This is a genomic window from Pseudomonas petroselini, assembly GCF_045037875.1.
GTDB classification, from domain to species: Bacteria; Pseudomonadota; Gammaproteobacteria; order Pseudomonadales; family Pseudomonadaceae; genus Aquipseudomonas; species Aquipseudomonas petroselini.
Window position 1 is genome coordinate 6,828,945 of record NZ_CP173614.1, and the last position, 56,013, is coordinate 6,884,957.

The 56,013-nt window shown below is 62.1% G+C and carries 55 protein-coding genes and 1 pseudogene (2 of these 56 running past the window's edge); 32 read left to right on the forward strand and 24 right to left on the reverse strand.

Translation table 11 applies throughout. The features are described from left to right. Both ACI512_RS31550 and ACI512_RS31555 read left to right on the forward strand, forming a co-directional pair. A protein-coding gene (locus ACI512_RS31550; protein WP_064052197.1) for a C13 family peptidase crosses the window boundary here: on the forward strand, window positions 1-610 show its end. Its footprint begins 1,109 nt before the window's first position; only the last 610 of its 1,719 coding nucleotides appear in the window; its start codon lies beyond the left edge, outside the window; the stop codon is at window positions 608-610. A 29-nt stretch (window positions 611-639) separates the two neighbouring features. Continuing rightward, entirely contained in the window at window positions 640-1,281 is a 642-nt protein-coding gene (locus tag ACI512_RS31555; protein ID WP_046035710.1) for an oxidoreductase, read from the forward strand. A gap of 38 nt (window positions 1,282-1,319) precedes the next feature. Here ACI512_RS31555 and ACI512_RS31560 read toward each other — a convergent pair whose 3' ends face one another. Genes ACI512_RS31560 through ACI512_RS31575 form a run of 4 tightly spaced genes read right to left on the reverse strand, consistent with a single transcriptional unit; the run spans window position 1,320 to window position 5,537 of the window. Next, entirely contained in the window at window positions 1,320-1,604 is a 285-nt protein-coding gene (locus ACI512_RS31560; RefSeq protein WP_015886077.1) for a YceK/YidQ family lipoprotein, read from the reverse strand. After that, a complete protein-coding gene (ubiX, locus tag ACI512_RS31565) occupies window positions 1,597-2,226 on the reverse strand; it encodes a flavin prenyltransferase UbiX (protein WP_010206807.1) in 630 nt (209 codons plus the stop codon). The genes ACI512_RS31560 and ubiX overlap by 8 nt, the downstream gene beginning before the upstream one ends. Further along, entirely contained in the window at window positions 2,223-3,572 is a 1,350-nt protein-coding gene (gene mpl, locus ACI512_RS31570) for a UDP-N-acetylmuramate:L-alanyl-gamma-D-glutamyl-meso-diaminopimelate ligase (protein ID WP_015886079.1), read from the reverse strand. Before mpl ends, ubiX begins: the two co-directional genes overlap by 4 nt. Window positions 3,573-3,629: 57 nt before the next feature. Continuing rightward, complete coding sequence (locus tag ACI512_RS31575) at window positions 3,630-5,537, reverse strand: sigma-54-dependent Fis family transcriptional regulator (RefSeq protein ID WP_015886080.1); 1,908 nt, start codon at window positions 5,535-5,537, stop codon at window positions 3,630-3,632. A gap of 273 nt (window positions 5,538-5,810) precedes the next feature. Between ACI512_RS31575 and ACI512_RS31580 the strand changes: the two genes are divergently transcribed. The 9 genes from ACI512_RS31580 (at window position 5,811) to ACI512_RS31620 (ending at window position 15,166) form a co-directional block, all read left to right on the forward strand. After that, the gene (locus ACI512_RS31580) at window positions 5,811-7,331 is read left to right on the forward strand and encodes an aldehyde dehydrogenase family protein (RefSeq protein ID WP_015886081.1); all 1,521 of its coding nucleotides are present in this window, start codon (window positions 5,811-5,813) and stop codon (window positions 7,329-7,331) included. 146 nt (window positions 7,332-7,477) lie between these two features. Next, entirely contained in the window at window positions 7,478-8,911 is a 1,434-nt protein-coding gene (gene eat, locus ACI512_RS31585; protein WP_015886082.1) for an ethanolamine permease, read from the forward strand. A 64-nt stretch (window positions 8,912-8,975) separates the two neighbouring features. Next, window positions 8,976-10,370 (forward strand): ethanolamine ammonia-lyase subunit EutB, encoded by a 1,395-nt coding sequence (locus tag ACI512_RS31590; RefSeq protein ID WP_236378312.1) that lies wholly within the window; start codon window positions 8,976-8,978, stop codon window positions 10,368-10,370. Continuing rightward, the gene (gene eutC, locus ACI512_RS31595) at window positions 10,367-11,200 is read left to right on the forward strand and encodes an ethanolamine ammonia-lyase subunit EutC (RefSeq protein ID WP_064052202.1); all 834 of its coding nucleotides are present in this window, start codon (window positions 10,367-10,369) and stop codon (window positions 11,198-11,200) included. Before ACI512_RS31590 ends, eutC begins: the two co-directional genes overlap by 4 nt. A gap of 92 nt (window positions 11,201-11,292) precedes the next feature. Continuing rightward, on the forward strand, window positions 11,293-11,751 hold the full coding sequence (locus ACI512_RS31600; RefSeq protein WP_015886085.1) for an N-acetyltransferase: 459 nt from the start codon (window positions 11,293-11,295) through the stop codon (window positions 11,749-11,751). Between the two features lie 309 nt (window positions 11,752-12,060). Further along, window positions 12,061-12,717, forward strand: coding sequence for a DedA family protein (locus ACI512_RS31605; protein ID WP_043205963.1), 657 nt, complete (start codon window positions 12,061-12,063; stop codon window positions 12,715-12,717). Window positions 12,718-12,723: 6 nt separating this feature from the next. Next, entirely contained in the window at window positions 12,724-13,539 is an 816-nt protein-coding gene (locus ACI512_RS31610; protein WP_236378314.1) for a zinc-dependent peptidase, read from the forward strand. Between the two features lie 109 nt (window positions 13,540-13,648). Continuing rightward, window positions 13,649-14,176 (forward strand): inorganic diphosphatase, encoded by a 528-nt coding sequence (gene ppa / locus ACI512_RS31615; RefSeq protein WP_003219382.1) that lies wholly within the window; start codon window positions 13,649-13,651, stop codon window positions 14,174-14,176. A gap of 213 nt (window positions 14,177-14,389) precedes the next feature. Next, window positions 14,390-15,166, forward strand: a complete 777-nt coding sequence (locus ACI512_RS31620) for a S24 family peptidase (RefSeq protein ID WP_015886088.1) — start codon at window positions 14,390-14,392, stop codon at window positions 15,164-15,166. 276 nt (window positions 15,167-15,442) lie between these two features. On the opposite strand, the gene ACI512_RS31625 is transcribed toward ACI512_RS31620, so the two are convergent. Then, complete coding sequence (locus ACI512_RS31625) at window positions 15,443-15,679, reverse strand: DUF6124 family protein (RefSeq protein WP_231808212.1); 237 nt, start codon at window positions 15,677-15,679, stop codon at window positions 15,443-15,445. A gap of 448 nt (window positions 15,680-16,127) precedes the next feature. On the opposite strand from ACI512_RS31625, the gene ycaC reads away from it, so the two are divergent. Beyond that, window positions 16,128-16,760: an isochorismate family cysteine hydrolase YcaC gene (ycaC, locus tag ACI512_RS31630; RefSeq protein ID WP_064052209.1), complete on the forward strand. Its 633-nt coding sequence runs from the start codon at window positions 16,128-16,130 to the stop codon at window positions 16,758-16,760. 50 nt (window positions 16,761-16,810) lie between these two features. Here the strand turns inward: ycaC and ACI512_RS31635 are convergent, their stop codons facing one another. Beyond that, a complete protein-coding gene (locus tag ACI512_RS31635) occupies window positions 16,811-18,130 on the reverse strand; it encodes a sensor histidine kinase (RefSeq protein WP_231808211.1) in 1,320 nt (439 codons plus the stop codon). A 179-nt stretch (window positions 18,131-18,309) separates the two neighbouring features. After that, window positions 18,310-19,392 (reverse strand): YhcG family protein, encoded by a 1,083-nt coding sequence (locus ACI512_RS31640; protein ID WP_236378320.1) that lies wholly within the window; start codon window positions 19,390-19,392, stop codon window positions 18,310-18,312. 211 nt (window positions 19,393-19,603) lie between these two features. On the opposite strand from ACI512_RS31640, the gene ACI512_RS31645 reads away from it, so the two are divergent. The 7 genes from ACI512_RS31645 (at window position 19,604) to ACI512_RS31675 (ending at window position 26,981) form a co-directional block, all read left to right on the forward strand. Continuing rightward, complete coding sequence (locus ACI512_RS31645; protein ID WP_236378323.1) at window positions 19,604-20,248, forward strand: NAD(P)H-dependent oxidoreductase; 645 nt, start codon at window positions 19,604-19,606, stop codon at window positions 20,246-20,248. After that, window positions 20,187-20,567 carry a MerR family transcriptional regulator gene (locus tag ACI512_RS31650; RefSeq protein ID WP_015886094.1) on the forward strand — a complete coding sequence of 127 codons (381 nt, stop codon included), beginning with the start codon at window positions 20,187-20,189 and terminating at the stop codon, window positions 20,565-20,567. Before ACI512_RS31645 ends, ACI512_RS31650 begins: the two co-directional genes overlap by 62 nt. A gap of 89 nt (window positions 20,568-20,656) precedes the next feature. Further along, window positions 20,657-21,796: a Fic family protein gene (locus ACI512_RS31655; protein WP_236378324.1), complete on the forward strand. Its 1,140-nt coding sequence runs from the start codon at window positions 20,657-20,659 to the stop codon at window positions 21,794-21,796. Window positions 21,797-21,871: 75 nt separating this feature from the next. Then, window positions 21,872-22,114, forward strand: a complete 243-nt coding sequence (locus tag ACI512_RS31660; protein ID WP_003176346.1) for an exodeoxyribonuclease VII small subunit — start codon at window positions 21,872-21,874, stop codon at window positions 22,112-22,114. Beyond that, window positions 22,111-22,998, forward strand: coding sequence for a polyprenyl synthetase family protein (locus ACI512_RS31665; RefSeq protein WP_236378334.1), 888 nt, complete (start codon window positions 22,111-22,113; stop codon window positions 22,996-22,998). The genes ACI512_RS31660 and ACI512_RS31665 overlap by 4 nt, the downstream gene beginning before the upstream one ends. A 110-nt stretch (window positions 22,999-23,108) precedes the next feature. After that, window positions 23,109-25,007 (forward strand): 1-deoxy-D-xylulose-5-phosphate synthase, encoded by a 1,899-nt coding sequence (gene dxs / locus ACI512_RS31670; protein ID WP_064052214.1) that lies wholly within the window; start codon window positions 23,109-23,111, stop codon window positions 25,005-25,007. A 78-nt stretch (window positions 25,008-25,085) separates the two neighbouring features. Then, window positions 25,086-26,981, forward strand: a complete 1,896-nt coding sequence (locus tag ACI512_RS31675; RefSeq protein ID WP_236378353.1) for a TonB-dependent receptor domain-containing protein — start codon at window positions 25,086-25,088, stop codon at window positions 26,979-26,981. 19 nt (window positions 26,982-27,000) lie between these two features. Here the strand turns inward: ACI512_RS31675 and ACI512_RS31680 are convergent, their stop codons facing one another. From ACI512_RS31680 to nrdR, 11 genes are all read right to left on the reverse strand, one after another. Further along, a complete protein-coding gene (locus tag ACI512_RS31680; RefSeq protein WP_236378355.1) occupies window positions 27,001-27,789 on the reverse strand; it encodes a cobalamin-binding protein in 789 nt (262 codons plus the stop codon). Beyond that, entirely contained in the window at window positions 27,786-28,205 is a 420-nt protein-coding gene (locus ACI512_RS31685) for a nuclear FMR1 interacting 1 family protein (RefSeq protein WP_015886100.1), read from the reverse strand. Before ACI512_RS31685 ends, ACI512_RS31680 begins: the two co-directional genes overlap by 4 nt. Further along, on the reverse strand, window positions 28,202-28,819 hold the full coding sequence (ribA, locus tag ACI512_RS31690) for a GTP cyclohydrolase II (RefSeq protein ID WP_064052217.1): 618 nt from the start codon (window positions 28,817-28,819) through the stop codon (window positions 28,202-28,204). Before ribA ends, ACI512_RS31685 begins: the two co-directional genes overlap by 4 nt. Before the next feature lie 129 nt (window positions 28,820-28,948). Next, on the reverse strand, window positions 28,949-29,677 hold the full coding sequence (locus ACI512_RS31695; protein WP_236378357.1) for an ABC transporter substrate-binding protein: 729 nt from the start codon (window positions 29,675-29,677) through the stop codon (window positions 28,949-28,951). 62 nt (window positions 29,678-29,739) lie between these two features. Beyond that, complete coding sequence (gene thiL, locus ACI512_RS31700; RefSeq protein WP_236378367.1) at window positions 29,740-30,705, reverse strand: thiamine-phosphate kinase; 966 nt, start codon at window positions 30,703-30,705, stop codon at window positions 29,740-29,742. 18 nt (window positions 30,706-30,723) lie between these two features. Beyond that, complete coding sequence (nusB, locus tag ACI512_RS31705) at window positions 30,724-31,224, reverse strand: transcription antitermination factor NusB (protein WP_236378368.1); 501 nt, start codon at window positions 31,222-31,224, stop codon at window positions 30,724-30,726. Beyond that, a complete protein-coding gene (gene ribE / locus ACI512_RS31710) occupies window positions 31,221-31,697 on the reverse strand; it encodes a 6,7-dimethyl-8-ribityllumazine synthase (RefSeq protein ID WP_003176356.1) in 477 nt (158 codons plus the stop codon). The genes nusB and ribE overlap by 4 nt, the downstream gene beginning before the upstream one ends. A 90-nt stretch (window positions 31,698-31,787) precedes the next feature. Further along, the gene (gene ribBA, locus ACI512_RS31715) at window positions 31,788-32,879 is read right to left on the reverse strand and encodes a bifunctional 3,4-dihydroxy-2-butanone-4-phosphate synthase/GTP cyclohydrolase II (protein WP_015886105.1); all 1,092 of its coding nucleotides are present in this window, start codon (window positions 32,877-32,879) and stop codon (window positions 31,788-31,790) included. A gap of 15 nt (window positions 32,880-32,894) precedes the next feature. Further along, window positions 32,895-33,557, reverse strand: a complete 663-nt coding sequence (locus tag ACI512_RS31720) for a riboflavin synthase (protein WP_015886106.1) — start codon at window positions 33,555-33,557, stop codon at window positions 32,895-32,897. Between the two features lie 48 nt (window positions 33,558-33,605). Continuing rightward, window positions 33,606-34,742 carry a bifunctional diaminohydroxyphosphoribosylaminopyrimidine deaminase/5-amino-6-(5-phosphoribosylamino)uracil reductase RibD gene (gene ribD / locus ACI512_RS31725; RefSeq protein WP_043205972.1) on the reverse strand — a complete coding sequence of 379 codons (1,137 nt, stop codon included), beginning with the start codon at window positions 34,740-34,742 and terminating at the stop codon, window positions 33,606-33,608. After that, window positions 34,739-35,209 carry a transcriptional regulator NrdR gene (nrdR, locus tag ACI512_RS31730; RefSeq protein WP_015886108.1) on the reverse strand — a complete coding sequence of 157 codons (471 nt, stop codon included), beginning with the start codon at window positions 35,207-35,209 and terminating at the stop codon, window positions 34,739-34,741. Before nrdR ends, ribD begins: the two co-directional genes overlap by 4 nt. Window positions 35,210-35,349: 140 nt before the next feature. Here nrdR and ACI512_RS31735 point away from each other — a divergent pair, with 140 nt between their 5' ends. The 3 genes from ACI512_RS31735 (at window position 35,350) to trxA (ending at window position 37,571) form a co-directional block, all read left to right on the forward strand. Next, on the forward strand, window positions 35,350-35,805 hold the full coding sequence (locus tag ACI512_RS31735) for a YbaY family lipoprotein (RefSeq protein ID WP_015886109.1): 456 nt from the start codon (window positions 35,350-35,352) through the stop codon (window positions 35,803-35,805). Further along, window positions 35,802-36,458, forward strand: a complete 657-nt coding sequence (locus tag ACI512_RS31740; RefSeq protein WP_064052222.1) for a methyltransferase — start codon at window positions 35,802-35,804, stop codon at window positions 36,456-36,458. Before ACI512_RS31735 ends, ACI512_RS31740 begins: the two co-directional genes overlap by 4 nt. A gap of 240 nt (window positions 36,459-36,698) precedes the next feature. Continuing rightward, entirely contained in the window at window positions 36,699-37,571 is an 873-nt protein-coding gene (gene trxA, locus ACI512_RS31745; RefSeq protein WP_236378382.1) for a thioredoxin, read from the forward strand. On the opposite strand, the gene ACI512_RS31750 is transcribed toward trxA, so the two are convergent. Next, window positions 37,568-37,915 (reverse strand): hypothetical protein, encoded by a 348-nt coding sequence (locus ACI512_RS31750; protein ID WP_015886112.1) that lies wholly within the window; start codon window positions 37,913-37,915, stop codon window positions 37,568-37,570. The genes trxA and ACI512_RS31750 overlap by 4 nt on opposite strands. Window positions 37,916-38,045: 130 nt before the next feature. Between ACI512_RS31750 and ACI512_RS31755 the strand changes: the two genes are divergently transcribed. The 5 genes from ACI512_RS31755 to ACI512_RS31775 all read left to right on the forward strand — a co-directional run bounded on the left by ACI512_RS31755 (window position 38,046) and on the right by ACI512_RS31775 (window position 41,946). Beyond that, entirely contained in the window at window positions 38,046-38,636 is a 591-nt protein-coding gene (locus ACI512_RS31755) for a DUF2796 domain-containing protein (protein ID WP_046035691.1), read from the forward strand. Window positions 38,637-38,642: 6 nt separating this feature from the next. Further along, complete coding sequence (locus tag ACI512_RS31760; RefSeq protein ID WP_015886114.1) at window positions 38,643-39,353, forward strand: ABC transporter ATP-binding protein; 711 nt, start codon at window positions 38,643-38,645, stop codon at window positions 39,351-39,353. 1 nt (window position 39,354) lies between these two features. Next, entirely contained in the window at window positions 39,355-40,620 is a 1,266-nt protein-coding gene (locus tag ACI512_RS31765; RefSeq protein ID WP_046035690.1) for an ABC transporter permease, read from the forward strand. An 11-nt stretch (window positions 40,621-40,631) separates the two neighbouring features. Next, window positions 40,632-41,153: a DUF3299 domain-containing protein gene (locus ACI512_RS31770; RefSeq protein ID WP_231808515.1), complete on the forward strand. Its 522-nt coding sequence runs from the start codon at window positions 40,632-40,634 to the stop codon at window positions 41,151-41,153. Between the two features lie 94 nt (window positions 41,154-41,247). After that, the gene (locus tag ACI512_RS31775; protein WP_015886117.1) at window positions 41,248-41,946 is read left to right on the forward strand and encodes an OmpW family protein; all 699 of its coding nucleotides are present in this window, start codon (window positions 41,248-41,250) and stop codon (window positions 41,944-41,946) included. Window positions 41,947-42,021: 75 nt separating this feature from the next. On the opposite strand, the gene ACI512_RS31780 is transcribed toward ACI512_RS31775, so the two are convergent. Then, window positions 42,022-42,906: a sugar nucleotide-binding protein gene (locus ACI512_RS31780; protein WP_015886118.1), complete on the reverse strand. Its 885-nt coding sequence runs from the start codon at window positions 42,904-42,906 to the stop codon at window positions 42,022-42,024. Between the two features lie 141 nt (window positions 42,907-43,047). Between ACI512_RS31780 and ACI512_RS31785 the strand changes: the two genes are divergently transcribed. Further along, window positions 43,048-47,307, forward strand: coding sequence for a DEAD/DEAH box helicase (locus tag ACI512_RS31785; protein ID WP_236378394.1), 4,260 nt, complete (start codon window positions 43,048-43,050; stop codon window positions 47,305-47,307). A gap of 50 nt (window positions 47,308-47,357) precedes the next feature. On the opposite strand, the gene ACI512_RS31790 is transcribed toward ACI512_RS31785, so the two are convergent. Then, window positions 47,358-49,463, reverse strand: a complete 2,106-nt coding sequence (locus tag ACI512_RS31790) for a mechanosensitive ion channel family protein (RefSeq protein WP_236378402.1) — start codon at window positions 49,461-49,463, stop codon at window positions 47,358-47,360. A gap of 185 nt (window positions 49,464-49,648) precedes the next feature. Between ACI512_RS31790 and ACI512_RS31795 the strand changes: the two are divergent. The 4 genes and pseudogenes from ACI512_RS31795 to ACI512_RS31810 form a co-directional block, all read left to right on the forward strand. Beyond that, window positions 49,649-49,863, forward strand: a pseudogene (locus ACI512_RS31795) (hypothetical protein); the annotation flags it as partial. A gap of 132 nt (window positions 49,864-49,995) precedes the next feature. Further along, on the forward strand, window positions 49,996-50,775 hold the full coding sequence (locus tag ACI512_RS31800) for an endonuclease/exonuclease/phosphatase family protein (protein WP_064052227.1): 780 nt from the start codon (window positions 49,996-49,998) through the stop codon (window positions 50,773-50,775). Beyond that, the gene (gene clsB, locus ACI512_RS31805) at window positions 50,772-52,034 is read left to right on the forward strand and encodes a cardiolipin synthase ClsB (RefSeq protein WP_236378404.1); all 1,263 of its coding nucleotides are present in this window, start codon (window positions 50,772-50,774) and stop codon (window positions 52,032-52,034) included. Before ACI512_RS31800 ends, clsB begins: the two co-directional genes overlap by 4 nt. Then, a complete protein-coding gene (locus ACI512_RS31810; protein WP_015886123.1) occupies window positions 52,024-52,980 on the forward strand; it encodes a lysylphosphatidylglycerol synthase domain-containing protein in 957 nt (318 codons plus the stop codon). The genes clsB and ACI512_RS31810 overlap by 11 nt, the downstream gene beginning before the upstream one ends. Window positions 52,981-53,035: 55 nt before the next feature. Here ACI512_RS31810 and ACI512_RS31815 read toward each other — a convergent pair whose 3' ends face one another. From ACI512_RS31815 to ACI512_RS31825, 3 genes are all read right to left on the reverse strand, one after another. Then, complete coding sequence (locus ACI512_RS31815; protein WP_231808511.1) at window positions 53,036-53,791, reverse strand: S9 family peptidase; 756 nt, start codon at window positions 53,789-53,791, stop codon at window positions 53,036-53,038. Beyond that, window positions 53,781-54,890 carry a DUF3182 family protein gene (locus ACI512_RS31820; RefSeq protein WP_236378406.1) on the reverse strand — a complete coding sequence of 370 codons (1,110 nt, stop codon included), beginning with the start codon at window positions 54,888-54,890 and terminating at the stop codon, window positions 53,781-53,783. Before ACI512_RS31820 ends, ACI512_RS31815 begins: the two co-directional genes overlap by 11 nt. A gap of 171 nt (window positions 54,891-55,061) precedes the next feature. Further along, window positions 55,062-56,013, reverse strand: partial view of a GlxA family transcriptional regulator gene (locus tag ACI512_RS31825; protein WP_236378408.1) — the 3' portion only. 8 nt of this gene lie beyond the right edge of the window; the window shows 952 of its 960 coding nt (coding positions 9-960); the start codon falls outside the window, past its right edge; its stop codon occupies window positions 55,062-55,064.

Below are 56,013 nucleotides of genomic sequence, written 5' to 3' on the forward strand. Positions count from 1 at the left end.
TCGCCTGGTCAATCACCGCGACCACATCGCCGACCGCCCCCTGGCCACGCGCGAAAGCCTGCGTCGCGCCGTGCAAACCCTGGCCGAGCGCACCGGCCCGGAAGACCTGGTATTTATCTACATGACCAGCCACGGCACCCACGAACACGAACTGGTGCTGGACCAACCGCGCATGGAGCTGGCCGATTTGCCTGCCGATGAGTTGGCCGCCGTACTGGCACCGCTGAAGAACCGCGACAAAATCGTGGTGATTTCGGCCTGCTACTCCGGCGGGTTCATCCCGGCGCTGAAAGATGAACGCACGCTGATCATGACCGCCTCGCGGGCCGACCGGGTGTCCTTCGGGTGTTCCGAGGAAGCCGACTTCACCTACTTTGGCGATGCCCTCTTCGCCCAAGCCTTCAACCAGACCGACGACTTGCAGCAAGCCTTCAAGCTGGCACAACTGCAGGTTGCCGAACGCGAACAGGCGGACAACTTCGAAGCCTCCGAACCGCAGATCTGGGCCCCCAAGGGCGTCATCGCCCACTGGCAATTATTACGCAAACAGCAGGCACGAAAGGCGCTCGAAAGCGTCTCAATGAATAGCAAGGAAGCCAAAGGCAACTAAGCTGAACTGTGTAACAAGGGGGAAACACCATGTACCTGACGCCTCAGCATATCTTGCTCGCCGGAGCTTCCGGCCTTACCGGCGAACACCTGCTTGACCGCCTGCTCAACGAACCCACCGTCACCCGCGTGCTCGCACCCAGCCGCAAACCATTGGCCGAACACCCGCGCCTGGAAAACCCGGTGGGCGACCCGGCCGTATTTCTGCCGCAACTGAGTGGCCGGGTGGACATCGCCTTCTGCTGCCTCGGCACCACGATCAAACAGGCAGGCTCCGAAGCCGCCTTCCGCGCCGTCGACCTGGACATGGTCGTGGCGTTCGCCAAGCGTGCGCGGGAAATGGGCGCGCGGCACCTGATCGTGATCAGCGCGATCGGCGCCGACCCGAAATCCTCGGTGTTCTATAACCGGGTCAAAGGGGAAATGGAACAGGCGCTGAAGGCCCAGGACTGGCCACAACTGACTATCGTACGGCCGTCGTTGCTGCTGGGGGAACGGTTGGAGCCGCGCTTGGCCGAACAATTGGCCGGGCCGTTGTCGCGGTTGATTCCGGGCAAGTACCACGGCATAGAAGTGTGCGAACTGGCGCGAGCCATGTGGCGCCTGGCGCTGGAAGAGCAGGATGGGGTACGGGTGGTGGAGTCGGATGAGTTACGCAAGCTAGGTAAGTAATGTTGCGATGACCGGGCAAGCCTGTTCAAAGATTTGCCCTATAGGCCGCCTGTGGCGTTGAATCCAACGCCCAGCACCGTCAATACCGACAGCGGCAACAACAAGGTATCGAGCAACGCACTCGCCGGCAGGTCCACACCCGGATAAGTCGGCGCCTCAGCACCAAACCGGTCCTTGGCGCAGCAACCACCGTTCATTGCATACAAATCCAACCGCGTGCCGGCATACACCACTGGGGCGTTTGGCTGCGCGGCATCCAAGGTGCGCGCAGTGGCGCAGCCCGTGAGTTGCAACGCCAGCAAGATCAGCAGGGCCTTATTCATCGCTGCTCAAATGGTGTTCACCCCAACGCGGCAGCATGTCCTGGGGGATGTTCAGCAGGTTGAGAATACGCGCCACTACAAAGTCCACCAGGTCATCGATGGTCTGCGGCTGGTGATAGAAACCGGGCGAGGCCGGCAGAATCGTCACGCCCATGTTCGACAATTTGAGCATGTGCTCCAGGTGAATACTCGAATACGGCGCTTCACGCGGCACCAGGATCAACTGGCGGCGCTCCTTCAAGGTGACGTCGGCCGCGCGCTCGATCAGGTTGTTGCAGGCACCGGTGGCAATCGCCGACAAGGTGCCCGTGGAACATGGCACCACCACCATCGCCGCCGGGGCACCCGAGCCGGAGGCCACGGGCGACATCCAGTCCTCTTTGCCGTAGACCTTGATCTGCCCCGCCGCCGCACCGGTGTACTCGGTGAGGAAGGCCTGCATCATCTGCACCTTGGGCGGCAACGCCACGTCGGTCTCAGTGGCCATGACCAATTGCGCGGCCTTGGAGATGAGGAAGTGCACTTCGCGCTCTTCGCGCACCAGGCAATCCAACAGCCGCAGGCCATAGGGCGCGCCCGATGCACCGGTCATTGCCAGGGTGACACGTTCCGGCCCGCTCATTTCAGCGCCTCGGCCAGTTTGCCGTGCAGGCCGCCGAAGCCGCCGTTGCTCATGACCACCACGTGGGTACCGGGTTTGGCCTGCTGCCGAACGTGCTCAATGATGCCCTCGATGCTATCGCAGACGGTGGAGGGCACGGTGCACAGGGCAGCGATGCCCGGCAGGTCCCAGCCGAGGTTCGCCGGCGCATACCACACCGCCTCGTCGGCATCGTTGACGCTTTCGGGCAAACCATCGCGGTGCGCGCCGAGTTTCATGGAGTTGGAACGCGGTTCGATGATCGCAATGATCGGCGCATCACCGACACGCTTGCGCAGGCCATCCAATGTGGTAGCAATGGCCGTCGGGTGGTGGGCAAAGTCGTCGTAGATGGTAATCCCATTCACGTCGGCGACTTTTTCCATACGCCGCTTTACGCTCTTGAACGCGCTCAACGCGGCAATGCCCATGGACGGCACCACGCCCACATGCCGCGCAGCCGCCAGGGTCACCAAGGCATTGGCGACGTTGTGCTGGCCGGTCATGTCCCAATCGACAATGCCCTGGGCTTCGCCGTCGAACAGCACTTCAAACTTGGAACCGTCTTCGCTGAGCAGCTTGACCTGCCACTGCCCGCCCGCCCCGGTGGTCTGCACCGGGGTCCAGCAGCCCATCTCGATCACACGCTGCAAGGCCGGCTCGGTGGTCGGGTGGATCACCAGGCCTTCGCTTGGAATAGTGCGCACCAAATGGTGGAACTGCCGCTCGATGGCCGGCAGATCGGGGAAGATATCGGCGTGATCGAATTCCAGGTTGTTCAGGATCGCCGTGCGCGGGCGGTAGTGAACGAACTTGGAGCGCTTGTCGAAGAAGGCGCTGTCGTATTCGTCTGCCTCGATCACAAAGAACGGCGTATCGCCCAAACGCGCGGATACCGAGAAGTTCTGCGGCACACCGCCGATCAGGAAACCCGGGCTCATGCCCGCGTGTTCCAGCACCCAGGCAAGCATGCTACTGGTGGTGGTCTTGCCGTGTGTGCCGGCAACCGCCAGCACCCACCGGCCTTGCAACACATGGTCGGCCAGCCATTGCGGGCCAGACACATAAGGCAAACCTTTATTGAGTACGTACTCGACCGCCGGGTTGCCACGCGACATGGCGTTGCCGATCACCACCAGGTCCGGCACCGGGTTGAATTGCGCGGGGTCGTAGCCTTGGGTCAACGCAATGCCCTGAGCCTCGAGTTGCGTGCTCATGGGCGGGTAAACGTTGGCGTCGGAGCCGGTGACGTGATGGCCCAGCTCTTTGGCCAGTACCGCCATCGAGCCCATGAACGTGCCGCAAATACCGAGAATATGAATGTGCATAGTCGACCTCGTAAAACATCGAGGCAGGTTAGCGCAGGGGGGCGAAAATCGCACCCTTTAGCTGAGGGCGTGGCGTGCGATACCGTGCCTGCGCAGCTTTCTATACAGCGTGTTGCGGCTGACGCCCAACTGCTCCGCCGTGTGCGTCATGTGCCAGCGCTGTTGCTGCAAAGCGGTGAGCAATGCCAGGCGCTCCGCGTCTTCCAGCGGCGACTCTGCGGGCCTGGCCTGCGCGGCGGCCACCGGGCGGGCCTGGCGAATCTGCGCGGGCAAGTCCTCAAGCGCTACGCGCCCTTCATCACACAGCGCCACCAGCGTACGCAGCACAGTGCGCAACTGGCGCACGTTACCCGGCCAGGCAAATGCCAACAGCGCCATACGCGCCGCCGGGTCGAGCGCCACCGCTTCGCCATTGGCCTCCTGCGCCAGCAGGAAGTCCAGCAACTGGGATTTATCACTGCGCTCGCGCAAAGCGGGCAACCCGACTTCCAGGCCATTGAGCCGGTAATACAAGTCCTCGCGGAAGCTGCCATCCTGCACACGCTCCAGCAAATTCCGGTGGGTTGCGCTGATAATTCGTACGTTCACAGCCTGGGGCTCACCGCCGAGCGGGACCACCAGCCGATCCTCCAGCACCCTTAATAGACGGGTTTGCAGCGCCAGGGGCATATCGCCGATTTCATCGAGGAACAGGGTGCCGCCATCGGCCTGCTGCAACTTGCCTTGCATGCCCTCTTTGCGCGCGCCGGTAAAGCTGCCGCCGCGATAGCCGAACAGTTCGCTTTCGATCAGGCTTTCCGGGATGGCGGCGCAGTTGAGCGCCACGAATGCCTTGTCGGCACGCTGGCTGGCCTGGTGCACCGCCTTGGCGAAGGCCTCTTTACCGGAGCCGGTTTCGCCATTGATCAGCAACGGCACATCGCGCTCGAATACCCGCAGCGCCTTGCTGAAGTCCCGTTGCAGCGCCGGATCACCCAGGCAGATGCCGGGCAGGCGCGGCCGCTCCACCACGGCAGGCCGGGCGACCGGCGCGGGAACGCTGCGCGCCTGGCCCCGCAGCGCCGCGAACAGCGGCCGGCCATCACGGGTACGCAGCGGCCAACTGGCCGTGGCATTGGCACTGGCGCGTCCGAGCAACTGGTCCAGGGAGCATTCGAAAAACGCCTCCACCGGCTGCCCCAACAAGCCGCCACGCAGCTGCCCCAACAGGTTCAGCGCGCTCTGGTTGACGGCACAAATGCGCCCGTTGCCATCAAACGCCAGCAGCCCTTCGCTGAACAGGCCCACCGACTCCGCCTGCAGATGAAAACGCAGCAACCAGTGGTGTTCAAAGTGACGCAGGAAGTAACAACTCTCGATCATCTTCGCCGACAGGTTCACCAACGCCATGGTGTGAAACTGGCTCTGGCGCGACACGGCTTCGCGCGCCGAAGACACATCCAGCACGGCCAGCAGGTCACCGTGGGGATCGAACACCGGGCTCGCCGAACACGTCAGCCCGGTATGCCGGCCACGAAAGTGCTCATCGCGATGGATGGTCAAGGATTGGCGCTCCACCAGGCAGGTGCCGATGCCGTTGGTGCCTTCGCAGGCTTCGCTCCAATCCGCCCCCAGCCACAGCCCGGCGCGCTCGAAAATCTTACGCTCGGACGGCGCAGTGACACAGTTGAGGATCACGCCCCGCGCATCCGTGAGCAGCACGGCGTGCCCCGCGCCCGAGAGCTGCTGATGCAGGCTGTTCATCTCGCTGCCGGCGATATGCAGCACCTGTTGCAGACGCTCGCGGCTTTCCAGCAGGCGGCCGTGTTCAAGCACGGTGGGGGCAATGGTTTGCGCAGGGTCGAGGTGGTAGTCCTCCAGGCAACGCAGCCAGGAGCGGGCGATGGAGGGGTCGCTGGACGGGTCGCGGCCATGCGCCACAGTGAGCACCTGCTGGGCATGGCGACTGAAATGATCGTTGTGCATTTCTTATTATTCTCCCTGCGTGAGAGCGCCCAGCATCCCCCAGCCATCCGACCAATGCAATCCCGGGCCGACCCACCGGTCACGGGCTGTACCGTATATGGCACAAACTGTCACATGGCCTGTATCAGCCCTGCCACAGCAACGCCTTGCAACAATGCCCAAGCCCTTGATTTCCCTGGCCCACGAAGCGGTGGCCCAACCTTTGCTCTACGCTTTATCAAGCGCTTGCTGCGCTGCGCTCCCAATAAACATAAAAGCCAGGAGATACCCACCATGCGTTACGCACACCCCGGTACTGAAGGCGCCATCGTTTCGTTCAAGGCCAAGTACGGCAACTACATCGGTGGCGAGTTCGTTGCGCCGGTCGATGGCAACTACTTCACCAATACCTCGCCGGTCAACGGCAAGCCCATCGCCGAATTCCCGCGCTCCACGGCCAAAGACATCGACAAAGCCCTGGACGCCGCCCATGCCGCCGCCGACGCCTGGGGCAAGACCTCGGCCCAGGACCGCTCGCTGGTCCTGCTGAAAATCGCCGACCGCATCGAACAGAACCTCGAACTGCTGGCCATTACCGAAACCTGGGACAACGGCAAGGCCGTGCGTGAAACCCTCAACGCCGACATTCCGCTGGCGGCCGACCACTTCCGCTATTTCGCCGGTTGCATCCGTGCCCAGGAAGGCACCAGCGCCGAAATCAATGAACACACCGCGTCCTATCACTTCCATGAGCCACTGGGCGTGGTTGGCCAGATCATCCCGTGGAACTTCCCGCTGCTGATGGCGGCATGGAAGCTTGCCCCGGCTCTGGCCGCCGGTAACTGCGTGGTGCTAAAACCTGCCGAGCAAACCCCGCTGGGCATCAACGTGCTGATGGAATTAATCGGCGACCTGCTGCCACCGGGCGTACTGAACGTGGTGCACGGTTTCGGTAGAGAAGCCGGCGAAGCCCTGGCCACCAGCAAACGCATCGCCAAGATTGCCTTCACCGGTTCCACGCCAGTGGGCTCGCACATCATGCATGCGGCGGCCGAGAATATTATTCCGTCGACGGTGGAGCTGGGCGGCAAGTCGCCGAACATCTTCTTTGCCGACATCATGAAGGCCGAACCGTCGTTCATCGAAAAGGCTGCCGAAGGCCTGGTGCTGGCGTTCTTCAACCAAGGTGAAGTGTGCACCTGCCCGTCCCGCGCACTGGTGGAAGAGTCGATCTACGACGACTTCATGAAAGTGGTGATGAAGAAGATCGAGTCGATCAAACGTGGCGACCCGCTCGACACCGACACCATGGTCGGCGCCCAGGCGTCCGAGCAGCAGTTCGACAAGATCCTGTCCTACCTGGAAATCGCCAAGGGCGAAGGCGCGCAACTGCTGACCGGCGGCAAGGTCGAGAAGCTCACCGGCGATATGGCCGGCGGCTATTACATCCAGCCGACCCTGCTCAAGGGCACCAATGAAATGCGCGTGTTCCAGGAAGAAATCTTCGGCCCGGTGGTGAGCATCACCACCTTCAAGGACGAAGCCGAAGCCCTGGCCATAGCCAACGACACCGAGTTCGGCCTGGGCGCCGGGGTGTGGACCCGCGACATCAACCGCGCCTACCGCATGGGCCGGGCGATCAAGGCGGGCCGCGTGTGGACCAACTGCTACCACCTGTACCCGGCGCATGCCGCATTCGGTGGCTACAAGAAGTCCGGCGTGGGGCGTGAAACCCACAAGATGATGTTGGATCACTACCAGCAGACCAAGAACTTGCTGGTGAGTTACGACATTAATCCACTGGGCTTCTTTTAACTAACCAGCCTCCCACATTTGAAATGCAATCAAATGTGGGAGGCGCTTGCCCCCTCCCAAAGTTTTAGAACTTCATAAGTACTTGCGAAGTGCATCCGGCACAAAGATGCCGAACTAAAAAAAATAACAACGAAAGGTACTTTCCCATGCCTAGCGAACCTACAAGTTCATCCGTTGACTTTGAAAAAGTCGACTCCCAATACTTCCAACAACGCGAATTGAAAAAAGGCGCCGCCGGCTGGGTGCTGTTAGTCGGCCTTGGCGTTGCCTACGTGATCTCCGGTGACTACGCCGGTTGGAACTTCGGCCTGGCCCAAGGTGGCTGGGGCGGCATGTTCCTGGCCACCTTGCTGATGGCCACCATGTACCTGTGCATGTGTTTTTCCCTCGCCGAACTGTCGTCCATGATCCCCACCGCCGGCGGTGGCTACGGCTTTGCCCGCAGCGCCTTCGGCCCCTGGGGCGGATTCCTCACCGGCACGGCCATCCTGATCGAATACGCCATCGCCCCCGCCGCCATCGCGGTGTTTATCGGCGCCTATTGCGAATCGCTGTTCGGCATCGGCGGCTGGATGATTTACCTGGCGTTCTACATCATTTTTATCGGCATCCACATCTTCGGTGTCGGCGAAGCCTTGAAGCTGATGTTTGTGATTACGGCCGTTGCTGCGATTGCGCTGGGGGTATTCCTGGTCGCCATGGTGCCGCACTTCAACGTCGCCAACCTGCTGGATATCCCGGTGAGCGAGGCCAAGGGCGCCAGCACTTTCCTGCCCTTCGGCTACGTGGGTGTGTGGGCGGCGATTCCGTATGCCATCTGGTTTTTCCTGGCCGTAGAGGGTGTGCCCCTGGCCGCCGAAGAGACCAAGAACCCGAAGCGCGACCTGCCGCGCGGCTTGATCGGCGCCATTGTGGTGCTGACCAGTTTTGCCCTGCTGATCCTGGTGATTGCTCCAGGGGGCGCCGGCACTTATGCGCTGATCAAGTCCGGCAACCCGCTGGTTGAAGCGCTGGCCTTGGCCTACGGCGGCTCGACCTGGATGGGCAGCTTCGTCAACCTGGTCGGCCTGGCAGGGCTTATCGCGAGCTTTTTCTCGATCATCTACGCCTATTCGCGGCAGATCTTCGCCCTGTCCCGCGCCGGCTACCTGCCGCGCAAACTGTCCCAGACCAATAAAAGCAAGGCACCCGTGCTGGCCCTGGTGATCCCCGGCATCATCGGCTTTGGCCTGTCGCTGACCGGCCAGGGTGACCTGCTGATCCTGGTAGCGGTGTTCGGCGCGACCATTTCCTATGTGCTGATGATGGCCGCGCACATCACCTTGCGCATCCGCCGCCCCAAAATGGATCGTCCGTACCGCACGCCGGGCGGTATTTTCACCTCAGGCATTGCGCTGGTACTGGCCTGCGTGGCCGTAGTGGCGGGCTTTCTGGTGGATCCGCGCGTGGTGATTGGCGCCGCGATCATCTATGGAGTATTAATTGCTTACTTTGCTTTCTACAGCCGGCATCACTTGGTAGCGGGTACGCCCGAAGAGGAATTCGCGGCGATCCAGGCCGCAGAGGCCGCCCTGCACTAGATGCCGTAAACCTCGACGCGGGTGCCATTCTCACAGTGGGCCCGCGCCATCAAGGAGACACTGTATGGCAAGCTTTTCCCACGCGGTGGGTGCTCAAACCTACCGCTTCGACAGCCTCAAGGACGTGATGGCCAAGGCCAGCCCCGCGCGTTCCGGAGACTTTCTCGCAGGTGTGGCCGCACAGAACGACGGTGAGCGGGTGGCGGCGCAGATGGCGTTGGCGAATATCCCGCTGAAACACTTTCTGCAAGAAGTGCTGATCCCCTATGAAAGCGATGAAGTCACCCGCCTGATCATCGACACCCACGATAAACAGGCATTTGCCACCGTCAGCCACCTGACCGTCGGCGGCCTGCGCGACTGGCTGCTCAGCGACGCGGCCGATGAACACGCCCTACGCGCCTTGGCGCCAGGACTGACACCGGAAATGGCCGCCGCCGTGTCGAAGATCATGCGCGTCCAGGACCTGGTGTTGGTGGCGCAGAAGATCCGCGTGGTCACGCAATTTCGCGGCACCCTGGGCCTACGCGGACGTTTATCCACACGCCTGCAGCCCAACCACCCGACGGACGAACCGGCAGGCATCGCCGCGAGCATTCTCGACGGCCTGCTGTATGGCAACGGCGACGCCATGATCGGCATCAACCCGGCCACTGACAGCATCGCCTCGATCTGCGCCATGCTGGAGATGCTCGACGCGATCATCCAGCGCTACGAAATCCCGACCCAGGCCTGTGTACTCACCCACGTCACCACGTCCATCGAAGCGATCAACCGTGGCGTGCCGCTGGACTTGGTGTTCCAGTCGATTGCCGGCACGGAGGCGGCCAACGCCAGTTTCGGCATCAGCCTGAGCGTGCTGCAGGAGGGTTACGAAGCGGGTCTGAGCCTCAATCGCGGCACGTTGGGCCAGAACCTGATGTATTTCGAGACCGGCCAGGGCAGCGCCTTGTCGGCCAATGCGCACTTTGGTGTGGACCAGCAAACCTGCGAAACCCGCGCCTATGCGGTGGCCAGGCACTTCAAGCCGTTCCTGGTGAACACCGTGGTGGGCTTTATCGGGCCGGAGTACCTGTACAACGGCAAGCAAATCATCCGCGCCGGCCTTGAAGACCACTTCTGCGGCAAGCTGCTCGGCGTGCCGATGGGCTGCGACATCTGTTACACCAACCACGCCGAAGCCGACCAGGATGACATGGACACCCTGCTGACCCTGCTGGGCGTGGCCGGGATCAACTTCATCATGGGTATTCCCGGCTCCGACGACATCATGCTCAACTACCAGACCACCTCGTTCCACGACGCCTTGTACGCCCGCCAGACCTTGGGGTTGAAGCCGGCGCCGGAGTTTGAGCAGTGGTTGGCGAAAATGGGCATCTTCACGCAAGCCGATGGCAAGGTGCACTTCGGCAACAGCCTGCCACCGGCGTTTCGCCAAGCCTTGGCGCAATTGGGATGAAGGAGCCGCCTGTGCAACTCGACCTGCCTGACAACCCCTGGCTGGAACTGCGCCGCCTGACGCCAGCCCGTATCGCCCTGGGCCGCACCGGCACCAGTATCCCCACCAATGCGCAGCTGGATTTTCAATTCGCCCACGCTCAGGCGCGGGACGCGGTGCATTTACCCTTTGATCATGCAGGCCTCAGCAGCCAATTGGCCGAACGCGGCCGCGACAGCCTGCTGCTGCACAGCGCTGCTGCCGACCGGCACAGTTACCTGCAACGCCCGGACCTGGGGCGGCGCCTCAGCGATGAATCGGCCCAGGCCTTGCGTGACCACGCCTCAGCCAATCCCGGCGGCGTGGACTTGGCAGTGGTCGTGGCCGATGGTTTATCGGCACTGGCCGTGCATAAACATACCTTGCCGTTTCTGACGCGCATGGAGGAACAAACCCACGCTGAAGGGTGGTCCTTGTCGCCGGTGATCCTGGTGGAACAAGGCCGCGTGGCAGTGGCGGATGAAATCGGGCAATTGCTTGGTGCCAAGATGGTGGTGATCCTGATCGGCGAGCGGCCTGGGCTCAGTTCGCCGGACAGCCTGGGCCTGTATTTCACCTACAACCCCAAGGTCGGCCTGACTGATGCCTATCGCAATTGCATCTCCAACGTACGCCTGGAAGGCTTGAGCTACGGCATGGCGGCCCACCGCCTGCTTTACTTGATGCGAGAGGCGTGTCGGCGGCAACTGTCGGGGGTCAATCTCAAGGACGAGGCGCAGGTCCAGACCCTCGAATCCGATGATCCTGACCTGATGAAAGGCAATTTCCTGCTCAGTTCACCGGATGACTGATTGCGGCACGATTGCGCTTTTTCGTGCCTTTAGGCAGCATCGAGTCACGGCCGCTCGTGTGGTCATACCCCATTTGGAAGTTGAGGCCTGGCATGCGGATTACTCAAGCGACCCTGGAACACCTGGACCTGTTGACCCCGCTGTTCGTCAAATACCGTGAGTTCTACGGCGCCTTGCCCTTCCCGGACTCATCGCGGGGCTTTCTGGAAAAACGCCTGCGCCGCAAGGAGTCGGTGATTTACCTGGCCCTGGCCGATGATGACGACAAGAAGTTGCTGGGCTTTTGCCAGCTGTACCCAAGCTTTTCGTCGTTGTCGCTCAAGCGGGTGTGGATCCTCAATGACATCTATGTGGCGGAGGATGCTCGCCGGCAACTGGTGGCGGATAACCTGATGCGCACGGCGAAGAAGATGGCCAAGGAAACCCACGCGGTACGGCTGCGGGTGTCGACCAGCAGTGACAACGAAGTGGCGCAGAAGACCTATGAGTCGATCGGGTTTCGCGAAGACACCGAATTCAAGAACTACACGCTGCCGATCAGTGAGGATTGATCGCGGCAGCCCAAACACCTCAAATCTCATGTGGGAGGGGGCTTGCCCCCGATAGCAGTGTGTCAGTCAGCCAATTTGTAACTGGCACTGCCTCATCGGGGGACAGCCCCCTCCCACATTTAGCCCTGCAGCGCTTGCAAGCCCGAGTACCACGACATCCCCCGCTACAAAACCAACACGCTTTTCACGACTCAATCCGTATAATGCGGACCTTTCAGGGTTGTAAGAAATGCGGCATACACTTGTAGCCTTATTACCCGAGCTTCCGCACAGGCCTGCTGAGCCGGGCCATTCACACAGGTGCCATCCATGGATTTCAACCCGCTCGACCTTATCCTGCATCTCGATGTGTACCTCGACCTGCTGGTAACCAATTACGGTCCGTGGATCTACGCCATTCTGTTTCTGGTCATCTTTTGCGAAACCGGCCTGGTGGTCATGCCGTTCCTGCCGGGTGATTCGTTGCTGTTCATCGCCGGCGCCGTGGCGGCAGGTGGCGGCATGGACCCGGTCCTGCTCGGCGGCTTGTTGATGCTGGCGGCGATCCTGGGCGACAGTACCAACTACGTGATCGGGCGAACGCTGGGCGAACGCTTGTTCAACAACCCGAACTCGAAAATCTTCCGTCGCGACTACCTGCAAAAAACCCACGATTTCTACGACAAGCACGGCGGCAAAACCGTGACCCTGGCGCGCTTCCTGCCGATCCTGCGCACCTTTGCACCGTTCGTTGCCGGTATCGCGAAAATGCCCTACGCGCGGTTCTTCGGGTTCAGCGTGCTCGGCACCATTCTGTGGGTCGGCGGCCTGGTGACCCTGGGCTACTTCTTCGGCAACGTACCGTTTATCAAGAAAAACCTGTCGTTGCTGGTGGTGTTCATCATCCTGCTGTCGCTGGTGCCGATGATTATTGGCGTGTTCCGCAGCCGTTTTGGCCGCGCGTCCTCCGAAGCCAAGCCGCAGTAACCTGCGATGTGGTCCCTCAGCGCCTGGCGTCGCCGGCGCTTGCTGGCCAAGCACCCGATTGCCGAGGACACCTGGCAACGGGTGCGCCACCACCTGACCTTCCTCGACGGCATCAGCCCCGAGCAGGACCAGTGGCTGCGCGAAGCCTGCGTGGTGTTCCTCGCCGAAAAGCACCTGACCGCCCTGCCCGGCGTTGAGCTGCACCAGGAACAACGCCTGCTGCTCGCCGCCCAGGCGCAAATGCCGCTGATGAACCTCGGCGACCTTGACTGGTACCAGGGCTTTCACGAAATCGTGCTGTACCCCGACGACTTCGTCAGCCCCCAGCGCCATCGCGACAGCAGCGGCATCGAGCACGAATGGGACGGCGAACACAGCGGCGAAGCCTGGCAACAAGGCCCGGTGATCCTCGCCTGGCCCGGCGTGCTCGCCAGCGGCAACTGGGAAGGCTACAACCTGGTCATCCACGAACTGGCGCACAAGCTCGACATGCTCAACGGCGACGCCAACGGCCTGCCGCCGCTGCACAACGACATGCGCGTGCAGGAATGGGCCAGCGTGATGCAAAGCGCCTACGACGACCTCAATCGCCAGTTGGACGACAACCCGGACGCTGACACTGAGATCGACCCCTACGCCGCTGAAAACCCGGCGGAATTCTTTGCCGTCACCAGCGAGTATTTTTTCAGCGCCCCGGATTTACTGGTCAGTCGTTATCCACAGGTGTACGCCCAACTGAGCCGCTTTTATCGCCAGGATCCCCTGGCCCGCCTTACTCGACTGCAAGCCGACGACCCGCGTTATCAGTCGCAGGGCGAATGACCGTACGACGTCTGGCGCATGGCATCGGCGGCGGAATGTGCCTATAATCGCCGCCACTTTTAGGCCAATCCGGCCAAGTTTCTTGGCCAACTAACGGGGGCAACGCCCAATGAGCTACAGCAAGATTCCGGCTGGCAAAGACCTGCCGAACGACATCTACGTCGCCATCGAGATTCCGGCCAACCACGCGCCGATCAAATACGAAATCGACAAAGACAGCGACTGCCTGTTCGTTGACCGTTTCATGGCCACCCCGATGTTCTACCCGGCCAACTACGGTTTTATCCCTAACACCCTGGCTGACGACGGTGACCCCCTCGACGTGCTGGTTGTAACCCCTTATCCGGTTACTCCAGGCTCGGTTATCCGCGCACGCCCAGTCGGCATCCTGAACATGACCGACGACGGCGGCGGCGATGCCAAAGTGATCGCGGTCCCTCACGACAAGCTGTCCCAGCTGTACGTCGACGTGAAGGAATACACCGACCTGCCGCCACTGCTGCTGGAACAAATCAAGCACTTCTTCGAGAACTACAAAGACCTCGAAAAAGGCAAATGGGTGAAGATCGACGGTTGGGGCAACGCAGACGCCGCCCGCGCCGAGATCCTGAAGTCGGTTGCTGCCTACAAAGGCTGATACCGGTTCCTCATTGCTTCGGCAATTGAAAAAGCCCCGATCATTCGGGGCTTTTTTGTGGGAAATGCTAAACGACAAGTTCAATGTTTTATAAACACCGTTTAACTTCATTCAAAATCCGAAGTATCAAGCTACAACTAAGCAAAGACCTACAACCGCAACTCAACGCATGGTTTATTTGATCTGTATTCCCGGCCAGTAAACTCTGCGTTTATGAATACATCAGGTGATCGTTTAAAAGCGCTACTGCGGGAAGTTCATCTTTCCGCCTCCGACTTCGCCAAAAACCGTGGTGTCACGCCTCAACACGTGAACAACTGGTTCAAGCGCGGTGTACCCATGGGCCGACTCAACGAGATCGCAGAACTGCTGTGCATCTCCAGCCGTTGGCTGCGCACCGGCGAAGGCCCCAAACACCCACCGGCCAACTTCCTGCTGGAAGGCCCGGACACCCGAAAAGGACTGCCCACCACCCGCGAAGGAAGCGGCAAATACCTCACAGGCCCCGCCTGTCTCCCGGAAAAAATCGACGTGGAGATCGACCTCCACCCTTCATTCACCTCCACTGAGCGCATCCGCGTCTCCCTGCACACCCTCCAGACCCTCACCGTAAACCCCGACCGCGCCTTGGGCGCCTACATGGTCGACAACAGCATGATCGACATCATCCAACAAGGCGCCACCCTCGCCATCGACCGAGGCCGCACCCAAATCATCGACGGCGAGATTTACGCGGTAGAGCACGACGGCATGCTGCGCATCAAGTACCTCTACAACCGACCCGGGGGTGGTTTGCGCATGCGCAGCCACAATGCTGGCGAGCATCCCGACGAGTACCTGACTCATGAGCAACGTTTCGAGCAGAACGTCGAGATCCTGGGCTGGGTATTCTGGTGGTCCACACTGAACAACCGTCGCCCGCCCGTGCCGCTGGATGAGCATTTAATCGGCTGGGAAGGCTCTAAATCGGATCCGGAGGTGGGCATTTGAAATGAATGTGGGTATCATGCGCCGCACATTTGGCAGGGGGTGGCTTGACGCTATCCACCCTGCTCGGCGAAGCGGAGGAGTTCCCGCGGATGCCTCTACTATTCAGCCAGACGCGATGTGGGCTGAGCGATTTGAAGGCTGGTGAGGCTTGTCAAAAACAAGCTGAAGCAGTCCCCGAGAAGCCGGCCACAAGCCGGCTTTTTAATGCCTGCAAATCGAATCTCAACCCCCGGATACACAGCGGGCAGCATTTCGCCTGCCCGCCTTAACGTTGCGTTATCCAGGCTGCATACATTCCACAGCCCGATCCGCCACCATTTTCGCCATCTCCACCAAATGCATCACCGCCCTCTGCGGCGCAGCCAGCGGTTGCCCAAGCACCTGGGACGTAGCCACCGCACACTGCAGCAACTCAGCTACACGCACCCAGGCATCCTCGAAGCTCAGCTCTTCATTGACGGTAAATGGGTTGGTCGCTGCCGATGACGGCGAATCCGAAACAACATTATCCATAGCAACACTCCAATCGATAATTTGGAGCTGCCACTTCCCGCGACTAAACAAAAGGCGGCAGCTGTACGCAGGTTAGTCGACCGGTCGATTGGAACCCCGGCGCACCCAGAGGTGCCCTGCGCACAGCCACCATAAGATGCAGGCGAAAGAGTGCCTGGCTCATGGGGTGCTTATGCGCCAATCGAATCCGGGCGACTAAACCCGTTCACTGAATAGGCAGTGACAAACCGCAGCCTAGTCGCGGGATTTTGCTGGCGCAAGCGGCTGGGATTCTCTAGGAAACGTCCTGCAAATGAAAGGGATCGGTACTGCTGGCCATGCAAGCATTGTCTCCTACGAGTTGACTGTATTACCTATTTCACCCGATTTATCCCTCGCCACCCACCCATTAATCTATGCCCATGTTGAACGCAACGCCCTTCCCTACTTAAACAAAAAGGATTCAACCATGAGCACTGCAACCTACAACCGCTTGAACAAAGACGACGCCATCGTTCTGCTGGTCGACCACCAAACCGGCCTGATCTCCCTGGTCCAGGACTTCTCGCCCAACGAGTTCAAGAACAACGTGCTCGCCCTGGCCGACCTGGCCAAGTTCTTCAACCTGCCGACGATCCTCACCACCAGCTTCGAGCAAGGCCCCAACGGCCCGCTGGTACCGGAGCTGAAAGAGATGTTCCCGGATGCGCCGTACATCGCGCGCCCTGGTCAGATCAATGCGTGGGACAACGAAGACTTCGTCAAGGCGATCAAGGCCACCGGCCGTAAGCAGATCATCATTGCCGGTGTGGTCACGGATGTGTGCGTAGCGTTCCCGACGTTGTCGGCGCTGGCGGAGGGGTTTGACGTATTTGTGGTGACCGATGCGTCGGGCACCTTCAACACCACGGTGCAGCAGGCGGCGTGGAGCCGGATGACGCAAGCCGGTGCGCAGTTGATGAACTGGTTTTCGGTAGCGTGTGAGTTGCAGGGCGACTGGCGCAACGATATCGAAGGCCTGGGGAATCTGTTGTCGCAACGTATTCCCAACTATCGCAACTTGATGAATGGCTACTCGGCGTTGACGGCTCGCAAGGACTAAGCAAACCGCTGCATACCAAAGCCTGCCCTTAAAAGCAGGCTTTCGGCGTTTCAGCCGACGGGCAGGTTGGCGTCGATACGGCCAAGGGCCCGCAGATAGAGGTTCATCGTGGTGCCGGCGCCTGGGGCGGTTTGCACTTTGACCGTGCCTCCCGCGCGTTGGGCGAACTCCAATACCTGGGACAACCCAAGGCCGGTGCCTTTGCCCGCGCATTTGGTGGTGAAGAACGGCTCGAAGACCTGGGCAGCCAGTTCCTCGTGCATACCGGGGCCGTTGTCGGTGATGCTGAGCAGCAGGTAATTACCCGCAGCCAGCGCTTCGTCCTGCTCGACGCTGACCAGCCGTGAGCGGATGTGCACGCGGCCATTGCCGCCCAGGGCATCGCGGGCGTTGGCCAGCAGGTTGATCACCGCGGCGCTCAATTGTGCCTCTTCGCACAATACACCGGTGCCGGCAGCCGCCAGGTCGAGGGAGAGCTCGACCCCGTCCGAGGCAGTCCGCAGCAACACGTCACGCATGCTTTCAAGGCGCTCATTGACGTCGATGCACATCAAGTTGGGGCTGTCGTGACGCACGCTGGTCAGCAGGTGATTGACCAGCAAACGGCCTTGATCCACCGCTTGCAGGCCGGCATCGCTGAAGCGCTCGACGTCGTCCGGGCGGCGCGCGCGCAATCGCACCATCTGCAAGCTGGCACTCAACGCTTGCAGGAGGTTGTTGAAGTCGTGGGCGATGCTGGCCGCCACCATGCCAAGCGACGAAACCCGCTTGGCATGGTGCATGAACTGTTCGGCCTGGCGCCCCAGCGCCTGCGCTTGAGCAAGTTCGTGTTCGAGGTGCCGGGCACGCAATTCCCGCTGTTCACTGAGCAGACGCAGTTGCAGCAACGAGGCGGTTTGTCGAGCCAGCGCCAACAAGGCATTGTGTTGCGCGACCGTCAGCGTGCGGGCCCGGGTATCGATGACACAGACTGTGCCCAGTGCAAAACCACGATCATCGCGAATCGGTGCGCCCGCGTAAAAGCGGATATACGGCGGCCCCAACACCAGCGCGCTGTGTTCGAAACGCGCGTCCAGGGCGGCGTCCTCGACCACCAGCACCTCATCGGGAGACAGGATGGCGTGCGCGCAAAACGCCAGGTCGCGGTGCGTCTCACGAACGTCGAGGCCGATACAGGCCTTGAACCACTGGCGCTCCTTGTCCACCAGCGATACCAACGCAATCGGTACGTCGCACAGGTTGGTTGCCAGCAACACAATGTCATCAAAACCAGGTTCAGGCGCGCTGTCCAGGATGCCCAGATGTTCCAGGGACCGGAGGCGCTCCTGCTCGTTGGCGGGGAGCGGGGCAGGAAGATGAGGCATCTGCATACGTCGCGGTCGGGTCCAGGGAAAAGAATGATGCTCGGCGAAGCACGGCGCAGCAAGGTAAATGAAGAGAACCTTATTTCCGTGCCTCAGTCAGGCAGCCTTCGAAGGTTAGTTGTGTTTTTTTGGCGCTCCGGCGGTAAACGGTGTGAATGAAGCCGTTGCTTAGAAGCACTGAGCGATTATTCGTTCCCAGCCTGGATGGCTGACTCTTTCTCTTGGACGGGAGCACCGTCACCGGCCAACTCACGCTCGATCTGTTCAATAGTCGGCAGGCTGGTTTGCAGTTCCGCCGGCAACGACTCGACCCGTTGATATTCAGCCACACCGATTGGCCGAGTGTGATCACGCAGAGCGTATTCGGCGACGACTTTATTTTTGCTCTTGCACAGCAGCAGGCCGATGGTGGGACCGTCCTGTGGGTGCCGGAACTGGGCATCCACGGCCGCGAGGTAAAAACTCAATTGCCCCAGATGCTCAGGCTTGAACCTGCCGGCCTTGAGTTCGATCACCACGTAGCAGCGCAACTTCAGGTGATAGAACAGCAGGTCGACAAAGAACTCGTCACTGCCTACATCCAGGCGCATTTGTCGGCCGACAAAGGCAAAGCCCGCACCCAGCTCTAACAGAAAATCGGTGACGTGCTTGATCAAGGCGCTCTCGATATCACGCTCATGCGCATCCGCAGTCAGGCTGAGAAAATCAAAGCGATAAGGATCTTTGAGGGACTCGCGCGCCAGATCGGATTGAGGCTTGGGCAGATGGCTCTCGAAATTGCTCACGCCATTGCCGCTGCGCTCCAGCAGGCGGGCCTCAATCTGGATGACCAGCACATTGCGCGACCAGTTGTGCTTGATTGCCTGGGAGGCATACCAGCGGCGGGTTTCGGGACCGGGGAGTTTGTCCAGCAGGACTAAATTATGCCCCCAGGGCAATTGTGCAGCAGCTTGTTGCACAAACTCCACATCTGGCCAAGCCTCCGCAAAAGCGCGCATGTACTTGAGATTACGCGGTGAAAAACCCCTCATCTCCGGGAAGGCGGCCCGCAGATCCTGCGCAAGGCGCTCAATAACCTTGGCGCCCCAGCCCTGCTTCGCCTGGCGGGTCAGGATATCGTTGCCGATCTGCCAGTAAAGCAGCACCAACTCGCGGTTTACCGCCAGCGTAGCGCGCTGCTGAGCGGTATGAATGCGACTTTTGAGATCGACCAGCCAATCGTGGTAACCCTCGGGGGCCGTGGTCACGCCAATCGATCTCTCTTTCATGCCTGGCTCACTCTCGTATTAGCAACGGGAGGAAGCCTAGCCAGGGGATTTTGCCCTCACAAGCGCTGGAACCCGCATCAGGAAGGCGCTTGCGAAGGACTCGGAATCGTCCTACTGGCGATTAAAAATCGTCCCCTCTCGGCTCCAAATCTTGACTCTCCCCTATACGGCAACCCCTACCCTGAGCCTCTTTTTTTCCAGGACACTCTCCGTGGCTCATCGCACCCTGCTCATCCTCGGCCACCCCTCCAGCACCAGCTTCTGTTCGGCCCTTGCAGACACCTACACCCAATCGGCGAAAAACGCCGGCCATGAGGTACGTGTGCTACGCCTGGGTGAACTCGTTTTCGACCCGGTGCTTCACAACGGCTACGGCGACATTCAAGCCTTGGAGCCCGATTTGCTCAGCGCCCAGTCCGACATCCTCTGGGCGACTCATCTGGTATTTGTTTTTCCGATCTGGTGGGGCGGTATCCCGGCCTTGATGAAGGGTTTCCTCGACCGCATCTTCCTCCCCGGTTTTGCCTTCAAATACCGAGCGGGCAAGGCATTCCCTGACAAACTGCTGCAAGGACGCACCGCGCACTTGTTAGTGACCCTGGACACGCCCCCGTGGTATTACCGCTGGGTCTATCGCATGCCGGGCATTCACCAGATGCGTGCGACTACGCTGGCGTTTTGCGGCATCAAGCCAATCAAGACCGTGATGTTCGGGCCGATACTGGGGTCTACACCGGCGCAGCGGGCGAAGTGGCTGAAGCAGGCCGGCGGACTATTTGAAAAAGGGAGTTTTCATGTACATCGGCAAAGCCGCGCAGTTGGCGGGCACCACCATCAAGGCGATTCGTCACTATGAGGCGATCGGCCTGTTGCCGCCGCCGCAGCGCCAGGGACAATACCGGGTGTATTCGGAGCAAAGCGTTGAGCTGCTGATGTTTATCAAGTGCGCGCAGCAATTGGGGTTCAAGCTCAAGGAGTTGCAGGAGATTCTTGCAGGCCACGTAGGCGATGTATTGCCCTGGGAGCGGGCGGACCAGGCAATCGCCGAGAAGAAACACGAATTGGCCACTCAGATTGCAGCACTGCAAAAGACGCAGGCAGGATTGCTTGCGTTCGAAGCCCAGCTAAAGGATGCAGAAGGCCGCTGCGCTCAACCGGCCACAACGTCTGCCTGAGTGGACGATGAGCCGAATAGGAGGCACAATCGGCTCACTACATGAGCCGAATAACGTTTTTATTCGGCTCACGCAACCAGGTACCTCCCATGGACCACCCGTTCTGGATCTGGCAACACCCCGACTGGCCGCACTTCCATTGGCAACCAGGACGCTTTGCGGCCTTGCTACGTGAGTGCGGGCAAGCGCAAGGCAAGCTGCTGGGCATGCTCGGCACCGTCAGCCAGGCGGTTAACGCGCACAACGAGCTGGATGCGTTGCTGCAAAACATCCTGACCTCTTCGGCCATCGAGGGGGAACAGTTGAATGTGGGCTCGGTGCGCTCATCACTGGCACGGCGCCTGGGCCTGGAGCCGTTGAAGGACGCCAGCGTCAGCCGTCGCAGTGAAGGCTTGGCCGATCTGATGATGGACGCCACCGAGCAATACGCCCAGCCCTTTACCCTCGCCCGTCTTTTGAATTGGCATCATTGGCTGTTTCCAGCACCGGAAGCGGGTTATGCCGCACGTGCACTGAATGTTGGAGCATTGCGTGGCGATGAGCCGATGCAGGTGGTGTCGGGGCGGCTTGATCGGCCGATGGTGCAGTTCGAGGCACCGCCGCGCAAAGGCCTGGAGCAAGCGCTGGAAGACTTCCTCGAGTGGTTCGAAACCAGCCGGAATCAACCGGAACTGGACCCGCTGGTCCGCGCCGGTGTGGCGCATTTCTGGTTTGTCACGCTACACCCTTTCGATGACGGTAATGGTCGACTGACACGCACCATCACCGACTTGGCGTTGGCCCAGGGCGAACACCAGGCCATCCGCTTTTACGCCATGTCGGCCAGCATTCTTGAGGACCGCGCAGGCTATTACAAAGCGTTGGAGTCCAGCCAAAAAGCCACGCTGGATATTACCGACTGGCTGGAATGGTTCCTCAAGACCCTGCTGCGCAGCCTGCAGCAAGCCATGGTGCGGATTGACCGGGTATTGGACAAAAGCCGGTTCTGGCAGCAGCACCGCGACCTCGCGTTGTCTGCCGACCAGATCAAGGTGCTCAACCGCCTGCTCGATGGCGGTGAAAAGGGTTTTGAGCACGCTATCAGCGCGGCGCAGTACCAAGCAGTGGCAAAGGTGTCCAAGGCTACGGCGACGCGTCATCTGGCTGATTTGCTGGAAAAGAACTGCCTGGTCCGACTCCCCGGAGGCGGCCGCAGCACGCGGTATCAAGTCAATACAGCGAACAGGTGACACCCCCACTCATTTGCCCAGAATCCCCATGTCTGCTAGTGTCGCGCCGGTTTACCGTCTACCGGAATAGCCGCCATGGCCCGCAAAAAAGTTGCACTCGATTTCGAACAATCCCTCGCCGACCTGCAAACCCTGGTCGAGCGTCTGGAGAACGGTGAGTTGTCGCTGGAAGACTCGTTGACCGCGTTTGAGCAAGGCATCGGCCTGACCCGTGACTGCCAGAGCGCGCTCGCGCAGGCGGAGCAGAAGGTGCAAGTACTGCTGGAACGTGACGGGGAGTTGGCCGAAGAACCTTTCGATGCGGAACAGCCCGAATGATCGACGCGTATCAGGCCAGTAGCCAAGCCCGGGTCAATGCGGCATTGGAACCCTTGTTTGTTGCGCCAAGCCCGGAAATGAAGCGCCTCTATGAGGCCATGCGATACAGCGTGATGAATGGCGGCAAGCGTGTGCGCCCGTTGCTGGCGTATGCGGCCTGTGAAGCACTCGGTGCGCCGGCCGAACAGGCGAACGGCGCGGCCTGCGCGGTCGAGCTGATTCACGCCTACTCCCTGGTGCATGACGATTTGCCGGCGATGGACGACGACGATTTGCGGCGCGGCCAGCCCACCACCCACAAAGCCTTCGATGAAGCGTATGCGATCCTGGCCGGTGACGGTTTGCAGAGCCTGGCGTTCAGCGCGTTGCTGGACCCGGCGCTGAGCAGCGTCAATGCCGAGCTCCGCCTGCGCATGGTGACTGCACTCGCCCATGCTGCGGGCCCGGCAGGCATGGTGGGCGGGCAGGCGATCGACATGGGTTCGGTCAGCCTCAAGCTGGACCAGCAAGCCCTCGAACACATGCACCGCCGCAAGACCGGCGCCTTGATCGAAGCCGCCGTGCACTTGGGCGCGCTGGCCAGCGGGCGGGCTGAAGCGCCTCAATTGGCGGCGCTGAAGACCTACGCGCTGGCCATCGGCCTGGCGTTCCAGGTGCAGGACGACATTCTTGACGTAGAAAGTGACACCGCAACCCTGGGCAAACGCCAGGGTGCCGATATCGCACGGGACAAACCGACTTACCCTGCGCTGCTCGGGCTTACTGCGGCCAAAGCCTATGCGCTGGAGCTGCGTGACCAGGCCCTGGACGCCCTGCGACCATTCGACGCGGCGGCCGAGCCACTGCGTGACCTGGCGCGGTATATCGTCGAACGCCGCCACTGACACGCGCGGCCTTTGCGGCCGCATATCGGCCAAGTTCGGCGCTCTGCGTGGGCAGTTTGCGATGCTTGAGGTAAACTGCCGCCTCTTCTATACCTATAACGATTCGCCTGATGCCCACGACGTTTCAAGAGATTCCCCGCAAGCGCCCGTCCACGCCCCTGCTTGACCGTGCTGTCACGCCGGTCGGCCTGCGTCGACTGGGTGAAGCCGAGCTGGAAACCCTGGCCGATGAGTTGCGCCTGGAATTGCTCTACACGGTCGGCCAGACCGGTGGGCATTTTGGTGCCGGCCTGGGCGTCATCGAGCTGACCATCGCCCTGCATTACGTGTTCGACACCCCGGATGACCGGCTGGTGTGGGACGTGGGCCATCAGGCGTATCCGCACAAAATCCTCACGGGCCGCCGCGAGCAAATGGGCACTCTGCGCCAGAAGGACGGCATTGCCGCCTTCCCGCGCCGCGCCGAGAGCGAATACGACACCTTTGGCGTCGGCCACTCCAGCACCTCCATCAGTGCAGCGCTGGGCATGGCGATTGCCGCCCGCCTGCAGGGCAGCGATCGCAAGGCGATTGCCGTGATTGGTGACGGCGCGCTGACCGCCGGTATGGCCTTCGAAGCGCTGAACCATGCGCCGGAAGTGGACGCCAACATGCTGGTGATCCTCAACGACAACGACATGTCGATCTCGCGCAATGTCGGTGGCCTGTCCAATTACCTGGCAAAAATCCTCTCCAGCCGCACGTATGCAAGCATGCGTGAAGGCAGTAAGAAGGTGCTCTCGCGTCTGCCAGGCGCATGGGAAATTGCCCGGCGCACCGAAGAATATGCCAAGGGCATGCTGGTCCCCGGCACCCTGTTCGAAGAGTTGGGTTGGAACTACATCGGCCCGATCGACGGCCATGACTTGCCCACCCTGATCGCCACGCTGCGCAACATGCGTGACCTCAAGGGCCCGCAATTCCTGCATATCGTCACCAAAAAAGGCAAAGGCTTCGCCCCGGCGGAGGTCGACCCGATTGGTTACCACGCAATCACCAAGCTCGACCCACTGAACGCTCCCGCCGCTGCACCGAAAAAGGCCAGCGGGCCGAAGTATTCCGGTGTGTTCGGCGAATGGCTGTGTGACATGGCAGCTGCCGACCCACGCCTGGTAGGCATTACCCCGGCGATGAAGGAAGGCTCCGACCTGGTGGCGTTCAGCGAGCGTTTCCCGCTGCGCTACTTCGACGTCGCGATTGCCGAGCAGCACGCGGTGACCTTTGCCGCCGGCATGGCCTGTGAAGGCGCCAAGCCGGTGGTGGCGATCTACTCGACGTTCCTGCAACGCGGTTACGACCAGTTGGTGCATGACGTCGCGGTGCAGAACCTCGACGTACTGTTCGCCATCGACCGCGCCGGCCTGGTGGGCGAAGACGGCCCGACTCACGCCGGCAGCTTCGACCTGTCCTACCTGCGCTGCATCCCCGGCATGCTGGTGATGACGCCGAGCGACGAGAACGAACTGCGCAAGATGCTCAGCACCGGCCACTTGTACAACGGCCCCGCCGCCGTGCGCTACCCGCGTGGCAATGGCCCGAATGCCGTGATCGAGAAGGACCTGGAGCCTATCGAGATCGGCAAGGGCATCGTGCGTCGCCAAGGCAGCAAGACCGCGTTCCTGGTGTTCGGCGTGCAATTGGCCGAAGCACTGAAGGTCGCCGAGAAGATCGACGCCACCGTGGTCGACATGCGCTTCGTCAAACCCCTGGATGAGGCCTTGGTGCGCGAGATCGCCGGCAGCCATGAACTGCTGGTGACCGTCGAAGAAAACGCCATCATGGGCGGCGCGGGTGCGGCGGTCAGCGAGTTCCTGGCGCGGGAGAATATCCTCAAGTCCGTGCTGCACCTGGGCTTGCCGGATGTGTATGTCGAACACGCCAAGCCGGCGCAGATGCTGGCGGAGTGTGGGTTGGATGAAGCGGGCATTGAAACCTCAGTACGCGAGCGCATGACACTGCTGGGGCTGTAGAAACCGGCTCAACAGGTGGGAGGGGGCTTGCCCCCTCCCACATGGGTTATGTATCACGTTTGAAGCTACGGACAGCCGATGAATCGCCTTCGCCTTGCCCTGCCCTTGCTGCTTCTCTGCGCCCCGGACCTGCTGGCCGATACCCGCGACGACGCGCTGAAACTCCCCAACGTCGTCATCAGCGCCAACCGCCAGGTGCAGGCCCGCAACGACAGCAGCGCCGCCAACACGGTGTTCACCCGCGACGACATCGACCGCCTGCAGCCAACCCGCCTCACCGACCTCCTCAGCCGCGTGCCCGGTGTACAAGTCGCGCCCAGCGGTGGCCGTGGCAGCCTGCCGGGGATTTATATGCGTGGCACCAAATCCGCGCAAAGCCTGGTGCTGGTGGACGGCCAGCGCATCGCTAATACCACCTCCGGCGACAGCGGCCTGCAATACCTCAATGTCGACCAGATCGAACGGGTGGAAGTGCTGCGCGGCTCACGCTCGGTGATCTATGGCAGCGATGCGATTGGCGGGGTGATCCAGGTGTTTACCCGGCGCAACGCCGAGCCAGGCGTGCAGCCGCGCTTGAAACTCGGGTTTGGCAGCCATCAGACCTGGGAGCGCAGCCTCGGCCTCTCCGGCGGCGACGAACAAACGCGTTTCAACCTGGGGGCGAGCCTGGATGACACCGCCGGGATCAACTCGACGCACACCTCATTCCCCAGCGATGGCGACCATGATGCCTACCGCAACCAGTCCCTCAGCCTGAACCTCAGCCATTCCTTCAACGATGCGCTGGAGGCGGGTTTCAACCTGTTGGATAACCGTGGCAAATCGGAATACGACAACAGCTTCGGCCGCTACGACCTCGCCACCGGGCAAACAGCTGGGCAAAAGCCCTACACCGACTACGCCGTGAGCAGCGCCAGCGGCTATGTCGATGCCACGCTCAACGAGCACTGGCAATCGCGCCTGGAGCTGGGCCATAGCGAGAACCGCGATACCAAGCGCGACACCCTCAGCGATGACTTCAGCGTGTTCAACACCTACCGCGATTCGGTCAACTGGCAGAACGACCTGACGCTGAATGACCAGAACAGCCTGATACTTGGCGGCGACTGGTACGAAGATCGCTTCCACGGCTCCACCACCTTCACCGAAAACAGTCGCTGGAACCGCGCCGCCTTCGTACAGCATCGCTTCCATGGCGAGTGGTTTTCCACCGAGCTGGGGCTACGGCGCGACCAAAACCAGCAGTTCGGCGGGCAGAACAGCTGGAGCGGCACTGTGACAGTGCCGGTCAACCCGGACAACGACCTGCTGCTGACCTACAGTGAAGGCTTCCGCGCGCCGACCTTCAACGACCTGTACTACCCCGACACGCAGTACAGCAACCCCGACCTGCAGCCCGAAACCTCCAAAAGCTACGAGTTGCAATGGCGCAGTCAACTGAGCGACAGCACGCGCCTTGAAGCCTCGCTGTACCGCACCGACTTGAGCGATGCGATCATCCTCGACCGCTCCGGCAAGCCGCAGAACGTGGCGTCGGCGCGTATCAACGGCTTTGAGGCCGCACTCAAGCAGGAGCTGTTTGGCTGGCAAGGCAACCTTGGGTTGTCGCTCATCGACCCACGCGACCGCGACAGCGGCCACACGTTGGCCCGCCGGGCGCGGCAGACGTTGAACCTGGATCTGGATCGGCAATTCGACACGCTGGGGCTGGGCGCCAGCTGGCAGGCCATCAGCAGCAGCTATGACGATGAAGACAACACCCACCGCCTGGGCGGCTATGCCTTGCTTGGGTTGCGCAGCAGTTGGGCGTTGAATCGGCAAGTGGCGCTGTCGCTGAAGGTCGATAACCTGCTGGACAGGTCCTATGCGCGGGCGCGTTACAGCTATAACGACCCGGGCTTTTTAAACAATCAGGATTATCGCGAAGAGGGTCGGGTGTGGATGCTTGGGGTGACCTGGACGCCTGAGATCTGAGGTGCCTGCGATGGCGGTATCACAGGTTCGGCGCAATCACCTGACACAACCGCCCCACCGCCTCCAACATCTGCCCACTGGGCCTCTCCAGGCCTTTGTCCGGCACTAACCGCACCCGCGCCGCCATCGTCGGCCAGACCTTCCAGGCCTCCTGCTGAGCCTGATCACTCACCAGGATCATCTTGGGATTACGCTGCAGCACCGACTCGATATTGACCTGCGGCGCGGGCAGCTTGAGGTCATCGAACACATTGCGCGCACCGCACACCGTCAGCGCATCGCTGATGATCTGCCCACCGCCCACGGTGTACAGCGGCTGATTCCACACTTGGTAAAACACCCGCAGCGGCTCGGCACGCTGATAGCGCTGGCGCAGTTCGGCCAGGCGTTGGCGCAGTTGCGCGGCCAGTTGCCGTCCGGCCTCAGGGCGATCCAATTGCTCGGCGATGGCCTGGACCTGAGTGGTGAGTTGTTCAAGACTATGGGGTTCGGCGACGTACACCGGGATATTCAGGCGCTGCAACTGCTCACGCTGGGCGGGGCCGACACTGCCGGGCCAGAGCAGGATAAGGTCGGGCTTGAGGCTGAGCAGGCGCTCCATGTCCAACTGGCCGTAATGCCCTACCGACGGCACTTGCGCCAACGCCGCCGGGCGCTCGCCGCCGTCGAGCACGCCCACCAGCAGATCGGCGGCGCCCAGTTCGACCACGATTTCAGAAAGCGACGGCGCCAGGCTCACGACCCGTTCGACCGCCAGCGCCTGGGCACTGAATGCCAGCAGCACCACCGCCAGCCAGTGACACCTCATCCCAGTTGACGGGGAATGCGGTAGAGGTAGAACAGCACTACGGTCGACAGCGCCAGCAGGAACAGCGGCACCGCTTCCAGGCCGACGAACACCGACAACGCACCGATCCAGGCCGGCACGGCAGCGATCAGCAACGCCGTGCGCCGACGGGCCGCCAGGGTGATCCAGGCAGCCGGTTCTTCGGGAGTATCGAGGGCTTTGGAGGTGGCGATCAACGCATGTTTATAGCCGTTGAAATAACGCAGGCTGAGGAACATCGAGGCCACGCCGGCGATAAAGAAGGGCATGGCCAGCACGGGTAGCAGGGACTCGGCTTGGCCAAACACCAGGTTGATCACAAACAAGGGGAGCAACGCCAGGGCCAGGTACTGCCACCAATTGAAGGACAGCCGCCGTTTTACCTGGCCACGGGTCACGCGCGGTCGACCTCGCCTTGGTGCTCGTTACCCATCATGTGGTCGAGCTTGCTGGCCTTGGTGGCCAGGTAGAGTTTGTTGTGCGGATTGTGTCCGGTGTGCAGCGGCACGCGCTCGGCGACCGTGATGCCCATCTCGGTCAAGGCTTTGACCTTGCGAGGGTTGTTGGTCATCAGGCGCAGGGAGCTGACGCCCAGGTACTCCAGCATCGGCAGGCAGATCGCGTAGTCACGCTGGTCGGCGGCAAAGCCCAGGCGCTCGTTGGCCTCGACGGTATCGGCACCCCCATCTTGTAGCTCATAGGCGCGGATTTTGTTCATCAGGCCAATGCCCCGGCCTTCCTGACGCAAGTACAACAGCACGCCCCGGCCTTCACGGGCGATGGCCCGCATGGCCGCTTCCAGTTGCGAACCGCAGTCGCAACGCTGGCTGAACAGCGCATCGCCGGTCAGGCATTCGGAGTGCACCCGGCCCAGCACCGGCGCGCCATCAGCGATATCGCCCAGGCTAAGCACAACGTGCTCACGCCCGGTGGCTTCTTCGAGAAAGCCGTTCATGGTGAACGTGGCAAAAGGGGTAGGCAGCTTGGAAGCAGCGACGAAAACGACGGGCACCGTGTGCTCCTGATTTCAGTTTTTACAAAGGCGGCCATTGTAACAGCAGGTTCCTACAGACGCTTAAGCTGAATTATCGCTGATAAAGATCAATCGGTTCGATTGGCCTTCGTCCTGGTTCTATGCAGGTTAGAAGGGATAGGCCTGGTGCCAGCGCTCGAAAATCGGTCTCAGCTCGCCGCTTTTTACTAACGCGTCCATACGCTGGTCGAACACGCCCGCCAACACCCGCCCTCGCTCGCTGTCGGTAAACCCGACGTAGAGCGGCAACTCAACGACAGGGGTGAGCTTAAACTGTGTGGGGTCTTTCGCCTGGCTGAGTACGAATTTGGACTCGGTGAGGGAGTCGATATAAAAGTCCACTCTGCCGTGCTGGAGCATCGGCAGGATGCCATCGCGGCGTTCGATCTGGTTGAAGCGCTGTACATTCGGCAAGTACGCCTCGAACTTGTAGCCGCGCACCCACGCCAGGCGGTAGTTGGCCAGCGTGGTCAGGGTCGGCGTGGGTGTGGTCGCCAGCCCCAGCGCATAAATGTGGTCGGAATCGAAGCGCCAGTGCGGGTACACCACGCCTTCGACTTCGGCCGGATAGGAACCAACCCAGCCATCCACCTCGCCGCGTTGGGCCAGGCCGACCGAGCGGGTGTAGGGCACAGAGCGGGTTTGCAGCTTGAACCCGGCGGGCTCAAATACCTGTCGCAATAAGTCCCAGGCCAGGCCGCTGCCATCGGCATTGGTGTAGTCATCCCAGGCCTCACTGGCCAGCGACACTTTACCGGGAGCCACCGCGGCCTCCTGTGCCTGCGCCAAGGGGGCGACGCAGCACAGCAGAATCCTCAGCCAGCGGTGCACATCCATAATGATGACCTCCTACAGGTATTGCATCCGTATGAGGCTATAGGGTAGCGCAGGTCGCCCGGTTAAGGCGCCTCTCGAAAGTGTTGATAGCCACGAATGGCTGGGGTGATGTCGTGCCCGTGTGCGTCGAGTAAGGTTACGCCCTGCCCCGGCTCGACCCGGCCGATCACATGGATCGGCAACCCATCGGCCAGCAGTGGTGCCAGCTCGGCGGGCGGCAGGGTGAACGCCAGCACGTAGTCGTCCCCCCCGCTCAGGGCCGCTACTCGCGCTTCGTCATCACCGACGAAAGCCAGCAGCGCCGTGGACAACGGCAAACGCTGGCGCTCAATCAACAGGCTGACCTGTGATGCCGTGGCGATATGCCCGCAATCGGCCAGGAGCCCATCGGAAATATCCATCGCAGACGTGGCCTTGCCGCGCAGCGCCAGCCCCAGGGCCAACTGCGGTTGCGGCGACCAGTAATGAGCCAGTAACGGATCGGCGATCGCCGCATCGGCGCTGCGCTGGCCCAATACCAGCGGCAAGGCGCCGGCGGCGTTGCCCAGTTCGCCGCCGACACACAGCAGGTCTCCCGGTCGCGCGCCGCTGCGGGTCAAGGCTTGCCCGGCCGGCACACGACCCAACACGGTCAAGGTCAGGCTCAGGGGGCCACGCGTGGTATCGCCGCCCACTAACCCCACGCCGCAACGTTGCGCCATGGCATTCAACCCTTGGGCATAGCGTTGCAGCCAATCGGCATCGACCGTCGGTGTGGTAAGGGCAAGGGTAAACGCGAGGGGATGGGCGCCCATGGCGGCCAAGTCACTCACCGCCACGGCCAACGAGCGCTGGCCGAGCAGGAAGGGGTCGCAGGGGTCGGCAAAATGCACCCCGGCCACCAGTGTATCGGTGGAGATTGCCAACTGCTCCCCGGTGGGGAGCGCCAGCAAGGCGCAGTCATCGCCGATCCCCAGGGCAATCCCCTCGCCGCCTTGCGCACAAGGCGCGGCGGCGAAGTAGTTGCGGATCAGCTCAAACTCGCCCATTCAGGTTTCAAGCGCGATTCAGCGCTTGTACGCCTTCACTTCGGCTTCACGCAGGCGTGGTGCCAGCTTGTCGAGCACGCCGTTGACGAACTTGTGGCCGTCGGTCGAACCGTAGACTTTCGCCAGTTCGATACCTTCGTTGATCACCACGCGGTACGGCACGTCAACGCGATACAGCAGCTCCCAGGCAGACAGGCGCATCACGCACAGCTCAACCGGGTCCAGCTCGTCGATGGTCAGGTCCAGGCATGGCGCCAGGGCTGTATCGATCTCGGTCAGGTGGGCATGCACACCGTGCAGGATGTCGTGGAAGTACGGCAGGTCGGCGAGGGTGAAATCGTTGTCGACGCGAAACTGTGCCTCGATTTCGTTCAACGAAGCGCCCGCTATCTGACGCTGATACAGCGCCTGGGTCGCCAACTGCCGAGCAGCGCGACGCTTCTCGTTCTTGGATGGCTTGCCGGCATCGGCTGGGCGTGGGTCACGCGGGTTGAAGTTGTCGCTCTCGTCGGAAATCACTTGGCCTCCAACTGCGACAGCAGGCTGACCATTTCCAGCGCGGACAGGGCAGCTTCAGCGCCTTTGTTACCGGCCTTGGTGCCGGAGCGCTCGATGGCTTGCTCGATGGAATCAACGGTCAGTACGCCGAAAGCGACCGGTACGCCGAACTCCATGGACACCTGGGCCAGGCCCTTGGTGCATTCGCCGGCCACGTATTCGAAGTGCGGGGTACCGCCACGAATGACCGCGCCCAGGGCGATGATCGCCGCGTATTCACCCTGCTGGGCAACTTTTTGCGCAACCAGTGGAATTTCGAAGGCGCCAGGGGCACGGATGATGGTGATGTCGCTCTCGCTCACACCGTGGCGAACCAGGGCGTCCACGGCACCGCTTACCAGGCTTTCAACCACGAAGCTGTTGAAGCGGCCAACCACCAGGGCGTAGCGGCCTTTGGGGGCGATGAAGGTACCTTCGATGGTCTTCAGGGTCATTCGACAAATCTCTTAAAGAGCCGGGACGCGTGTATGACGCGTCCCTTAGTGATATTTGAACCGCGAACAAAGGGCGAAAACCGCCAGCCTTTATTCGGAGGGCACGTATTCTACTACTTCCAAGTCGAAACCGGATATCGCATTAAATTTCATCGGTGCGCTCATCAGGCGCATTTTGCGCACACCCAGGTCCCGCAGGATCTGCGAACCGGCACCGACGATGCTGTAGGTGGTCGGCTTTTTCACCGGCGCGTGGTCAGCCGTTTCGCGGATATGCGCCAGCAAGACGTCGCCATCCACCGGATTGCCGAGCAGCAGCACCACACCGCTGCCCGCCTCGGACACCGCGGACATCGCGGCGCGCAGGCTCCAGCGGCCCGGTTGCTTGACCATCAGCAGGTCACGCAGCGGGTCCATGTTGTGCACGCGTACCAGGGTCGGCTCTTCGGCGCAAATGGTGCCCAGGGTGAGGGCCATGTGCACGTCGCCTTCCACTGAATCACGGTAGGTAACCAAATTGAATTGGCCCAGTTCGCTGTCGAGTGGCTGCTCGGCAATCCGCTGAACGGTACGTTCGTGGATCATCCGGTAGTGAATCAGGTCGGCAATGGTGCCCACCTTGATGTTGTGTTCGGCGGCAAAGGCTTCAAGTTCGGCACGGCGAGCCATGGTGCCGTCGTCGTTCATCACTTCGCAGATCACGCCGCTTGGCTCGAAACCGGCCATGCGTGCCAGGTCGCAGGCGGCTTCGGTGTGGCCTGCGCGGGCCAGGGTGCCGCCCGGTTGGGCCATCAGCGGGAAGATGTGGCCTGGGCTGACGATGTCTTCGGCCTTGGCGTCTTTGGCGGCGGCGGCTTGCACCGTGCGCGCGCGGTCAGCGGCAGAAATACCGGTGGTCACGCCGGTAGTCGCTTCAATCGACACGGTGAACTTGGTACCAAAACCCGACCCATTGCGCGGCGCCATCAATGGCAGCTTGAGCAACTCGCAACGCTCGCGGCTCATGGGCATGCAGATCAGCCCACGGGCATGCTTGGCCATGAAGTTGATGTGCTCAGCCTGGCAGGCCTCGGCGGCCATGATGATGTCGCCTTCGTTCTCACGGTCTTCGTCATCCATCAGGATGACCATCTTGCCTTGGCGGATGTCTTCAACCAGTTCTTCGATACTATTGAGCGCCACAGGGCACCCCCTTGGTCAGGATTTCAGGTAGCCATTAGCGGCCAGAAAACTTTCGGTGATGTTCCCGGATGTTGGCTCTGCGGCCTTATCGCCCATCAACAGGCGCTCCAGGTAACGGGCAAGCAAGTCGACTTCCAGGTTCACCCGGCGACCCGGCTGGTACGAGGCCATGATCGTTTCGCTGAGGGTGTGGGGAATGATGGTCAGTTCGAATTCGGCGCCGTTCACGGCGTTCACGGTCAGGCTGGTGCCATCGACAGTGATCGAGCCTTTGTGGGCGATGTATTTGGCCAGCTCTTTGGGCGCGCGGATGCGAAATTCCACAGCCCGCGCATTTTCGCTGCGGGCGACCACTTCGCCGACGCCGTCGACGTGGCCGCTGACCAGGTGACCGCCCAGGCGGGTGGTCGGGGTCAGGGCTTTTTCCAGGTTGACCGGGCTGCCGGCCTTGAGATCGTTCATCGCGGTGCAGTCCAGGGTTTCCCGGCTGACGTCGGCGGCAAAACCGTTGCCCGGCAGTTCGATGACGGTCAGGCACACGCCGCTGACTGCAATGCTGTCGCCCAGTTTGACGTCGCCGAGGTCGAGCTTGCCGGTTTCAACCAGCAGGCGCACGTCGCCGCCTTTGGGGGTCATTGCACGGATGCTGCCGATGGATTCGATAATGCCGGTGAACATTTCGTTCTCCTGAAAACGAGGGGCTGACGCTCAAGCGCAGGCCGGGAATTATACGCTCGCTGCTGGCACAGGGATGGCAGTGACCCGCCAGTCGTCGCCTACAGCGCGCATTTCAGTGATCTTGAGTTGGGGGGCGTCGGCCAGTTTATCAAGCGGCCAATCCAGCAAAGGCCGGGCGGCGGAGCCGAGGAACTTGCCTGCGACGAATATCACGTATTCGTCTACCAGGCCTTGTTGGGCAAACGCACCCGCCAGGCTTGGGCCGGCCTCCACCAGCACGTCGTTGACGCCACGCGCAGCCAGCGCGACCAGTGCCGAGCGCAAGTCGACCTGGCCTTCGACACCCGGCACCACCAGGCACTCAGGGCCACGGGGGAACTGATTTTCGGCAGTCACGCAGGTGATGACCAACGCCGGGCCAGCCTTGAAGAACGGCGCGTTGAGCGGCACTCGCAGGCGGCCGTCGATCAGCACGCGCAATGGCGGGCGCGACATGGCCAGGGCGGTGGTGGCGTCATCCAGGCCGAGTTCGGCGGCGCGCACGGTCAGGCGCGCACCGTCGGCCAGCACCGTATCGGCGCCGGTCAGCACCACGCTGGCCTCGGCGCGCAGGCGCTGTACGGCAGCGCGGGCGGCGGGGCCGGTGATCCATTGGCTTTCGCCGCTGGCCATCGCGGTGCGGCCGTCCAGGCTCATCGCCAGCTTGACCCGCACAAACGGCAGGCCCTGCTCCATGCGCTTGAGGAACCCTCTGTTGAGGGCCCGCGCTTCACTTTCCAACACACCGCTGCGCACGTCGATCCCGGCCTGGGCCAGGCGCTGCATGCCGCGCCCGGCGACTTCCGGGTTAGGGTCCTGCATCGCCGCGACCACCCGCGCCAACCCGGCACTCACCAGCGCATCGGCGCACGGCGGGGTGTGCCCATAGTGGCTGCAAGGTTCGAGGGTCACATAGGCGGTGGCGCCGCGCGCCTTGTCACCGGCAGCGCGCAGGGCATGAACTTCGGCATGGGGCTCGCCGGTGCGCACGTGCCAGCCTTCGCCGACGACCTGCCCATCGCGCACAATCACGCAGCCCACCCGAGGGTTGGGGTGGGTGGTGTACAGACCCTTGCGCGCCAGTTCGAGGGCGCGGGCCATGTAATGGGCGTCGAGCACAGCTTGTTCGGCAGAGGGTGAATTCATTCTTTGGCAGGCTCACGGGCCAGGCGGTCGATCTCTTCGCGGAACTCATTGAGGTCCTGGAAGCGTCGATACACCGAGGCGAAACGGATATAGGCAACTTCGTCGAGCTTTTGCAGCTCGCCCATTACCAGTTCTCCAACCACCAGGCTCTTGACCTCGCGCTCGCCGGTCGCACGCAGCTTGTGCTTGATATGCACCAGCGCCGCCTCCAGCCGCTCGACACTCACCGGGCGTTTTTCCAGGGCGCGCTGCATACCGGCGCGCAGTTTTTCTTCGTCGAAGGGTTGGCGGCTGCCGTCGGACTTGATCAGCCGTGGCAACACCAGTTCGGCGGTTTCGAAGGTGGTGAAACGTTCACCGCAGCCAGAGGCCAGGCATTCGCGCCGGCGACGCACTTGATCGCCCTCGGCGACCAGACGCGAGTCAATGACCTTGGTGTCGTTGGCACCGCAGAAGGGACAGTGCATGGTGGGCAGGCAACAAATAAAGGGAGGGCCATGGTAGCGCATCCCTGTGGCAAGACAAGCCATAGCCTTTACGGTATATAGGCTGGCTATTATGTTTCATATTTTTCAAGCCACGGATTTTGTCCTTTCTGGAGCCGTACATGCAGTTACGACCACTTGTTTTGCTCACCCTGTTCAGTGTCCTGGTCGCCTGCAGCAGCGAAGCCCCCAAGCCTGCCGCCCCTCAACCGGCACCGGCGCAAGAGAAAAAAGTCCCCGGCATTGAAGACACCGGTCCCCTGCCCGCCTACCAGCGTGAAATCAGCGGCAGCCTGACCAACGTGCCGGCCGGCGCTGAAGTCGAGATGGCGTTGCTGGTGATCGACGACCGTTCGCGTCCGCAACAACTGCTGGCCAGCAGTGTGCTGACCGGCAATGGCCAGCCCCTGGCCTTCCGCCTGCGCTACAACCCCGAAGCCTTCCCCGCCGGTGCGCGGGTTGAACTGCGCGGCCGCGCCAGCCAGTCCGGCCAGTTGATCCTGCACCTGCCCGCCGTGCGCATCACCCAGGCGATCACCCAGAGCACCGGCCCCCTGCAACTCGTCAAGGCACCATGACGCCACCGTTGGACCTGCAAGCGGCGCTGAGCGAACTGATCGGCGACGCACAGCTGGTGCCCTGCCCGTTGCCGGGCACCGAGCTGTCGTTGTGGCTGCTGGATGCCGACAACATGGACCGCGCCTTCAGCCCCGAAGAAACCCGCCGCATTCTGCATGAACCGCCCTACTGGAGTTTTTGCTGGGCCAGCGGCCTGGCGCTGGCGCGCTACCTGGCGGCGAACCCTGAGTGGGTCGCGGGCAAACGCGTGCTGGACTTCGGCGCGGGCTCCGGCGTGGCCGCGATTGCAGCGGTCAAGGCTGGCGCACGGGAAGTGGTGGCCTGCGACCTGGACCCACTGGCCTTGGCGTCATGCCGGGCGAATGCCGAGCTTAACGATGTAGAACTGGGCTACTCCGCCGATTTTTTCGCCGAAGCCGACCGCTTCGACCTGATCCTGGTCGCCGATGTGCTCTACGACCGGGCGAACCTGCCGCTGCTGGACCAGTTCCTGACCCGAGGCCGCGAAGCGCTGGTGGCGGATTCACGCGTGCGTGACTTCCAGCACCCGGATTACCAGCGGCTGGAGATCCTTGATGCGCTGACATTGCCGGACTTGGCCGAGCCTTGGGAGTTTCGCAAGGTGAGTCTTTACCACTCGCGGCGCTCTTGAAAGCATCCCTCCTGTAGTGAGCGGGCTTGCCCCGCGCCGGGTGGCGGAGCCGCCCCAAAACAGGCGGCTGAATTCTGTCTGGAAGGTTGCGGTGACCGGATTGGGGCGGCTTCGCCACCCAGCGCGGGGCAAGCCCGCTCACTACAGTGGCAGGCATCACGCGTTTGAACTCCAAGCCGCTTCCGGTAGCCAGCGCCAGCCCTTATAGTTGCCCCATTCCCGCTTTATTCGAGACGCCCCATGAGTGAACCCACGCCGTATATCTTCGACGTCACCACCGCCAATTTCGACCAGGCCGTGATCCAGAACTCCTTCGAAAAACCCGTGCTGGTGGATTTCTGGGCCGAGTGGTGCGCGCCATGCAAGGCGTTGATGCCGATGCTGGCGAAGGTGGCCGAGAGTTATCAGGGCGAGTTGCTGCTGGCCAAGGTCGATTGCGAGGCCGAGCAGGACATCGTTGCGCGGTTTGGCATTCAGAGCCTGCCGACGGTGGTGCTGTTCAAGGATGGCCAGCCGGTGGATGGGTTCGCCGGAGCGCAGCCGGAGTCGGCGGTGCGGGCGATGCTCGAGCCGCATGTGCAGATGCCGCCACCGGCGGCGGCGGATCCGTTGGAGCAGGCCCAGGCACTGTTTGCCGAAGGTCGCATCAGCGATGCTGAAGCCGTGCTGGTGACGCTGCTGGGCGAAGACAACACTAACGCCGCGGCGTTGATCCTGTACGCCCGCTGCTTGGCCGAACGCGGTGAATTGGGTGAAGCCCAGACCGTGCTGGACGCGGTGAAGAGCGACGATCACAAAGCCGCCATCGCCGGGGCCAAGGCGCAGATCGCCTTCCTGCGCCAGGCTGCCGACCTGCCGGACGCCGCCGACTTGAAAAGCCGCCTGGCGCAAAACCCGCAGGACGACGAAGCGGCCTACCAGTTGGCGATCCAGCAACTGGCGCGCCAACAGTACGACGCGGCGCTGGAAGGTTTGCTCAAGCTGTTTATCCGCAACCGCAGCTACAGCGAAGGCCTGCCGCACAAGACCTTGCTGCAGGTGTTCGAACTGCTGGGCAACGACCACCCGCTGGTGACCGTGTATCGCCGCAAGTTGTTCGCCGCGCTGTACTAATCGCCGACCCAGCTGTACAGCGGTGTATCCCCGCCGCTGGCAACCTTCACCTGGGCGCTGTGGCGCAGGCGTACCAACAGGCGCTTGCCCGCCGAGGCGTCGCCGGCCAGGCCTTCCAACTGGTCAAGCAACTCCAGGCCACTGAGCTGTCCGGCCTTGCGCAACAGCGCCTGGGCGCCCTGCCACAGCTCATCATTGTGTTTGACCGGAGCCACGGGCGCAGCGGCCGGGCTGGCCACGGGCGTGGCCTGCAAGTGCGCGCCCAGCCGTGCCCAATCGCCGTCATCGAGCTCCAGGGTCAAGTCCACCGGCAGGTCGCCGACCGTTCCACGAATTCGCAACATCGTCCTTACTCCTGCATTTTTCCGACAAGCATGCTCCCATGCGGCTTGCGCAACGCCAAGCGGGCGGTCAAACTCTCGGGCAATTGTTATAAGATCACATAACAAAACTTTCATGTTCTGGAGTCTTCTCATGCGCCGTTTGTTGCTTGCTTTGCCGTTTGCCCTGCTGCCATTGGCGGTTGCCCATGCTCATGACGACCACGACCATGAACACGGCAGCCTCGGCGCCCACGAGCATGGCGTCGGCCGCCTCAACGCAGTGCTCGACGGCCAGGCCCTGGAGCTTGAGTTGGACAGCCCGGCAATGAACCTGGTGGGTTTCGAACACCTGGCCACCACCCCGGCGGACAAAGCCAAGGTCGCCGCCGCGCGCAAGCAACTGGAGAACCCCGTCGCCCTGTTCAACCTGCCTAAGGCTGCCGGTTGCGTGGTCAGCACACAGGAGCTCAACAGCCCGCTGTTCGGCGATAAACCCGAAGCCGACCATGACGACGATGATGACGACGCCAAAGACGGCGCCCACGAACACCCTCACGACCACAGCGAAATCCACGCCCACTACCAGTTCACCTGTGCCACACCGACGGCCCTGAGCACTCTTGACCTGACCCAGGTGTTCAAGACCTTCCCCGCCACCCAGAAAATTCAGGTACAACTGATCGGCCCGAGCGGCCAGCAAGGTGTTGAAGCGACGGCCACCGCAGCCACCCTGAAGTTCTGAGTCCCCATGACCCACGCATTGATCGAACTGTCTGACCTGGGCTTCAACTGGCCTGGGCACCCACAGTTGCTGGACATCCCCGCGTTCCGCCTGGAAGCGGGGGAAACCCTGTTTCTCAAAGGCCCGAGCGGCAGTGGCAAAACCACACTGCTGGGCCTGCTCGGCGGCGTGCAGAAACCCAGCCGAGGCAGCATCCGCCTGCTCGGCCAGGAGCTGACTGAGCTCTCGGCCGGTGCCCGCGACCGTTTCCGCGTCGACCACACCGGCTACATCTTCCAGCAGTTCAACCTGCTGCCGTTCCTGTCGGTGCGCGAGAACGTCGAATTGCCGTGCCACTTTTCCACGCTGCGCGCGCAACGAGCAAAACAGCGCCACGGCAGTGTCGACCAGGCCGCCGCTGCGTTGCTCGCGCACCTGGGTTTGAAAGACAAAGACCTGCTCGAAAGGCGTGCCGACTCGCTGTCCATCGGTCAGCAACAACGGGTGGCCGCCGCCCGTGCGTTGATCGGCCAGCCGGAACTGGTGATCGCCGACGAGCCTACCTCGGCCCTGGACTACGACGCCCGCGAAGCCTTCCTGCAACTGCTGTTCGCCGAATGCCGCGAAGCGGGTGCCAGCCTGTTGTTTGTCAGCCATGACCAGAGCCTGGCTTCGCTGTTCGACCGCAACCTGTCGCTGGCCGAGCTCAATCGCGCCGCCACGCCCGCAGAGGTTTGAGATGTATCTGTTCCGTCTAGCCATGGCCAGCCTGGCTAACCGCCGCTTTACCGCGATCCTCACTGCCTTCGCCATCGCGCTTTCAGTCTGCTTGTTGCTCGCGGTGGAGCGCGTGCGCGTTGAGGCGCGCAACAGTTTCGCCAGCACCATCAGCGGCACCGACCTGATCGTCGGCGCCCGCTCGGGCTCGGTCAACCTGCTGCTGTACTCGGTGTTCCGCATCGGCAACGCCACCAACAACATCCGTTGGGACAGTTTCGAACACTTTGCCGCCAGCCCCCAGGTGAAGTGGGCGATCCCGATGTCCCTCGGCGACTCCCATCGCGGCTACCGCGTGATGGGCACCAACGCGTCCTACTTCGAACACTACCAATACGGCCGCAAGCAAAACCTCGAACTGGCCAGCGGGCGCGCCTTCGCGACCGACCCGTTCGAAGTGGTGCTCGGTGCCGAAGTCGCCGACGCGTTGCATTACAAACTCGGCGACAAACTGGTGCTCGCCCACGGCGTGGCGGTGGTCAGCCTGGTCAAGCACGACGACAAACCGTTCACCGTGGTCGGCATTCTCAAGCGCACCGGCACGCCGGTGGACCGCACGTTGCACATCAGCCTCGGCGGCATGGAAGCGATCCATATCGACTGGCACAACGGCGTGCCCGCGCAGGGCAAAGGCCGTATCAGCGCCGACCAGGCACGTAACATGGACCTTACACCGCAGGCCATCACCGCGTTCATGCTCGGCCTGAACAACAAGATTTCCACCTTCGCCCTGCAACGGGAGATCAACGAATTCCGCGGTGAACCGATGCTGGCGATCCTGCCCGGCGTGGCACTGCAAGAGCTGTGGAGCATGATGGGCACCGCCGAAAAAGCCCTGTTCGTGATCTCGCTGTTCGTGGTGCTCACCGGCCTGATCGGCATGCTCACGGCGATCCTCACCAGCCTCAACGAACGCCGCCGCGAGATGGCGATCCTGCGTTCGGTGGGCGCACGCCCGTGGCATATCGCGACGCTGCTGATCTTCGAAGCCTTCGCCCTGGCGCTGTCTGGCGTGATCGCGGGCGTGGGTTTGCTGTACGTGTGCATGGCCGCGTCGCGCGGGTACCTTCAGGCCAACTACGGCCTGGACTTGCCGATGTCGTGGCCCAGCGAATATGAATGGACGTTGCTCGCCGGTATCCTGGCGGCAGCGCTGTTGATGGGCAGCGTGCCCGCGTGGCGCGCCTATCGACAATCCCTGGCCGATGGCCTGTCCATACGTTTATGAGGAAGGCTTTGATGCGTCGCGCGCTGCTTGCACTGTTTCTGCTGATTACCCTGCCCGCCTGGGCGGAAGATCAGCCCAAGGACTTGTCCTGGCAGGAAATGATCCCGCCGGACGCGCCGCCGGAAATTCCCAATATGAAACCGCTGCACGACCTGTCGAACATGGCCGATGCGTTGTCCGTCGAGGCGGCGCCGGCCGCCAAACAGGATTTGCCCAACGCGCCGGTGGTGCAGAGCCTCGACGGTCAGCACATCCGTTTGCCGGGTTATATCGTGCCGCTGGAAGTCAGCGAAGAAGGCCGTACCACCGAGTTTCTGCTGGTGCCGTATTTCGGCGCGTGCATCCATGTGCCGCCGCCACCGTCGAACCAGATCGTGCATGTCAAAAGCGAAATCGGCGTGAAGCTCGATGAGCTCTACCAGCCGTACTGGATCGAAGGCGCGATGCAAGTCAAGCCGTCCACCAGCGAACTCGCCGATGCCGGTTACCAGATGGATGCCGAGAAAATTTACATGTACGAGCTGCCGGAATAGCGCTGATCGCCCTTTCATTGAGCTGAGTCAAAAGACCGAACGGAACGATCTTTACCATTGGACGTACAACTTTTGAACGTCCTTTGGAGCTCCCATGAACAAGTCTCTGCTTGGCGCGTCCCTCTTCGCGCTCGCCCTCGCTGCCCCTGTTGCACACGCTCACGAAGCGGGCGACATTCTGATTCGCGCCGGTGCAATCACCGTGAACCCGAAGGCAGACAGCAGCAGCGTCAAGGTTGACCAAGGCCCACTGGCCGGCGCCAATCTAGGCGGCAAGGCGACCATGAGCAGCGACACTCAGTTGGGCTTGAACTTCGCCTACATGCTGACCAACCACGTCGGTATCGAACTGCTGGCGGCCACACCGTTCGAGCATGACGTGAAGATCAAGAACACCGCCCTAGGCGCCGCGAACGGCAAGCTCGGCACCCTGAAACACCTGCCGCCGACCCTGAGCGTCGTGTACTACCCACTGGACAACAAGTCGGCTTTCCAGCCGTACGTGGGCGCCGGTATCAACTACACCTGGATCTATGACGAACACGTCGGCAGCCGCGCATCGGACGCAGGCTTCAGCAACTTCAAGGCCGAAAACTCCTGGGGCTGGGCGGCGCAGATCGGTGCCGACTACATGATCAACGACAAGTGGATGATCAACGCCCAGGCGCGCTACATCGACATCAGCACCAAAGCGACGGTGGACAACAATGCCCTGGGCCAGGGCACGCGCGCCAAGGTCAATGTGGACGTGGACCCGATGGTCTACATGGTGGGTATCGGCTACAAGTTCTGACACCAACCTGAGCAACAACACAAAACCCAATATGGAAGGGGCTTGCCCCCTCCCACATTGGGTTTTCGCATTGGATCAGCTGTGACGGTAGAACCGGTCCAGCAATGCCGGCAGCCCCGCCCGCCACGCCCGTGGCTTGATGCCAAAGGTGTGAAGGATTTTCTTGCAAGCCAGCACCGCGTGTTGCGGCTCATCCGCCGCATCCGGCCGGGCCGCATGGGCCTGGGCGGTGGGGGATTCGATCGCCAGCGGGTGGAAGGTACGTGCTTCAGTCAAAATCGCCTGGCCCAGCGCCAACGGTGTGGTCGCCTCATGCCCGGCGTAGTGGTACGTGCCCCACAACGGCGCCGCGCAATCGAGTTGCTTGAGCACCGAGATGATCACCCGCGCCGCATCATCCACCGGCGTCGGGTTGCCGCGACGGTCGTCCGCCATCAGCAATTCATCCGGCTTCTCGGCCCGCGCCAGGAAGCGCCCGAGGGTACCGTCGACGCTGTCATCCAGCAGCCAGCCGAACCGCAACAGCACATGTTGTGGGCAGGTGGCGCGCACGCTCTGTTCGATTCGCCACAACGCCTGGCCGCGCAGGCCCAGGGGCACCGGCTCATCTTTTTCGCTGTAGGCGGTGGCGCGGGAGCCATCGAACACGCGGTAGCTGGACGGTTGCAGCAAGGTGATGTTGTGGTGCTGGCACAGTTCGGCCAGGCGCTCGATGGCGAATTCCTGGGCGGCCAAACGGGTTTCGCTGACCACCTCGGCCTGGAACCAGTCGAAATAGTAGGCGAGGTTGATCAACGCATCGGGACGGGTGTCGTCGAGCAGTTGGGTAAGGCTCGCGGCATCCCAGCCGTCTTTGGGCGGTTTGGGGGCGAGGAAACCGATGTCTTCCTCTGCACCGAGGCGAATCAGCGCCTGCCCGAGGGCATTCCCGCCGCCCAGTAACATAAGGCGCATTCGCATAGATTGAGCAGGCCCGGTCTGTGTGGAACGAAGGTTTTCAGGTATTTGTCAGAATCGTTGCATTTTGCGGGTTTGTAGCGCAACCGTCACGGATAAAGTGCGCGATTGCAACTTGTTGGAACAGGGGCTATCAATCACTCCATGAACCTTCCTGAATCCACCGACACCGCATTGACCGGCTTCCACCTCGCCGTCAGCACCTGGTTCCGCAGCACCTTCCCCTCGGTGACAGGCGCCCAGGCCCAGGCCTGGCCGCTGATCCGCCAACGCCAATCAACACTGATCGCCGCGCCCACCGGCTCCGGCAAGACGCTCACAGCGTTCCTGGCGGTGCTGGATGACTTGGTCCACCAAGGCCTGGCCAACGGCGGTGAACTGCCGGATGAAACCCTGGTGGTCTATGTGTCGCCACTCAAGGCGCTGTCCAACGACATCCAGATCAACCTGCAAAACCCGCTGGCCGGGATCACTGAGCACCTGCGGAACCTGGGCCTGCCGCCGCTGGCCATCCGCACCGCCGTGCGCACCGGTGACACCCCGCAAAAAGACCGCGCACTGATGCGCAAGCGCCCGCCGCATATCCTGGTGACCACCCCGGAATCGCTCTACGTGCTGCTGGGCTCGGACTCCGGCCGACAGATGCTCGCCAGCACGCGCACGGTGATCATCGATGAAATCCACGCCATCGCCGCCGGCAAACGTGGCAGCCACCTGGCCTTGAGCCTGGAACGCCTGCAAGGCTTGTGCGCCGAGCCACTGATGCGCATCGGCTTGTCAGCCACGCAAAAGCCCATCGACGCGGTGTCGCGGTTCCTCGTCGGCAGCGGCCGGGCGTGCGCGATTGTGGATATCGGCCACGCCCGCCCGCGCGACCTGGATATCGAGGTGCCGCCCGTGCCGCTCTCTGCGGTGATGGCCAACGATGTGTGGGAGCGGGTCTACGACCGCCTCGCCGAGTTGGCCCGCGAACACCGCACCACGCTGATTTTCGTCAACACCCGACGCCTGGCCGAGCGCCTGGCCCGGCATTTGAGCGAGCGCCTGGGCAAAACCGCCGTGGCCGCCCACCACGGCAGCCTGGCCAAGGAAATGCGCCTGGACGCCGAACAGCGCCTCAAGGGCGGCGAGCTGCAGGTGCTGATCGCCACCGCGTCCCTGGAGTTGGGGATTGATATCGGCGATGTCGATCTGGTTTGCCAGATTGGCTCGCCCGGCTCCATCAACGGCTTTCTGCAAAGAGTCGGTCGCTCCGGCCACCAGGTGGGTGGCACGCCCAAGGGACGCCTGTTCGCCACCACCCGCGACGACCTGATTGAATGCGCCGCCCTGCTCGACTGCGTGCGCAGGGGCGAACTCGACACGCTGCAGATTCCCGTGGCGCCCCTGGATGTACTGGCCCAGCAGATCATCGCCGAGGTCAGCGCCCAGGAATGGTCCGAGCAGGCCTTGCTGGCGCTCATCCACCGCGCCGCGCCCTACGCCACGCTGGATGAGCGCCACTACCAGGCACTGCTGCAAATGCTCTCCGACGGTTACAACGGTCGCCAGGGCATCCGCAGCGCCTACCTGCACCGCGATGCCCTGACTCGCACCCTGCGCGGTCGACGGGGCGCCAAGCTGACCGCCGTCACCAGTGGCGGCACCATCCCCGACAACGCCGACTACAGCGTGTTGCTCGAACCCCAGAGCCTGAACATCGGCAGCGTCAACGAAGACTTCGCGGTGGAAAGCATCGCCGGGGATATCTTCCAGCTGGGCAACACCTCGTATCGCATCTTGCGGGTCGAAGCCGGAAAAGTGCGCGTCGAGGACGCCCATGGCCAACCGCCGACCATCCCCTTCTGGCTCGGTGAGGCGCCGGGGCGCAGCCACGAATTGTCAGCGGCAGTGGCGCGCCTGCAAGGTCAGATGGACGCGCTGCTCAGCGCCACGCCGGGTGACCTGCACGCCGCACAGGATTGGCTTACCGACACCCTCGGCCTGAACCGCGCCAGCGCCGAGCAGATCCTCGATTACCTGGCCCGCGCTCGCCTGGCCCTGAGTGCGTTGCCGTCCCAGGACACGTTGATCATGGAGCGGTTTTTCGACGCGTCCGGTGGCACTCAACTGATCATCCACACGCCGTTCGGCAGCCGCGTCAACCGCGCCTGGGGCCTGGCCCTGCGCAAGCGTTTTTGCCGCACGTTCAATTTTGAATTGCAGGCGGCGGCCAGCGAAAACGCAATCGTGCTGTCGCTGTCCACCAGCCACAGTTTCGAGCTGGACGAGGTGTGGCGTTACCTCAATAGCCAGAGTGCCGAGCACATCCTGATACAAGCGGTGCTGGATGCGCCGCTGTTCGGCGTGCGCTGGCGCTGGAATGCCGGAGTGGCGCTGGCGTTGCCGCGCTATACCGGGGGGCGCAAAGTGGCGCCGCAGATTCAGCGCATGAAAAGCGAAGACCTGATCGCCAGCGTCTTCCCCGACCAGATCGCCTGCCTGGAAAACCTCGCCGGCGAGCGCGAGGTGCCTGAGCACCCGCTGGTGGAACAGACGCTCGACGACTGCCTGCACGAAGCCATGGACAGCGAGGGTTGGCTGGCGCTGTTGCGGCGCATGGAACGCGGCGAGGTGCGCCTGATCAGCCGCGACCTGCCCGCGCCCTCGCCCATGGCCGCAGAAATCCTCAGCGCCCGCCCCTACACCTTTCTCGACGATGCCCCCCTGGAAGAGCGCCGCACCCAGGCCGTGCTCAACCGGCGCTGGAGCGACCCGCAGAGCACCGACGACCTCGGCGCACTGGATGCGGATGCCATCGCCGGCGTGCGCGAAGAAGCCTGGCCGGCGCCCAACGGGCCGGACGAAATGCATGAGGCGTTGATGAGCCTGGCGTGCATCGCCGGTAACGAAGTCACGCCGCAATGGGCGACTTGGCTGCACGCATTGGCCCAGGGTGGCCGCGCCTATCAACTGCACACTCACTTAGACACCCGCCTGTGGGTCGCCGTCGAACGCCTGAGTTGTGTGCAGACGATCTACCCCGGCAACGTGCCGTTGCTGCCCGGCTTCGATGAGCCCTGGACCGTTGAGGAGGCCGTGACGGAAGTGCTGCGCGCGCGCCTCGGTGGGTTTGGCCCGCTGAGCCTGATCGAGATCGCCGCGCCCCTGGCCTTGCCGGTGGCGGATGTCACCCAGGCACTGGCCCGTCTGGAGCAGGAAGGCTACGTGCTACGCGGGCATTTCAGCCCCGGCGCCACCCAGGAGCAATGGTGCGAACGCCATCTGCTGGCGCGCATTCATCGTTACACGGTTAAGCGCCTACGCCGGGAAATCGAGCCGGTGGCGCTGCAGGACTTAATGCGTTTTCTGTTCGATTGGCAGCATTTGTCCGACGGCACACGTGGCCAGGGCAGCGCGATGTTGCCGCAGATCGTCGGGCAGTTCGAAGGGTACGCCGCCGCCACTTCCGCCTGGGACAGCGATTTGCTCAGTGCGCGGCTCAAGGATTACTCCTCGACCTGGCTCGATGAGTTATGCCGCAGCGGCAAACTGGTGTGGACGCGATTGAGCAACAAGACCAGCGCCATGGCATTGCGCAGCACTCCGGTGGTGTTGCTGCCACGCAACCAAGTGGGACTGTGGAGCGGACTGACCGAACCCACCGACGCCACCACGCTGTCGCCCAAGGCGCAGAAGGTGCATGAAGCCCTGCGCGACCACGGCGCGCTGTTTTTTGATGAGCTGGTGCATGAAGCCCACTTACTGCGCAGCGAACTGGAAACCGCTTTGCAGGAACTGGTCGGTGCCGGTTTGGTGAACGCCGACAGCTTTGCCGGGTTGCGTGCGCTGACCACCCCCGCGAGCAAACGCCAGGCGCGCAGCAGTCGGCGCGGGCGCGGCGCGTTTATCGGCGGCATGGACGATGCAGGGCGTTGGGCACTGATCCGACGCCCGTCGACTGCCGCAGGTCCGCCTTCCGCCGAGACCCTGGAGCATGTGGCGATGACCTTGCTGCGCCGCTATGGCGTGGTGTTCTGGCGCTTGTTGGAGCGCGAGGCGGAGTGGCTGCCGAGCTGGCGCGAGTTGCTGCGCACCTTTCACCGCCTGGAAGCGCGCGGGCAGATTCGAGGTGGGCGGTTTGTCAGTGGTTTGGCGGGGGAACAGTTTGCGTTGCCTGAGGCGATTCCGTTGCTGCGTGAAGTGCGGCGTCGACCCCATGATGGGAGTTTGATTGCGGTGTGTGGCACGGACCCGTTGAACCTGGTGGGCACGCTGTTACCAGGCACCAAGGTGCCGGCGGTGAGTGGCAATCGGATTGTGTACCGGGATGGGTTGCCCGCGGCGGTCATGGTGGCGGGCAAGCAGCAGGTGTTAGTAGAGATGGATCGGCAGGCGGTGCAGGAGAGGCTGATCAGGCATTGAGTGTTGGGGTGACTTCCAAGGGCCTCATCGGGGGCCCAGTCACCGCAGAATTACTGAGGCCTGGGCTGCTCGGTAAGCACCACCGATGCGGGCACCTCCTCATCCGGCTCATCCACCTGCGCCGCACGTTTAGGCAACAGCACCTGCTGTGGATAAGTCTGCGCGAAGTGCACCTCATCACAGTTATCCACAAGTTTTTTGAGGCGCTGATTGAACGCGCGACTCACCGCATACTGCCCGCCCGACACCGTGCGGAACTGCGCGGTAAGCACCACGCCATTGAGGTCCATCTTGTCGACGCCGAACACCTCCAGCGGCCCTTGCAGGTTGTACTTGAGGAACACGTCATCACGGATCGACTGCCCCGCTTCGCGAATCAGCTCCACCGCCTTGTCCACGTCGGTGTCGTAGGTGAACTGCACTGAGAAGAATGCATAGGCAAATTGCCGCGATTGGTTGGTGACCGCCTTGATCTGCCCGAACGGCACCGAGTGCACAAAGCCCTTGCCGTCGCGCAGGCGCAGGGTGCGAATGGTCAGGCCTTCGACGGTGCCGGCGTGACCGGAGTCAAGCACCACCCAGTCGCCGATGGACAGGGTATCTTCGATGATGATGAACAGGCCGGTGATCACATCCTGCACCAGTTGCTGCGACCCGAAGCCGATGGCCAGGCCGACCACCCCGGCCCCCGCCAGCAGCGGCGCGACGTTGATCCCGAGGTTGGCCATGGTGGTGATCGCGCAGATCACCACCAGGATGATTTTCACCGCATTGCGCAGCAGCGGCAGGATGGTTTTGACCCGCGTGCTGGGCTGGCGGCTGGAGCGTTTATTGACCGGTGGCTTGAGCGCTTCCTGGATCGCCGTGTCGAGTACCACCCAGAACAGCCAGGTCATCAGCAGGATCAGGCCGATGCTGCTGAGGGAGTCGCTGATCGCCCGGCCCACCGAGTTACGCTGGGCAAATTCGAACAGCGACACGCCCCAGATTCGTCCAAGAATCTCGATAAAGGCGATGGCCATGACGATACGCAGGATCGCGTGCAACAAGCTGAGGAAGCGTTCCTTGTAGGCGCTGCTGCGCTGGATCGCGACCTGGCTGCGGGATTTGAACAGGTGTTGCAGCACGGTGCTCAGGAACACTGTACCAATCAGCAAAATGGTGGTGAACAACGCACAGCGCAGGGCCTTCTGGTTATCGTCGCCGGCCCCGATCAAGTTGATCGCCGAGACCAGCACCATCAACAGGATCGGCCAGTACCACAACCCGGAAAACACCCGCAGCGATTGCTGCAACGCCGGGTGTTTAAGGCGTTGAGTCAACGGTCGATTGCGGATCAGGTGGGCCACCGGTCGACGCAGGCGCACCACCAGCACGCCGAAAATCACGGCGGCGAATAGCCCGGTAAACACCGCAATGCTGCTGGTGATATTGCCGCCGAACTGACGAGCGATTTGCGGGCTGGTCAGCGCGTCGCTGAGGGCGGCGAGAAAGCCGATCAGGAACAACGGCGTGGGGCAGTAGCTGCGGATGATCTGCACCGCCGGGCGCTTGTGGCCGACATTGAACATCACAATCACGCACAACAGCATCGACGTGGAAAAAATACCGCTGCTGGTGGCGTAGGCAAAACACAGCGCCAGCGCACGCCCTATCGATGTGGGTAAAAAGTGGCTGACGTACAGCGTCAGCGGCAGGCAGATCAGCGCGGGAATCGTGTAGGGCAGCACATACCCAAGCACCGCTTGCAGGCGCCCGCGCCGGGCGACAAATGGGCGCCGGCTCATGCGTTGGACGATAAAACGCCCCAGCAGCGTCAGCAGGGTAAAGGCGCCGATCCACACCCCCGACAACAGCAGGAAGTTCCCTGCGATGGTCCATGGCGAACGCTCGGACGTCTGGTCGACCAGCCGCCCGACTTCATCCGCCGCACGGTCGGCCCGTAGGCGCCAGGCGTCGATCAGGTTCTGGTTGAGGTCGAGCTTCTCTTGCACATCATCGATGCTGGAGCTGATCGCGCCGAGCAGGCCGCCCTCGACCAGCAATTCCGGCTTGGCCGGCGCTTCAGGTTCCGACGCGGAGGCCGCGGCTTGCAGTGCGGCACTGGGACAAAACAGCAGCGCGCCGAGCAGTAATGCAGTCTTTAGATTCAGCAAAACACCGGGCTCCTTCAGAAGGGTCTGTAAGGAACTGACGGGTTTGAGCCTTGATCGTTCCCCGTTTGCGGCATCTTTGACTTGCAGGCAACTATCAAATGCCAATCCCTGGCTTTTTCCGCAACAGCCAACACTCGACACTGCGCTCCTGATTGAAACCCACCGGAGTTGCAGCCATGCCCATTGCCTTTAACCTGAGGATCGCCGGTGGCGCCTGGGGCGGCGGGTTGATCGTGACGCATATGGGGCTGATCCACACGGCCTGGATCAGTTGGGGCCGGTGTACACAGAGCGTTCGACGCGGATAGTCGCCGGCACTGAATCAGCAGCCATACACATCCAATGTGGGAGGGGGCTTGCTCCCGATAGCGGTGGGGCAGTTGATGCAGGTGTCGACTGATCGACTGCTATCGGGAGCAAGCCCCCTCCCACATGGGTTCTATGCCGTCTGTAGGAAGGTGGAAACTTTCAGCCAAAAATCATAGTCAGCCATAAACGGGGGCCAGGCCCCCACTTTTTCACAGGAGCAATTATGGCTGCGATCCCTGACTGGGTGCCCGTAACCCCCAGCGTCGCCATCAGTCGCTTCACGGTGCTGACGGTCAATATCCACAAGGGTTTCACCGCCCTCAATCGACGCTTCATCCTGCCCGAGCTACGTGAGGCGGTGCGCAGTGTGGGCGCCGACATGGTGTTCCTGCAGGAAATTCACGGCACTCATGAGCGTCACCCCCAGCGCTTCAGCGAATGGCCGAACATGCCTCAGTATGAGTTCCTTGCCGACAGCATCTGGCCGCAGTTCGCCTACGGGCGCAATGCGGTCTACCCCCACGGCGACCACGGCAATGCACTGCTGTCGAAATTCCAGATCGTGCACTACGACAACCTCGATATCTCCCAAAGCGGGCATGAAAACCGTGGGCTGCTGCATTGCGTGCTGCGCTTGCCGGGCACCGGGCAGGAAGTGCACGCGATCTGCATCCACCTGGGCCTGCGTGAGGTGCATCGCCAGCAACAGTTGCGCTTGCTGGAGCAGCGCATCAGCGAGATCCCGGCCGATGCACCGCTGGTGGTCGCGGGCGACTTCAACGACTGGCGCCAGAAGGCCGACCTCAGTCAAAGCGGACTGCGGGAAGTCTTCATCGAAACCCACGGCAAACTCCCGCGCACCTTCCCGGCGCGCCTGCCCTTGCTGCCACTGGACCGCATTTATGTGCGCAATGTGAAAGTGCATAACCCTCGGGTGCTGACCTCACGGCCTTGGTCGCATTTGTCCGACCATGTGCCGCTGTCGGTGGAGATCGAACTATGAACGTTGCCGTAGAACATATTTCCACTGACCAGCCGCCGGACGAAGCCAAGGCCCGTGACCTGGATTACGGCTGGCAGAGCGGCAACCAAGTTGAGTTGCTCGAGAATGGCGAGGCGTACTTTCCCAAGGTGTTCGAGGCACTGCGCGCGGCGCGGCGGGAGATCCTGCTGGAGACCTTCATTCTCTTCGAAGACAAGGTCGGCCACGAGCTGCAGGGCATTCTCATCGAGGCCGCGCAGCGCGGCGTGAACGTGGTGGTCAGCCTCGACGGTTTTGGCTGCGGCGAGTTGAGCCCGGTGTTTCTCGGTGAGCTGGCCGAGGCGGGCGTGGCGGTGCAGATGTTCGACCCTGCGCCGAAAACCCTCGGCATTCGTACCAATTGGTTCCGCCGCCTGCACCGCAAGATTGTGGTGGTGGACGCCGAGGTGGCGTTCATCGGCGGGATCAATTTTTCCGCCGATCACTTGGGTGACTATGGGCCTGAGGCCAAGCAGGACTATGCGGTTCGGGTGACCGGCCCGGCGGTGGCGGACGTGCATCACTTCGCCCTTGCCCAAAGCGGTCGCCAGGTGCGCACGCGGCGCGGTTGGCGGCGGCGCCAGCAGCGACCGGCGTTGTGGTCCACCGACAAGAGCGACGGCCAGGTGCGCTTGATCTACCGCGACAACCTGCAGCACCGCGACGACATCGAAGAAGCGTATGTGTATGCATTGAGCAAGGCACAACATCGCGCGGTGATCGCCAACGCTTACTTCTTCCCCGGCTACCGCTTGCTGCGCGAAATCCGCAATGCAGCGCGCCGTGGCGTGCAGGTGCAACTGATCATGCAGGGCCAGCCCGATGTGCTGCTGGCCAAGCTGGCAGCGCGCATGCTCTACGACTATCTGCTCAAGGATGGCGTGGTGATTCACGAATATTGCCAGCGCCCGCTGCATGGCAAAGTCGCCTTGGTGGATGACGAATGGAGCACCGTCGGCTCGAGCAACCTGGACCCGTTGAGCCTGTCGCTGAACCTGGAAGCCAACGTGCTGATCCGCGACCGTGCGTTCAATCAGCAGCTGTATGAACGCCTGGAAACCCTGGCAAAAAATCATTGCCAGACGATGCCGGAAAACCGTAAGCCGCGCCTGTGGCTCTGGCGATTGACCGTGGGGTTCCTGGTGTTCCATGTGATGCGCCACTTTCCCGCGCTGACGGGTTGGTTGCCGGCGCACAAGCCCCGTTTGAAACCTTTCGAGAGCCCGTCCCATGACGTCTGAAACCAAAGGTTCGCGGTTCAAGCGCTGGAAGAAACCGCTGACCATCGCCTTCTTCCTGCTGCTGATCGTACTGTTCACCATGCTCGCCCGGCGTATCGACTGGAGCGAAGTGGTGCAGACCTTGGGCGATTTCAAACTGCGCACGCTGGTGATTGCAGGCACGCTGACGTTATGCAGTTTTCTGGTGTACGCCAGTTTCGACCTGATCGGCCGTACCTATATTCGCCAGCCCCTGGTGTGGAAGCAGATCCTGCCGGTGGGCATCATCAGCTATGCGTTCAACCTCAACCTGAGTGCGTGGGTCGGGGGCATCGCGATGCGCTATCGGCTGTATTCACGGCTGGGCGTGAGCAACAGCAATATCGCCAAGATCCTGGGCCTGAGCCTGGCCACTAACTGGTTTGGCTACATGGCGATAGCCGGGGTGATTTTCAGCAGCGGCCTGGTCACGATGCCGCCGGGGTGGAAGGTCAGTACCCTTGCATTACAAGGCATTGGTGCGGTGTTAGTGCTGGTCAGCCTCGGGTATCTGGCGGCTTGCCAATATTCGAAAAAGCGTGCGTGGACGATTCGCGGCATGGAAATCAACCTGCCGTCGCTGCGCATGGCGTGTTTGCAATTGATGTTGGGCGCGCTGAACTGGTCGCTGATGGCTGCGGTGATTTTCACCCTGCTGCCGGCCAAGTTGGACTATCCACTGGTGCTGGGCGTGTTGCTGATCAGCGCGATTGCCGGGGTGCTCACCCACATACCGGCCGGGCTTGGGGTGCTGGAGGCAGTGTTTATTGCGCTGTTGCAGCACGAGGCGTCGCGGGGCAGTTTGCTGGCGGGGTTGATCGCTTATCGGGCGATCTACTTTATTGTGCCGCTGCTGATTGCGCTGGTGATGTACCTCGGCGTGGAAGCCAAGGCCAAGGCATTGCGGGTGAAGAAAACACCGGCTTGAAAGAATGTGGGTCGATCAAACGCTATCGCAGGCCAGCCGGCGATAGCGATCTAAACTATTGAGCCTGGATGATGCTCAACCGCTCACCCACCACCATCTCCGTGATCCAGTCCACCAGGATGGAGGTGTAGGCCTGCTGGGACACCGGATCGCTGAGGGAATGGTCGGCCCCGTCGATGATGCGGTGAGTCAGTGAATGCGTCTGCTGGCACGCCGCACGGTAACTCATGATGGTGGCGTGGGGCACATGGTCGTCGGTTTCCGACTCGACGATCAGCACGTCGCCGGTAAACGCCGAGCACGCGTGCAAGGCGCGATTGGTCTCAGCGTGGACCAGGGTGCTGCGGTAATCCATCAAATCCATCTTGTCCAGATCGCGCTTGGGCTTAAGCCATTCGTCGTCGCGGTACAACGCAGGCACGCGCAACGCCAGCCAGCGCACCGGACGCAAGGCGGTGAGAATCGCCGCCAGGTATCCACCGTAACTGGTGCCAACGACGGCCACCGCCGAGGTGTCGATGGCCGGGTGTGACAACAGCCGGTCGTACGCCGCCAGCAAGTCGCGCAGGTTGTCTTCGCGGGTGACGCGGGCTAACGGAATGCCAGAGCCGGCGTGGCCTCGCAGGTCGAAGGTCAGGCACACGCACCCGAGGCCGGCGATGCCCTTGGCACGTTCAAGGTCGCGCTCCTGGCTCCCGCCCCAGCCGTGCACGAACAACACCCCCGGCACTTTGGATTTGGGGCTGAGGAAGGTGCCGCTCATCTGTTCGTCGTCGATATCAATCGCAATGCTTTCGCTTCTAGCCGTCATAAGATTTAACCGTCACGTACTTGAGAAGAAACCCGCTGTTTTCCGCCGGGCCGCGATACACCTCGATGGCATCAGCCGGCAATGGTTCGTCCATGTAGGTTTCCACCGAGGACACATGGATCGCGCGCAGGCCAGGGTTGTTGATAAAACTCTGCAACGCCGCGACTTCCGCACTGCTCGCCCCGCCCATACGCCAGGACTGCTCGAGCACGCCGCTGCGACGCTGGCCGTCACTGTCCAGGCCTTGGGCGATGTCGTAGTTGCGCCGTGAGGCATAAAAGCCAGGGTAGGCCTCATCGGCGGCATTGTCGAAAACCTGGGCTTGCTCAATGGCTTCACGCACGTCGTCGGGTAAGTCGAGCAGCAACAGGTCGGCGTAGCCTCCCGGCACCACCAGCAGGTCGGAGCCGCCGTAGACGTCTTCGCCCTGCCCGTCTTTCGTCAGGTATTGCTCGCCGCAATAACTGAACAGGTGCCCGCCGATAAAACTTTGGCCGACGCTGTGGGTGACCACATCGCGCAGGTCCTGCTCCAGCACCACGCCTTCGCTGAACAGCTTCGCAGCGTCAGGTCGCGCCAGCACAGCGTCGAATTCGTCGAGACTGTGGATAACTTCCTGCCCGCGCCCCGCACAGGCGTGCACAGGTTTTATGCGGATTGGCCCGCTGTAGAGCAAGCGCGTGGCGGCAGGCCGTGCGTCCTCAAGGGCAAAAACGCTCAAGCCATCCAGCACGACGTTTCGCACACGCTCGCAGAACAGCGCAGACCAACCTTCCGGCGCTTTGGCCTCGGGGCCAAGCAAGCCATGACTGATGGCCTTGGTGCAGATGAAGTCGTGGTCGACGTAGCCGCCCCACACATCCTCAGGCCCTTTGATATTGAGCGTTCGGGCCTGCGCCGGGCCGACCAGGGTTTGCGTGGGCAGCAGATACAGCGCTCGACCCGCATGCAGGTCGGGGTCATAGCTGCCGCCGAATTTGAGCCCCAGGATCTGCGCCAGCCAGCGCGCCAGGGCGCGGTTGGTCTCGACCTCATGCAGCGGCGCGCCCTCGCGTATGGAATGCGCGACTACCAGCTTCTTGCGTTGAATCGGGGTCATGCGTCCCCCTTGGCCATCCAGCCATGTGTGTGCAGAGAAGGCTGCAGGGATCAGGCCAAGGCTGTTTCAGGGGAGAAGGTTTTCAAATCAAGCAGTTGCCGAAAAACCGATGGCAGTTGGCCTGCCTCATTCTGCACGACAGTGCTTCAGCGCCGCGGCGTTCTGCACGATTCAGACGCCAAAGCGGCTGCGGTAATCGCTGGGCGCCATGCCGGTGATCTTCTTGAAGATAGCGCGAAAGGCACTGGGGTCCTGGTAACCCACGGTCCAGGCAATATGGTCGATAGTGCCGTTGGTGAACTCAAGCATCTGCCGTGCCTTGCCCACGCGCAGGTGCTGGCAGTATTCGGTGGGTTTCAAGCCGGTGGCGTTGCGAAAACGCCGCAGGAACGTACGCTCTTCCAGGCCCGCCTCCTGAGCCATCGCCGCCACGCACACATCCACCGCACCGCTGGCCTGCAGCCAATGCTGAACCTTGAGGATGGCTGCGTCACCGTGGCCGAGAATGGGCGCGAAGTTACTGCCGCACTGGCTGGCGCTGTCACTGTGCTCGATCACCAGGAAACGCGCTGTGTCGGCCGCGACGCTTGGGCCCATCAGGCGATCGACCAGGCGCAGGCCGAGTTCGGACCAGGCCATCAAACCGGCGGTGGTGATCAGGTCGCCGTCATCGACAATGGGTTTGTTCGCTTCCAGGCGTACGGCCGGGTAGCGGGCCGCGAAGGATTCGGCGGAAGACCAATGGGTGGTGGCGCTGCGCCCGTCGAGCAGTCCACTGCGCGCCAGCATGATCGAGCCCACGCACACGCCGCCCAACACCGTGCCGGCCGTGTGTTGCCGGCGAAGCCATTCCAGTAGCGCAGGGGGCGCCTGGTCTTCGGTGAACTCACCCATCGACGGCGGCACCAGTACGGCCATCAACGGTTGATCGGGGCCGGGGGCACTGCTGAATACGCGCACGGGTGTGCCGCTCGCCTCCACCTGCCAATGGCTGACCCGCAGCAACGTCAATTGCGCGGACTGGTGCTCGGCGGCGATGCGATTGGCCACGCCGAACAGGTCGGTCAGGCCATGCACGGCCGCCCATTGCGCGCCTTGGTAGATCAACACGCCCAGCTCAACA

Bases quoted from the DNA above. Each gene is read 5' to 3' on its own strand.
- ACI512_RS31555 (WP_046035710.1), top strand. From the start codon at position 640: ATGTACCTGACGCCTCAGCATATCTTGCTCGCCGGAGCTTCCGGCCTT.
- ACI512_RS31560 (WP_015886077.1), bottom strand. From the start codon at position 1,604: ATGAATAAGGCCCTGCTGATCTTGCTGGCGTTGCAACTCACGGGCTGC.
- ubiX (WP_010206807.1), bottom strand. From the start codon at position 2,226: ATGAGCGGGCCGGAACGTGTCACCCTGGCAATGACCGGTGCATCGGGC.
- mpl (WP_015886079.1), bottom strand. From the start codon at position 3,572: ATGCACATTCATATTCTCGGTATTTGCGGCACGTTCATGGGCTCGATG.
- ACI512_RS31575 (WP_015886080.1), bottom strand. From the start codon at position 5,537: ATGCACAACGATCATTTCAGTCGCCATGCCCAGCAGGTGCTCACTGTG.
- ACI512_RS31580 (WP_015886081.1), top strand. From the start codon at position 5,811: ATGCGTTACGCACACCCCGGTACTGAAGGCGCCATCGTTTCGTTCAAG.
- eat (WP_015886082.1), top strand. From the start codon at position 7,478: ATGCCTAGCGAACCTACAAGTTCATCCGTTGACTTTGAAAAAGTCGAC.
- ACI512_RS31590 (WP_236378312.1), top strand. From the start codon at position 8,976: ATGGCAAGCTTTTCCCACGCGGTGGGTGCTCAAACCTACCGCTTCGAC.
- eutC (WP_064052202.1), top strand. From the start codon at position 10,367: ATGAAGGAGCCGCCTGTGCAACTCGACCTGCCTGACAACCCCTGGCTG.
- ACI512_RS31600 (WP_015886085.1), top strand. From the start codon at position 11,293: ATGCGGATTACTCAAGCGACCCTGGAACACCTGGACCTGTTGACCCCG.
- ACI512_RS31605 (WP_043205963.1), top strand. From the start codon at position 12,061: ATGGATTTCAACCCGCTCGACCTTATCCTGCATCTCGATGTGTACCTC.
- ACI512_RS31610 (WP_236378314.1), top strand. From the start codon at position 12,724: ATGTGGTCCCTCAGCGCCTGGCGTCGCCGGCGCTTGCTGGCCAAGCAC.
- ppa (WP_003219382.1), top strand. From the start codon at position 13,649: ATGAGCTACAGCAAGATTCCGGCTGGCAAAGACCTGCCGAACGACATC.
- ACI512_RS31620 (WP_015886088.1), top strand. From the start codon at position 14,390: ATGAATACATCAGGTGATCGTTTAAAAGCGCTACTGCGGGAAGTTCAT.
- ACI512_RS31625 (WP_231808212.1), bottom strand. From the start codon at position 15,679: ATGGATAATGTTGTTTCGGATTCGCCGTCATCGGCAGCGACCAACCCA.
- ycaC (WP_064052209.1), top strand. From the start codon at position 16,128: ATGAGCACTGCAACCTACAACCGCTTGAACAAAGACGACGCCATCGTT.
- ACI512_RS31635 (WP_231808211.1), bottom strand. From the start codon at position 18,130: ATGCAGATGCCTCATCTTCCTGCCCCGCTCCCCGCCAACGAGCAGGAG.
- ACI512_RS31640 (WP_236378320.1), bottom strand. From the start codon at position 19,392: ATGAAAGAGAGATCGATTGGCGTGACCACGGCCCCCGAGGGTTACCAC.
- ACI512_RS31650 (WP_015886094.1), top strand. From the start codon at position 20,187: ATGTACATCGGCAAAGCCGCGCAGTTGGCGGGCACCACCATCAAGGCG.
- ACI512_RS31655 (WP_236378324.1), top strand. From the start codon at position 20,657: ATGGACCACCCGTTCTGGATCTGGCAACACCCCGACTGGCCGCACTTC.
- ACI512_RS31660 (WP_003176346.1), top strand. From the start codon at position 21,872: ATGGCCCGCAAAAAAGTTGCACTCGATTTCGAACAATCCCTCGCCGAC.
- ACI512_RS31665 (WP_236378334.1), top strand. From the start codon at position 22,111: ATGATCGACGCGTATCAGGCCAGTAGCCAAGCCCGGGTCAATGCGGCA.
- dxs (WP_064052214.1), top strand. From the start codon at position 23,109: ATGCCCACGACGTTTCAAGAGATTCCCCGCAAGCGCCCGTCCACGCCC.
- ACI512_RS31675 (WP_236378353.1), top strand. From the start codon at position 25,086: ATGAATCGCCTTCGCCTTGCCCTGCCCTTGCTGCTTCTCTGCGCCCCG.
- ACI512_RS31680 (WP_236378355.1), bottom strand. From the start codon at position 27,789: ATGAGGTGTCACTGGCTGGCGGTGGTGCTGCTGGCATTCAGTGCCCAG.
- ACI512_RS31695 (WP_236378357.1), bottom strand. From the start codon at position 29,677: ATGGATGTGCACCGCTGGCTGAGGATTCTGCTGTGCTGCGTCGCCCCC.
- thiL (WP_236378367.1), bottom strand. From the start codon at position 30,705: ATGGGCGAGTTTGAGCTGATCCGCAACTACTTCGCCGCCGCGCCTTGT.
- ribE (WP_003176356.1), bottom strand. From the start codon at position 31,697: ATGACCCTGAAGACCATCGAAGGTACCTTCATCGCCCCCAAAGGCCGC.
- ACI512_RS31720 (WP_015886106.1), bottom strand. From the start codon at position 33,557: ATGTTCACCGGCATTATCGAATCCATCGGCAGCATCCGTGCAATGACC.
- ribD (WP_043205972.1), bottom strand. From the start codon at position 34,742: ATGAATTCACCCTCTGCCGAACAAGCTGTGCTCGACGCCCATTACATG.
- nrdR (WP_015886108.1), bottom strand. From the start codon at position 35,209: ATGCACTGTCCCTTCTGCGGTGCCAACGACACCAAGGTCATTGACTCG.
- ACI512_RS31735 (WP_015886109.1), top strand. From the start codon at position 35,350: ATGCAGTTACGACCACTTGTTTTGCTCACCCTGTTCAGTGTCCTGGTC.
- ACI512_RS31740 (WP_064052222.1), top strand. From the start codon at position 35,802: ATGACGCCACCGTTGGACCTGCAAGCGGCGCTGAGCGAACTGATCGGC.
- trxA (WP_236378382.1), top strand. From the start codon at position 36,699: ATGAGTGAACCCACGCCGTATATCTTCGACGTCACCACCGCCAATTTC.
- ACI512_RS31750 (WP_015886112.1), bottom strand. From the start codon at position 37,915: ATGTTGCGAATTCGTGGAACGGTCGGCGACCTGCCGGTGGACTTGACC.
- ACI512_RS31755 (WP_046035691.1), top strand. From the start codon at position 38,046: ATGCGCCGTTTGTTGCTTGCTTTGCCGTTTGCCCTGCTGCCATTGGCG.
- ACI512_RS31760 (WP_015886114.1), top strand. From the start codon at position 38,643: ATGACCCACGCATTGATCGAACTGTCTGACCTGGGCTTCAACTGGCCT.
- ACI512_RS31765 (WP_046035690.1), top strand. From the start codon at position 39,355: ATGTATCTGTTCCGTCTAGCCATGGCCAGCCTGGCTAACCGCCGCTTT.
- ACI512_RS31770 (WP_231808515.1), top strand. From the start codon at position 40,632: ATGCGTCGCGCGCTGCTTGCACTGTTTCTGCTGATTACCCTGCCCGCC.
- ACI512_RS31775 (WP_015886117.1), top strand. From the start codon at position 41,248: ATGAACAAGTCTCTGCTTGGCGCGTCCCTCTTCGCGCTCGCCCTCGCT.
- ACI512_RS31780 (WP_015886118.1), bottom strand. From the start codon at position 42,906: ATGCGAATGCGCCTTATGTTACTGGGCGGCGGGAATGCCCTCGGGCAG.
- ACI512_RS31785 (WP_236378394.1), top strand. From the start codon at position 43,048: ATGAACCTTCCTGAATCCACCGACACCGCATTGACCGGCTTCCACCTC.
- ACI512_RS31800 (WP_064052227.1), top strand. From the start codon at position 49,996: ATGGCTGCGATCCCTGACTGGGTGCCCGTAACCCCCAGCGTCGCCATC.
- clsB (WP_236378404.1), top strand. From the start codon at position 50,772: ATGAACGTTGCCGTAGAACATATTTCCACTGACCAGCCGCCGGACGAA.
- ACI512_RS31810 (WP_015886123.1), top strand. From the start codon at position 52,024: ATGACGTCTGAAACCAAAGGTTCGCGGTTCAAGCGCTGGAAGAAACCG.
- ACI512_RS31815 (WP_231808511.1), bottom strand. From the start codon at position 53,791: ATGACGGCTAGAAGCGAAAGCATTGCGATTGATATCGACGACGAACAG.
- ACI512_RS31820 (WP_236378406.1), bottom strand. From the start codon at position 54,890: ATGACCCCGATTCAACGCAAGAAGCTGGTAGTCGCGCATTCCATACGC.